Source organism: Edaphobacter bradus (genome assembly GCF_025685645.1).
In the GTDB taxonomy this organism is placed as follows: domain Bacteria; phylum Acidobacteriota; class Terriglobia; order Terriglobales; family Acidobacteriaceae; genus Edaphobacter; species Edaphobacter bradus.
Genome location: NZ_JAGSYF010000001.1, coordinates 631,853 through 687,839, shown reverse-complemented (window position 1 = coordinate 687,839; position 55,987 = coordinate 631,853). Strand labels below are relative to the sequence as shown.

55 protein-coding genes, 1 tRNA gene and 3 pseudogenes (2 of these 59 cut by a window edge) are annotated in these 55,987 nt (G+C 56.4%); 22 read left to right on the top strand and 37 right to left on the bottom strand.

The features are described from left to right. A protein-coding gene (hpnC, locus tag OHL16_RS02820) for a squalene synthase HpnC (RefSeq protein ID WP_263365545.1) crosses the window boundary here: on the bottom strand, nucleotides 1–347 show its 5' portion. Its footprint begins 595 nt before the window's first position; only the first 347 of its 942 coding nucleotides appear in the window; it begins with the start codon at nucleotides 345–347; its stop codon lies off the left edge, out of view. Next, nucleotides 344–1,402, bottom strand: a complete 1,059-nt coding sequence (locus OHL16_RS02815; protein WP_263366223.1) for a zinc-dependent alcohol dehydrogenase — start codon at nucleotides 1,400–1,402, stop codon at nucleotides 344–346. Before OHL16_RS02815 ends, hpnC begins: the two co-directional genes overlap by 4 nt. A 125-nt stretch (nucleotides 1,403–1,527) precedes the next feature. Between OHL16_RS02815 and OHL16_RS02810 the strand changes: the two genes are divergently transcribed. Both OHL16_RS02810 and OHL16_RS02805 read left to right on the top strand, forming a co-directional pair. Continuing rightward, nucleotides 1,528–2,307: an MlaE family ABC transporter permease gene (locus OHL16_RS02810; RefSeq protein ID WP_263365544.1), complete on the top strand. Its 780-nt coding sequence runs from the start codon at nucleotides 1,528–1,530 to the stop codon at nucleotides 2,305–2,307. A gap of 7 nt (nucleotides 2,308–2,314) precedes the next feature. Further along, nucleotides 2,315–3,157 (top strand): ABC transporter ATP-binding protein, encoded by an 843-nt coding sequence (locus tag OHL16_RS02805; RefSeq protein ID WP_263365543.1) that lies wholly within the window; start codon nucleotides 2,315–2,317, stop codon nucleotides 3,155–3,157. Between the two features lie 10 nt (nucleotides 3,158–3,167). On the opposite strand, the gene OHL16_RS02800 is transcribed toward OHL16_RS02805, so the two are convergent. After that, nucleotides 3,168–3,806 carry a flavin reductase family protein gene (locus OHL16_RS02800; RefSeq protein ID WP_263365542.1) on the bottom strand — a complete coding sequence of 213 codons (639 nt, stop codon included), beginning with the start codon at nucleotides 3,804–3,806 and terminating at the stop codon, nucleotides 3,168–3,170. A 288-nt stretch (nucleotides 3,807–4,094) separates the two neighbouring features. Here OHL16_RS02800 and OHL16_RS02795 point away from each other — a divergent pair, with 288 nt between their 5' ends. After that, nucleotides 4,095–4,748, top strand: coding sequence for a hypothetical protein (locus OHL16_RS02795; protein WP_263365541.1), 654 nt, complete (start codon nucleotides 4,095–4,097; stop codon nucleotides 4,746–4,748). A 44-nt stretch (nucleotides 4,749–4,792) separates the two neighbouring features. Here the strand turns inward: OHL16_RS02795 and OHL16_RS02790 are convergent, their stop codons facing one another. Continuing rightward, nucleotides 4,793–5,140, bottom strand: coding sequence for an FtsB family cell division protein (locus tag OHL16_RS02790; protein ID WP_263365540.1), 348 nt, complete (start codon nucleotides 5,138–5,140; stop codon nucleotides 4,793–4,795). 227 nt (nucleotides 5,141–5,367) lie between these two features. On the opposite strand from OHL16_RS02790, the gene OHL16_RS02785 reads away from it, so the two are divergent. The 4 genes from OHL16_RS02785 (at nucleotide 5,368) to OHL16_RS02770 (ending at nucleotide 7,582) form a co-directional block, all read left to right on the top strand. Further along, complete coding sequence (locus tag OHL16_RS02785; RefSeq protein ID WP_263365539.1) at nucleotides 5,368–5,811, top strand: hypothetical protein; 444 nt, start codon at nucleotides 5,368–5,370, stop codon at nucleotides 5,809–5,811. 18 nt (nucleotides 5,812–5,829) lie between these two features. Then, the gene (locus OHL16_RS02780; RefSeq protein ID WP_263365538.1) at nucleotides 5,830–6,426 is read left to right on the top strand and encodes a biotin transporter BioY; all 597 of its coding nucleotides are present in this window, start codon (nucleotides 5,830–5,832) and stop codon (nucleotides 6,424–6,426) included. 92 nt (nucleotides 6,427–6,518) lie between these two features. After that, complete coding sequence (locus tag OHL16_RS02775; protein ID WP_263365537.1) at nucleotides 6,519–7,373, top strand: menaquinone biosynthesis family protein; 855 nt, start codon at nucleotides 6,519–6,521, stop codon at nucleotides 7,371–7,373. Nucleotides 7,374–7,506: 133 nt separating this feature from the next. Continuing rightward, nucleotides 7,507–7,582: transfer RNA gene (locus tag OHL16_RS02770), tRNA-Lys, on the top strand. Nucleotides 7,583–9,211: 1,629 nt separating this feature from the next. On the opposite strand, the gene OHL16_RS02765 is transcribed toward OHL16_RS02770, so the two are convergent. The 13 genes from OHL16_RS02765 to OHL16_RS02710 all read right to left on the bottom strand — a co-directional run bounded on the left by OHL16_RS02765 (nucleotide 9,212) and on the right by OHL16_RS02710 (nucleotide 23,083). Further along, complete coding sequence (locus tag OHL16_RS02765; RefSeq protein ID WP_263366222.1) at nucleotides 9,212–9,712, bottom strand: zinc-binding dehydrogenase; 501 nt, start codon at nucleotides 9,710–9,712, stop codon at nucleotides 9,212–9,214. 74 nt (nucleotides 9,713–9,786) lie between these two features. Next, on the bottom strand, nucleotides 9,787–10,134 hold the full coding sequence (locus tag OHL16_RS02760; RefSeq protein WP_263365536.1) for an alcohol dehydrogenase catalytic domain-containing protein: 348 nt from the start codon (nucleotides 10,132–10,134) through the stop codon (nucleotides 9,787–9,789). Nucleotides 10,135–10,180: 46 nt separating this feature from the next. Further along, nucleotides 10,181–10,795, bottom strand: a complete 615-nt coding sequence (locus OHL16_RS02755) for an NADPH-dependent F420 reductase (RefSeq protein ID WP_263365535.1) — start codon at nucleotides 10,793–10,795, stop codon at nucleotides 10,181–10,183. Nucleotides 10,796–10,809: 14 nt separating this feature from the next. Then, entirely contained in the window at nucleotides 10,810–11,853 is a 1,044-nt protein-coding gene (locus tag OHL16_RS02750) for a zinc-binding dehydrogenase (protein WP_263365534.1), read from the bottom strand. Between the two features lie 170 nt (nucleotides 11,854–12,023). After that, nucleotides 12,024–12,557, bottom strand: a complete 534-nt coding sequence (locus tag OHL16_RS02745) for an HD domain-containing protein (protein WP_263366221.1) — start codon at nucleotides 12,555–12,557, stop codon at nucleotides 12,024–12,026. Between the two features lie 350 nt (nucleotides 12,558–12,907). Next, entirely contained in the window at nucleotides 12,908–14,353 is a 1,446-nt protein-coding gene (locus OHL16_RS02740; protein ID WP_263365533.1) for an aldehyde dehydrogenase family protein, read from the bottom strand. 46 nt (nucleotides 14,354–14,399) lie between these two features. After that, nucleotides 14,400–15,437 carry an alcohol dehydrogenase catalytic domain-containing protein gene (locus tag OHL16_RS02735; RefSeq protein ID WP_263365532.1) on the bottom strand — a complete coding sequence of 346 codons (1,038 nt, stop codon included), beginning with the start codon at nucleotides 15,435–15,437 and terminating at the stop codon, nucleotides 14,400–14,402. Nucleotides 15,438–15,469: 32 nt separating this feature from the next. Beyond that, the gene (locus OHL16_RS20180) at nucleotides 15,470–15,541 is read right to left on the bottom strand and encodes a hypothetical protein (RefSeq protein WP_396127148.1); all 72 of its coding nucleotides are present in this window, start codon (nucleotides 15,539–15,541) and stop codon (nucleotides 15,470–15,472) included. Further along, nucleotides 15,538–16,068: a hypothetical protein gene (locus OHL16_RS02730; RefSeq protein WP_263365531.1), complete on the bottom strand. Its 531-nt coding sequence runs from the start codon at nucleotides 16,066–16,068 to the stop codon at nucleotides 15,538–15,540. The genes OHL16_RS20180 and OHL16_RS02730 overlap by 4 nt, the downstream gene beginning before the upstream one ends. Before the next feature lie 78 nt (nucleotides 16,069–16,146). Then, the gene (locus OHL16_RS02725; RefSeq protein WP_263365530.1) at nucleotides 16,147–16,983 is read right to left on the bottom strand and encodes an alpha/beta fold hydrolase; all 837 of its coding nucleotides are present in this window, start codon (nucleotides 16,981–16,983) and stop codon (nucleotides 16,147–16,149) included. Between the two features lie 460 nt (nucleotides 16,984–17,443). Then, nucleotides 17,444–19,360, bottom strand: a complete 1,917-nt coding sequence (locus OHL16_RS02720; RefSeq protein WP_263365529.1) for a sigma-54-dependent Fis family transcriptional regulator — start codon at nucleotides 19,358–19,360, stop codon at nucleotides 17,444–17,446. Nucleotides 19,361–20,165: 805 nt separating this feature from the next. Then, nucleotides 20,166–21,743, bottom strand: a complete 1,578-nt coding sequence (locus OHL16_RS02715) for a DHA2 family efflux MFS transporter permease subunit (protein ID WP_263366220.1) — start codon at nucleotides 21,741–21,743, stop codon at nucleotides 20,166–20,168. A 32-nt stretch (nucleotides 21,744–21,775) separates the two neighbouring features. Beyond that, nucleotides 21,776–23,083 carry an HlyD family secretion protein gene (locus OHL16_RS02710; protein WP_263365528.1) on the bottom strand — a complete coding sequence of 436 codons (1,308 nt, stop codon included), beginning with the start codon at nucleotides 23,081–23,083 and terminating at the stop codon, nucleotides 21,776–21,778. 155 nt (nucleotides 23,084–23,238) lie between these two features. Between OHL16_RS02710 and OHL16_RS02705 the strand changes: the two genes are divergently transcribed. Beyond that, nucleotides 23,239–23,889: a TetR/AcrR family transcriptional regulator gene (locus OHL16_RS02705; protein WP_263365527.1), complete on the top strand. Its 651-nt coding sequence runs from the start codon at nucleotides 23,239–23,241 to the stop codon at nucleotides 23,887–23,889. Nucleotides 23,890–24,265: 376 nt separating this feature from the next. Here the strand turns inward: OHL16_RS02705 and OHL16_RS02700 are convergent, their stop codons facing one another. The 6 genes from OHL16_RS02700 to OHL16_RS02675 form a co-directional block, all read right to left on the bottom strand. Beyond that, the gene (locus OHL16_RS02700) at nucleotides 24,266–24,817 is read right to left on the bottom strand and encodes a peroxiredoxin-like family protein (protein ID WP_263365526.1); all 552 of its coding nucleotides are present in this window, start codon (nucleotides 24,815–24,817) and stop codon (nucleotides 24,266–24,268) included. 214 nt (nucleotides 24,818–25,031) lie between these two features. Further along, nucleotides 25,032–25,454, bottom strand: a complete 423-nt coding sequence (locus tag OHL16_RS02695) for an ester cyclase (RefSeq protein WP_263365525.1) — start codon at nucleotides 25,452–25,454, stop codon at nucleotides 25,032–25,034. A 33-nt stretch (nucleotides 25,455–25,487) separates the two neighbouring features. After that, nucleotides 25,488–26,234, bottom strand: a complete 747-nt coding sequence (locus OHL16_RS02690) for an SDR family NAD(P)-dependent oxidoreductase (protein WP_263365524.1) — start codon at nucleotides 26,232–26,234, stop codon at nucleotides 25,488–25,490. Then, nucleotides 26,215–26,727: an oxidoreductase gene (locus OHL16_RS02685; RefSeq protein ID WP_263365523.1), complete on the bottom strand. Its 513-nt coding sequence runs from the start codon at nucleotides 26,725–26,727 to the stop codon at nucleotides 26,215–26,217. The genes OHL16_RS02690 and OHL16_RS02685 overlap by 20 nt, the downstream gene beginning before the upstream one ends. 15 nt (nucleotides 26,728–26,742) lie before the next feature. Beyond that, nucleotides 26,743–27,426 (bottom strand): peroxiredoxin-like family protein, encoded by a 684-nt coding sequence (locus OHL16_RS02680; protein ID WP_263365522.1) that lies wholly within the window; start codon nucleotides 27,424–27,426, stop codon nucleotides 26,743–26,745. A 57-nt stretch (nucleotides 27,427–27,483) separates the two neighbouring features. After that, complete coding sequence (locus tag OHL16_RS02675) at nucleotides 27,484–28,044, bottom strand: carboxymuconolactone decarboxylase family protein (RefSeq protein WP_263365521.1); 561 nt, start codon at nucleotides 28,042–28,044, stop codon at nucleotides 27,484–27,486. Between the two features lie 115 nt (nucleotides 28,045–28,159). Here OHL16_RS02675 and OHL16_RS02670 point away from each other — a divergent pair, with 115 nt between their 5' ends. Both OHL16_RS02670 and OHL16_RS02665 read left to right on the top strand, forming a co-directional pair. Then, a complete protein-coding gene (locus tag OHL16_RS02670) occupies nucleotides 28,160–29,092 on the top strand; it encodes a LysR family transcriptional regulator (protein ID WP_263365520.1) in 933 nt (310 codons plus the stop codon). A 292-nt stretch (nucleotides 29,093–29,384) separates the two neighbouring features. Further along, nucleotides 29,385–29,762 (top strand): annotated as a pseudogene (locus OHL16_RS02665) (hypothetical protein); the annotation flags it as partial. A gap of 673 nt (nucleotides 29,763–30,435) precedes the next feature. Here the strand turns inward: OHL16_RS02665 and OHL16_RS02660 are convergent. The 10 genes and pseudogenes from OHL16_RS02660 to OHL16_RS02615 all read right to left on the bottom strand — a co-directional run bounded on the left by OHL16_RS02660 (nucleotide 30,436) and on the right by OHL16_RS02615 (nucleotide 39,192). After that, nucleotides 30,436–31,878: an efflux transporter outer membrane subunit gene (locus OHL16_RS02660; protein ID WP_263365519.1), complete on the bottom strand. Its 1,443-nt coding sequence runs from the start codon at nucleotides 31,876–31,878 to the stop codon at nucleotides 30,436–30,438. Further along, a complete protein-coding gene (locus tag OHL16_RS02655) occupies nucleotides 31,871–33,430 on the bottom strand; it encodes an efflux RND transporter permease subunit (RefSeq protein WP_263365518.1) in 1,560 nt (519 codons plus the stop codon). The genes OHL16_RS02660 and OHL16_RS02655 overlap by 8 nt, the downstream gene beginning before the upstream one ends. Next, nucleotides 33,387–34,375, bottom strand: a pseudogene (locus OHL16_RS02650) (efflux RND transporter permease subunit). Before OHL16_RS02650 ends, OHL16_RS02655 begins: the two are co-directional and overlap by 44 nt. Next, nucleotides 34,354–34,512, bottom strand: a complete 159-nt coding sequence (locus tag OHL16_RS02645) for a hypothetical protein (RefSeq protein ID WP_263365517.1) — start codon at nucleotides 34,510–34,512, stop codon at nucleotides 34,354–34,356. Before OHL16_RS02645 ends, OHL16_RS02650 begins: the two are co-directional and overlap by 22 nt. Before the next feature lie 8 nt (nucleotides 34,513–34,520). Continuing rightward, nucleotides 34,521–34,733, bottom strand: a complete 213-nt coding sequence (locus tag OHL16_RS02640) for a hypothetical protein (protein ID WP_263365516.1) — start codon at nucleotides 34,731–34,733, stop codon at nucleotides 34,521–34,523. A gap of 232 nt (nucleotides 34,734–34,965) precedes the next feature. After that, nucleotides 34,966–35,997, bottom strand: coding sequence for a ferritin-like domain-containing protein (locus OHL16_RS02635; RefSeq protein ID WP_263365515.1), 1,032 nt, complete (start codon nucleotides 35,995–35,997; stop codon nucleotides 34,966–34,968). 511 nt (nucleotides 35,998–36,508) lie between these two features. Next, nucleotides 36,509–37,348, bottom strand: coding sequence for an alpha/beta hydrolase (locus OHL16_RS02630; protein ID WP_263365514.1), 840 nt, complete (start codon nucleotides 37,346–37,348; stop codon nucleotides 36,509–36,511). Between the two features lie 69 nt (nucleotides 37,349–37,417). Then, nucleotides 37,418–37,879 (bottom strand): organic hydroperoxide resistance protein, encoded by a 462-nt coding sequence (locus OHL16_RS02625; protein ID WP_263365513.1) that lies wholly within the window; start codon nucleotides 37,877–37,879, stop codon nucleotides 37,418–37,420. Between the two features lie 102 nt (nucleotides 37,880–37,981). Continuing rightward, nucleotides 37,982–38,470, bottom strand: a complete 489-nt coding sequence (locus OHL16_RS02620) for a RidA family protein (protein WP_263365512.1) — start codon at nucleotides 38,468–38,470, stop codon at nucleotides 37,982–37,984. Next, a complete protein-coding gene (locus OHL16_RS02615; protein ID WP_263365511.1) occupies nucleotides 38,464–39,192 on the bottom strand; it encodes an SDR family NAD(P)-dependent oxidoreductase in 729 nt (242 codons plus the stop codon). Before OHL16_RS02615 ends, OHL16_RS02620 begins: the two co-directional genes overlap by 7 nt. A gap of 377 nt (nucleotides 39,193–39,569) precedes the next feature. On the opposite strand from OHL16_RS02615, the gene OHL16_RS02610 reads away from it, so the two are divergent. The 4 genes and pseudogenes from OHL16_RS02610 to OHL16_RS02595 form a co-directional block, all read left to right on the top strand. Beyond that, nucleotides 39,570–40,169: a CGNR zinc finger domain-containing protein gene (locus tag OHL16_RS02610; protein ID WP_263365510.1), complete on the top strand. Its 600-nt coding sequence runs from the start codon at nucleotides 39,570–39,572 to the stop codon at nucleotides 40,167–40,169. A 452-nt stretch (nucleotides 40,170–40,621) separates the two neighbouring features. Further along, nucleotides 40,622–41,296: a 3-deoxy-7-phosphoheptulonate synthase gene (locus OHL16_RS02605; RefSeq protein ID WP_317891037.1), complete on the top strand. Its 675-nt coding sequence runs from the start codon at nucleotides 40,622–40,624 to the stop codon at nucleotides 41,294–41,296. 550 nt (nucleotides 41,297–41,846) lie between these two features. Beyond that, nucleotides 41,847–42,689, top strand: coding sequence for a hypothetical protein (locus tag OHL16_RS02600; protein ID WP_263365509.1), 843 nt, complete (start codon nucleotides 41,847–41,849; stop codon nucleotides 42,687–42,689). Between the two features lie 1,212 nt (nucleotides 42,690–43,901). Further along, nucleotides 43,902–45,413: pseudogene (locus tag OHL16_RS02595) on the top strand (diguanylate cyclase); the annotation flags it as partial. Here OHL16_RS02595 and OHL16_RS20175 read toward each other — a convergent pair. The 3 genes from OHL16_RS20175 to OHL16_RS02585 all read right to left on the bottom strand — a co-directional run bounded on the left by OHL16_RS20175 (nucleotide 45,319) and on the right by OHL16_RS02585 (nucleotide 48,323). Next, on the bottom strand, nucleotides 45,319–45,675 hold the full coding sequence (locus tag OHL16_RS20175; protein ID WP_396127127.1) for an LD-carboxypeptidase: 357 nt from the start codon (nucleotides 45,673–45,675) through the stop codon (nucleotides 45,319–45,321). The pseudogene OHL16_RS02595 and the gene OHL16_RS20175 overlap by 95 nt on opposite strands. A gap of 573 nt (nucleotides 45,676–46,248) precedes the next feature. Further along, complete coding sequence (locus OHL16_RS02590) at nucleotides 46,249–47,625, bottom strand: ATP-binding protein (RefSeq protein WP_263365507.1); 1,377 nt, start codon at nucleotides 47,623–47,625, stop codon at nucleotides 46,249–46,251. Between the two features lie 2 nt (nucleotides 47,626–47,627). Further along, complete coding sequence (locus OHL16_RS02585; RefSeq protein WP_263365506.1) at nucleotides 47,628–48,323, bottom strand: response regulator transcription factor; 696 nt, start codon at nucleotides 48,321–48,323, stop codon at nucleotides 47,628–47,630. Nucleotides 48,324–48,474: 151 nt separating this feature from the next. Here OHL16_RS02585 and OHL16_RS02580 point away from each other — a divergent pair, with 151 nt between their 5' ends. From OHL16_RS02580 to OHL16_RS20165, 8 genes are all read left to right on the top strand, one after another. Next, entirely contained in the window at nucleotides 48,475–48,957 is a 483-nt protein-coding gene (locus tag OHL16_RS02580; RefSeq protein WP_263365505.1) for a Spy/CpxP family protein refolding chaperone, read from the top strand. Nucleotides 48,958–48,991: 34 nt separating this feature from the next. Continuing rightward, nucleotides 48,992–49,990, top strand: coding sequence for a tetratricopeptide repeat protein (locus tag OHL16_RS02575; protein ID WP_263365504.1), 999 nt, complete (start codon nucleotides 48,992–48,994; stop codon nucleotides 49,988–49,990). 93 nt (nucleotides 49,991–50,083) lie between these two features. Continuing rightward, nucleotides 50,084–51,274, top strand: a complete 1,191-nt coding sequence (locus tag OHL16_RS02570) for an ABC transporter permease (protein WP_263365503.1) — start codon at nucleotides 50,084–50,086, stop codon at nucleotides 51,272–51,274. 4 nt (nucleotides 51,275–51,278) lie between these two features. Next, a complete protein-coding gene (locus tag OHL16_RS02565) occupies nucleotides 51,279–52,442 on the top strand; it encodes an ABC transporter permease (RefSeq protein ID WP_263365502.1) in 1,164 nt (387 codons plus the stop codon). Nucleotides 52,443–52,447: 5 nt separating this feature from the next. Continuing rightward, entirely contained in the window at nucleotides 52,448–53,800 is a 1,353-nt protein-coding gene (locus tag OHL16_RS02560) for an efflux RND transporter periplasmic adaptor subunit (protein WP_263365501.1), read from the top strand. After that, nucleotides 53,797–54,477 (top strand): ABC transporter ATP-binding protein, encoded by a 681-nt coding sequence (locus tag OHL16_RS02555; RefSeq protein ID WP_263365500.1) that lies wholly within the window; start codon nucleotides 53,797–53,799, stop codon nucleotides 54,475–54,477. Before OHL16_RS02560 ends, OHL16_RS02555 begins: the two co-directional genes overlap by 4 nt. 139 nt (nucleotides 54,478–54,616) lie before the next feature. Then, nucleotides 54,617–54,871, top strand: a complete 255-nt coding sequence (locus OHL16_RS20170) for a glycoside hydrolase domain-containing protein (RefSeq protein WP_396127126.1) — start codon at nucleotides 54,617–54,619, stop codon at nucleotides 54,869–54,871. Next, nucleotides 54,820–54,963 carry a hypothetical protein gene (locus tag OHL16_RS20165; RefSeq protein WP_396127125.1) on the top strand — a complete coding sequence of 48 codons (144 nt, stop codon included), beginning with the start codon at nucleotides 54,820–54,822 and terminating at the stop codon, nucleotides 54,961–54,963. Before OHL16_RS20170 ends, OHL16_RS20165 begins: the two co-directional genes overlap by 52 nt. Before the next feature lie 132 nt (nucleotides 54,964–55,095). Here OHL16_RS20165 and OHL16_RS02550 read toward each other — a convergent pair whose 3' ends face one another. After that, a protein-coding gene (locus tag OHL16_RS02550) for a LacI family DNA-binding transcriptional regulator (RefSeq protein WP_263365499.1) crosses the window boundary here: on the bottom strand, nucleotides 55,096–55,987 show its 3' portion. It continues 128 nt past the right edge of the window; the window shows 892 of its 1,020 coding nt (coding positions 129–1,020); its start codon lies beyond the right edge, outside the window; it ends in the stop codon at nucleotides 55,096–55,098.

The window sequence follows — 55,987 nt, the reverse complement described above, 5'->3', positions numbered from 1 at the left end:
ACAGTCTCGTGGAGCGCGACGAAGACAGGGTGCATGGAGCGATCAGGAGAGTCATAGCACTCGTCCAGCATTGAGCCCCAGGCATTAAGCAGGCGCAGCGCGGTGGAGGGATCCTCGACCTCATCGCCCAGGTCGTCGGCCACGCGGCAGTAGGCGTAGATGCTCTCAAAGTGCGGCCTGACCTTGCGCGGCAAGAAGAACGTCGCCACGTGAAAGTTTTCGTAGTGCGTGGAGGCGAGGCGCCGGCACCACGACTGCGCCTCGGCGAGCGTGGGACGCTCGAGTGGTGTCAGGTATTGCGGCGGAGCGCCGACCAGGGCATGCTGCGGAAGTGCAAGCTCACTCATCGCGGCACCCCTGCGGGAAAGACTGCGGTCTTGATGTCCAGAGCCCCGCCCTTCCGCGTGAGCATGCGCTGAAATATCTCGGGGACCTGGTCAAGCGCGGCCTGGCCGGTGATGTACTCGGCGCACTTGAAGCGCCCGCTCGTGATGAGTCCGAAGGCTGTCCGGCAAGTTGCGGGCGTGTGGTGGAAGCTCGCCTTGAGCGTGATGTCGCCGTAGTGCAGGCGGTTGGTGTCAAGCTGCACCTTCGTTCCGCTGGGGGGCCCGCCGAAGAAGTTGACGACGCCGCCCTTGCGAACCATCTCGACGGCCCACTCCCACGTGGCCGGCGTGGCGACGGCCTCGATGACGATGTCAGCTCCGCGGCCCTGCGGCGTAAGCGCGCGCGTCGCGGCGATCACATCGTCCACTGCGACGCCGATCTGCACGACACTGCTGGCGCCGAAGAGCTTCGCCGCGGCAATCTGGTCGTCACGCTTGACCACGGCAATAACATGGACGCCAGCAAGCTCAGCCGCATGCATGAACATCAGGCCGATGGGCCCAGCTCCGATGACCACCATCGTGTCGCCTGGTTGAGCGCCACTCTCCTCCAGCCCGCGAACAACGCAGGCCAGCGGCTCGGTGAGGGCGGCGTGCTCGAACGGGACGCCATCAGGGACATGCAGCGTATTTTTCTCGACGATGCGCGCCGGAATACGGATGAACTCCGCATAGGCGCCGTTGTTGAACAGCAGATCTTCGCAGAGGTTCTGCTGGCCGTGGCGACAGAAGAAGCAGAGGTCGCAGGGAGCTGAGTTGAGTGCGACGACTCGATCACCTTCGCGAAAGGCCGTCACCCCTGCGCCGACTTCGTAGACCGTGCCGGCCAGTTCATGGCCGAAGAGGACTGGCGGCTTGAGCATCGTGGCATGGTAGCCGCGACGGTAGACCTTCAGGTCGGTCCCGCACGTCAGCGCCGCCCCCACGCGCACGACGATTTCCCCGGCCGAGGCCAGTGGGGCTTCCACCTGCTCCAATCGAAGGTCTTCCCTGCCGTACAGTACTACTGCCGTCATCTGTGCCATTCTTTCTATTTTCTCATTTGCCAAGCGGTTTGGCATTGGGGTTCCTGCAATCCTCTCAACGAGATGCAATCCCCCGGTGCTGGCCTCGCATCTGATACTCTGAGCCTGAGTTCGACATGCCCTTCGTCTCTCCAGAGGACTTCGCCAAACAGAAGGTCGCCGCCATACAGGAGTACTCCATCCTGTCGTGGAGAGCGATCGTCAACGTCTTTTCGGCTCCGCGCTACTGGGCGGACATCTACACCCAGATGGATTCGATCGGTGTGGGGTCGCTGCCAATCGTTCTGTTGACGGGCTTTTTTACTGGCGGCGTACTCGCGCTTCAATCAGCCACGGCGCTCAAGGCATTTGGCGCGGTGTCGATGACCGGCAACCTGGTCTCGCTCTCGATGGTGAAGGAGCTTGGGCCGGTGCTGACGGGATTGATGGTCTCCGGACGCAACGCGTCGGGCATGGCTTCGGAGCTCGGCTCGATGAAAGTGACGGAGCAGATCGATGCGATGCGCGCGCTGGGAACCGACCCCGTACGCAAGCTGGTCACGCCGCGGCTCTATGCCACCATCATCATGCTCTTCTTCCTGACGATTGTGGCCGATGCGGTGGGAACGGCCGGTGGAGCGATGGTGAGTGTCACCCTGCTGAACATGAACCCGTCTGCCTACTTTCACAGCTCCATACGGGCGCTGCAGTATGCGGACGTGGTTCAGGGATTGACAAAGCCATTCTTCTCTGGCTTCATCATCGCAACCGTGGGATGCTTCTTCGGCATGACAACAAAGGGCGGAACACAGGGCGTGGGCCGCTCCACGACACAGGCCGTCGTCGTCTCATCGGTCTTCATCATTGTCGTCGACTTCCTTGTGAGCCGCGCAATGATCGGCATCTTCGGCAGGTGACGCAGCTATGGCCGAAGAGCTTCTCACCAGCGGCGTCCCTCAACATGTCTTGCCTGCGCCTGGCGAGCCGGTGGTTGAGTTCAGGAACGTCTCCATCAAATTCGATCTCAAGCCCGTCCTAGAGAACATCTCCTTCAGCGTTCTACCCGGGGAGACACGCATCATCCTCGGGCCAGCCGGTGGCGGCAAATCTGTCCTGATGAAGTTGACCAATGGCCTGCTGTGCCCCGACTCGGGAAGCATCCACGTCTTTGGCGAAGAGGTCACTGCGATGTCCGAGAACGATCTTTTCAAACTGCGCGCTCACATCGGCATGGTCTTTCAGGAGTCGGCGCTCTTTGACTCGCTCTCGGTGGAAGAGAACGTAGCCTACCGGCTCCATGAGGAGCACGTGCCGGAGAATGAGGCCCACCAGCGTGTCGTAGAGGCACTGCGCTTCGTCGAGTTGGAACAGGTCATCTCGAAGTTCCCGCCGGAGCTCTCCGGCGGCATGCGGCGTCGCGTTTCCATTGCGCGTGCCATTGTCTCGAAACCGGACCTCATCCTTTACGACTCGCCCACCGGCGGGCTCGATCCCATCACGTCGACGACCATCATCGAGCTTGTGCTCAAACAGCGTGACGTCGCCCACACGACCTCTCTCCTCATCACGCACCGGTTGCAGGACGCCTTTGTGCTGGCCATGAACCACTTCGACATTGCAACAGGCAAAATGGAGCCCATCCCCAACGGTGGGCTCGACCCCAGCACGAAGTTTCTCGTCCTCAACGAAGGTCGTGTCGTCTTCGACGGCACCACGCTGGAGCTGGTCCACAGCACCGACCCGTGGCTGCGCGAATACCTCTCCTGAGCGCTTTATCCTAGCGCTTCCCCTTCTGCCACTCGTCATAGGAGATGCGGGGCATGGTCAAAAATGCGTCGCGCGTTCTGACGTACGATCCGAGGCCGTTCATCCTTCCAATGGCATGCAGCTCCTCGGCCCGGATGTAGGGTCCCGCGGGATCGATAAACTTGTCCTCGACATAGATCGATACAACGCGTCCGAGAATGATTCGCGATCTGCCAATCTCCATCGTCGTGAACTCGCGGCACTCAAGCGCGGCGTGGGCCTCCGCGATGCGCGGGACCTTGACGACATCCGAGGGCACCGTAGTGAAATTGGCCATCTCAATCTCGTTGGTCTCCGCCGGAAAATCAGTGGCGCAGATATTCATGCGCTGCGCGATGTCCTCGGTCACAACATTCACGACGAACTCACCAGTGCGGCGAATGTTGCGCGCCGTGTCCTTGGGGACAAAGGTGCTCGAAGGCCGGTTCGTTACGCCAATACCGACGACGGGAGGGTCTGTGCAGAGGTAGTTGTAGGCACTGAACGGCGCGGCATTCAGGTGGCCCTGCTCGTTCATGCTCGTCACCAGAGCAATCGGCCGCGGAGCGACCAGTCCTATCAGCAAGTTATACGTTTCCCGCTGTGAGGTGTGTTCAAGATCAAATTTCATAGAATCCTCAACTTCCAATTAGAAAGCCTACCGTAGCGACGGCAACTCTGTCCGATATTCGGGTTTAGACTGGTAATAGTGAAATTTTTCCCCGCAACCGCTCTACTGAGGGTTCTTTGCCCGTTTGTCTTTGTCGCATCGACCGCTCTCTACTCTCAAGGTCCGCGCGACTCGATGGCTGCGGGTCTGCCCGACGAACCAGCCCCTCAGGCCACCTCGGCAACCCCACAGGAAAGCTCCTCTCAGCCAGCCGCTCAGCCCCCTGCTCAGGACCCCCCAAAAGACGAGATGCAACTGAAGAAGGAGCGAGTGGCGCAGGCCCAGCTGGAACTCAAGTCAGAGGAACAGCAGTATCTTCTGGGCGTGGTTCCTACCTACAACGCAGTGAACAGTGGCCAGGCTCTCCCGCTTAACGCCAAGCAGAAGTTCGATCTCGCGATTACGGGCGCGATTACGCCCTACCAGTTTGGGCTGACTGGCATCGTCGCGGCCATCGGTCAGGCGCAGGACAGCTTTCCGGAGTATGGCCAGGGAGTAGAGGGCTACGCCAAGCGCTACGGCGCCGGCTACACTGACTACTTCGACGGAGCGATCATCGGTAACGCGCTCTTCCCCGTGCTGCTGCATCAGGACCCACGCTACTTCCGCAAAGGGACTGGCAGCTTCAATAAGAGGATCCTGTGGGCGGTGGGCAGTACCGTCATCTGCAAGGGCGATAACGGCAAGTGGCAGCCGAACATCTCTAATGTCCTTGGCAATATCGCGGCCGGAGGCATCTCCAACTTCTACTACCCGCAATCAGACCGTGGTGTGGGCCTGACCTTCGAACGTGGCCTGGTTGTCTCCGCTGAGGGAGCAATCGGCGCAGTGCTGCTGGAGTTTGCTCCAGACATTCAGAGGCACTTTATGCACTGGAAACGCCCGGATAAACTACTGAAATAACAAGCATTACCACCACAATGTGGGGTCCTTCGGGAGACTAAGCTCTAAGGCTTCTCCTGCCGGGCGCCACTGTTCGGAATGGGACTGGCTGGCAGGGTATAGATCACCTCACCCGGACGGGTGTAGTGCAGTTCTTCCCTTGCCTGATGCTCAATAGCGCTGGGATCGCTCTCCAGATGGTCCACGTGGCTCTTCAGCTGTTCGTTCTCCCGCTGCAGGCTCTTGAGCTCACCTGCGAGCGTACGGGCATCCTCGCGCTTCTGCTGGTACACCGTAAGGCCGTTCTGCCCGAAGACGACGTGATATCCAAGTCCGATGGCGAGTGCCGCGGCGGCTATCGTAGCAGCTCGCCTCCAGCCCCCTTGAGCGCACTCGTACAGGCGCACGATCACGGATCGCCTGCTCTGTGCACGTGTTTTAGCGGGGCTAGTCACGACTTTTCCAGTACAGAGTCCGGTCGATGCCTCAGTCAAGTGAAAAACCTTGAATTAGCAATTGGCGTACCAAGTTTGTATAACCGTGGAACCACGGACGCTGACCTTCACGGAATCGTGTGCAGCCTTAGCGGCAAATGAAAAGCGTGCAGGAAGGTTTGCGCCTTGGTATTCTGCTGGTACACATGCAAGTTCTCTTTGCGATCTCGATCGTCTGCTTTGTCGTTCTCGTGTGGGCGGCAGTCGCCATCGTCGACCATGTCCGCATGAGCCACCGGCGCAGCAGAACGGCATCGCAACCCCACCGCGACTTCTCCCATCACCTGATTGCAGCGGCTCAGCAGCGGGACATTCATCTGCCCCCGGCGGTCAGGCTCCAGAGCGTTCAGGAGATCGCTGCCCACAAGAGCTGGAATGTTCCCTCAACACTGGTTGAGATTCCGCCTGCCGCAGGGGTGAACCCGATGCTGGGCAAGCGCAAGTCGCCCCAGTCAGCGCACCACAGAGCAGAAGAACGGCTCGACTGGGCATACTTCAACAAGGACTACGGCGACCTGACCGATCCGTATTCTTCCCCGCGGATCCGCGTCAGCGCGGGCACGAAGCCAACCTCAATCAGACGCTCTTAGCGAAAGGACCTGCACCTTATGCAATCTGCTCTCCCCTCTCAATCCGCCTTTGCGCAAGTCGTGAGGTCCTTCGAGGAATCGCTCCCCGGCAAAGCTACGCTCGTGGTCGCGGCTTCCCTCTTCGTCGCGATCTGCGCGCATATTTCGCTGGTGCTCCCCTTTACTCCAGTTCCTATCACGCTGCAGACCTTCGCCGTGATCCTGATTGGGATGGTTTTGGGCCCCGTGGCCGGCTTCTCGGCACTGGCGCTCTATCTCGCCGAGGGAGCTGCCGGCCTCCCGGTCTTCAATCCACATGAGCCAGGCGGCATCATCCATCTGATCGGCCCTAATGCCGGCTTCCTCTTCTCCTACCCACTGGTTGCAGCCGTCGCCGGCTGGGTCACCCGCGGACTGAGCTCCGTTGAATCAAGATTTACCCGCGCAGTTGCCGCGGGAGTCGCCGCCAGTGTTGTGGTCTTCGCTTTCGGCGCAGGCTGGCTGGCACACTTCGCTCACCTGAGCGCACCCGCCGCCTGGCATCTGGCGATTGCTCCATTTCTTCCGGCCGAGGCAATCAAGATTACAGCCGCCGCAGGAATCTTCAGCTCACTCCAGCGATGGACGCGGGCCTAGTTCCATCTCGATTCACACCCCAGGCATCCCACAGGCCGGACTCTGTCCAGCGCAATGAACATCACGTTTCACCCTTCTGTAAGGAACCTCCCATGACTGTTGCCAATACCGCCGTTCGAGAGATCAGCATCGCTCACAGCCCTGACTCCGATGATGCCTTTATGTTCTATGGACTCGCGACGAACAAGGTTCGCGTCCCGGGTTATAAGTTCAACCACACACTGACGGACATCGAGACGCTGAACCAGAAAGCGATCAAGGAGGCGTTCTACGACGTCACAGCGATCTCGTTCCATGCTTATCCATACCTGCAGGACAACTACGCCCTGATGGCCTGCGGCGGAAGCGTCGGCGAGGGATATGGCCCGATGATTGTCTCCAGCCGCAAATTTACGCCGACCTCGGTGCGCAAGGTGCGTATCGCGGTTCCGGGCACTCTGACCACGGCCTACTTGGTACTCAAGATCTTCGCCCCAGAGGTCGAGACCGAGGTGGTGCCGTTCGACAAGATCATCCCTGCGGTCGCCGCGGGCGAGTATGAAGCGGGCCTCATCATCCACGAAGGACAGTTGACCTACGCGAACGATGGCCTGATCAAGGTACTCGATCTCGGCCAGTGGTGGCGGGACCAGACTTCGCTTCCCCTTCCACTGGGCGGCAATGCGATTCGCCGCTCGCTTGGGACCGACGCGATGATCACGACGACGAACGCTCTTCGCGACAGCATCCAGCACGCGCTCGACCACCGCGAAGAGGCTCTGGCGTACGCGATGCAGTTTGCGCGCGATCTCGATACGACGCTGGCCAATCGCTTCGTAGGGATGTACGTCAACGAGCGGACGCTCAACTACGGCGACGACGGCAAAGAGGGCATCCGCAAGCTGCTTGATATGGGCTATGAGCGCGGAATCATTCCGTATCGCGCCTCTGTGGAATTCGTCGGCTAAGAAGCAGTTTGCAGCGTCTTTCGGAGGCGCTGCAAACTGTGTTATCTTTAATAAGTCGGTCGATAGCAGTCAGGTTCCTTTGCGCCTACCTGGCTCTCGATGACTTCAGTCCTCTCCCCGAGGAAAACAGATTGGACGCGTAGCTCAACTGGCAGAGCATTCGACTCTTAATCGACAGGTTGAAGGTTCGATTCCTTCCGCGTCCACCATCTATCCCACTACAAATCAACAACTTCCATAACGAATGCCTCGTGCGGAAGGAAACGCTCATACGGAGGTTTACGGTCAATTTCGGGCACACTCTGGCACACTTTTGGCACACTGCTCCATACCCGCGAGCCCACGGTCCGAAGAACCCGAAGTTTGCCAGATGACAGTGGCGTGCGAGCGTCGCATGTACAGGGTTTACACGGTAAAAATGTGCCTCCATCGGAAGCGACGATTTGACCTCATCCCTTGAACTGACACTCGCTCAGGTTGGCGGCTTAGCGATTGAGAATCCGGGTACAGTCGCTCCTCTTACGCAAATTCGCGTCGATGACACCCCGCTCCTATCTGCTAGTTCCCTTTCCTCCCGGCTGTGTCCGACTGTCGCAGGAAGCTCTTTGATCCGAATCACTCCCATGTACACAAATGAGCCATTTGCACGGACAGTCCGTTCGCTGCCGTACCAATCCATGTGATTTCCAGATCCTACGACTATCTTGATGGTGCATATTGGTGCAGGAGAGACTCACTAGAGGATGGGGCCATGATCAACGAATACCTACGCAGTGTTTTCCAGGCACTTGAAAATCTGAAACAACGGCAGTCGTTCTATGTGTCGCATGCGATTGCGTACCATGAAGAGTGCTTTGTGTCTTACTCGCCTAGGAGATCGTCACCTGAGAGTTCTTGTTGAGGAACTCGATCTAGACCCCGTCAAAGCTGCCGAGATGGTGATCACTCAATGGACATCCATGAACCCGACGAAGTCGAGATGGCGATTCAGGAATAAGCCAACCGCAGACACTGTCCGGGGTTCCACTCTTTCGGGCCGGCGCCTAATCCAGCCCAGGATATCTGGTCATCTGCACATGTGATGGCATAACTTTACTGGTTCCCTTTCCTCCTGCCTAGTGCAATACCATCACAGGAAACTCCATCATCCAAATAACTCGCCTATAGCCGCCAGCTGACACTCGAACTCCGCTGCGATCAGGCTCGCGTCTGTTTCGCCATTTGGAACTCGTGCTTTCTTTTTCATTTTCTCCTGCTCGCTTCGTCAATCGCAGACTAGAATTCATTCGTTGTCGTAGCACGCCGATTCTCTCTGGGTGCCTATCAATAGTCTGAGTTAGTGAACAGCGACCGACACCAGCCCTGAAAAGGCCGGCGTCGGCGGTTCGATCCCATCTCTGGCCACCATTTAGAATCAACGACTTAGAGGAGAGTGCCGAGGTAATTCCCCGAGTTTGCTTTTTTACTCCTTCCCGTTAAGTGATTGAAAATACTGAATTAACGATGTTCCCGTATTGTTCCCGTAGCACAAAACCTACTTTCAAAAATTCCCGGTGAGTGAGTCGATCCATCGTGCAGTTTGTCATGCGGGTTAGGGGAAGCGATCGAGGTCGCTCGATGAGCGCATTGCCGGAGATAAGCGGCCAATGCGTTTTGACTCGTGGAATTGTGAATCGCTCGATCCAGCGCGGGTCCAGAAATTTGGCCCTCATGAACACACACTCAGAATGGGCACCGATTGGCCGCTTATGGCGATTTATCATTCATCGAGTTTGGAGTCCTTTGTTGCCACGTCTGTTGGAGAAGCCCCATTTTCCAATTACGAATTCTGGCAGATCCTACTTTGTGTAATTGAAATCCAATAGAACCTTGCCACCACGTTGGTAGTGCTCGATTGCTTCTTTGATTTGGGACGGTCTGCATGTCGTGGTGATTGGCAGACTTAATTTGCCGAAAGCGACTACTTTAGTTGCCTCAGTCAGTGCCGCTCGTATTTTGGGGAGACACTCTTCGTAATACATCCAGAAGCCGTGGATGTTTAGCCTCTTGCCAATGAGATCGCCTTGCGGTAGATGAATCGGCAAACCGCTCAGCCACGCATAGCTGACAAGATGGGCTCCCGGAGAGAGCACGCTTGCGATTGTCGCTGCCGCTGGACCACCTACGGCATCAAGGCCCAGAGATATCGGCATTCCGCCGGTCGCGGTCTGGACTTGCTTTGAGAGTTCCGGCGCGTCGACGCCAACGAAATCAGCACCCAGCTTTTCAACATCTAGGATAAGCTCGGGCCGTCTCACAATACCTACAACATTGAGATCGCGCGATTTTGCAATCGCAATCAGGCATCGCGCGACCTGGGAATTGGCTGCGTTTAAGACGATCCAGTCTTTAGGCTTTAGCTTTACAAATTCGTCTAAAAAAGAACCGCCGTCGTAGGGTTGATATTCAACATCGAGGCTGTTCTGGCATCGACCGAAGGAGGAACAAAGAAATGACCTTGGGCCGGAGCAAGGACTTTTTCAGACCAAGTGAAAGTTCCAAACGGGATCGTAACCCGATCGCCTACCTTGACGCGGGTGACTCCCGGCCCGATCCCCTCGACAATTCCCGCACCTTCACCTCCAACGACAGAAGGAAGCTTCGGACTTAGCAGGTACACTCCGTTCGCTAAAAGGAGGTCGCTGTAGTCGATCGGCGCATACTCCATGCGCACAAGAGCCTCGCTCGCAGATGGCGTGTTTGGTTCCGAAACCTCGACCATTTTTAAGTTCTGAGTTGGATTACCTAGGCCGTGAGATGAATGGCTTTCATTTATGACGTTCTCCTTGCTCCAACAAATTTCGCCCTGCGAGAGGGCCGCCTGCTTGCTGAATCAGCCCTCCATCGCGAAGGCTTCCAAGATCAATCACTGAATAGCCAAAACTTTCGAGTAAGGTTTGAACTCGCTTCTTCGCGCCGTCATTGTCTGCCGAAATAAATGCAACCCGTCGCGCCCCGTTGACGACCGGCTCGGCCTCCAAGTTAGGAACGGTCATGTTGTTCAGAGCCTTAACCACTCGCGCTCCAGGGGCAAGCGCCGCAATGAGCTGGCTGGTGGACAGGTTTCCGACATTGGCCGGAGTGAAATCTCCGGCCTCACCGTGAAAAGGATTGGTCCCGTCGATCAGAATCTGATTTGTCCACTCGGGAAGGCTTGCAAGGGTTTCGGGCACCTTGTCCCAGGGAACGGCGAGAAGTACCATTTCGCAATCCGCAGCCTCTTCCTTGGTGGCAGCTATTGCACCTGGACCAAGTTGATTGACAATTTCCCGAAGGCTGTCGGGGCCGCGGCTGTTGCTGAGCTTCACCTTATGGCCTGCCTTCAATGCATGTTTTGCGAACGCTTGTGCGAAAGCTCCCGCTCCAATGGTTCCGATTTCCATATATGCGATCCTTCCTAGGCTGGGCTTTTCAATAAAACAACCCCGGTTTTTCCCGGACTAGAGACGTGCTGAATTGCTTTTTGAAAATCGCCAAACTCATACTCATGCGCGACCTCGAAGAGCTCTGGGTGATGTGTTGCTAGACTCAGAGCGAGTTCGAAATCTTTCTGCTTTTCAGCGTCAGTCAGACGAAACCAACTCAAAATCGAGACGCTCTTAAGCGCGACATTATTTGGAACGAGCGAATAAATGTTCGTGCCCATGTTGCTATCCAATGAACCGAAGTTGATGATGGTTCCACCATCATCAACAACCTCCGCAAGATCGTCGATCGCTTTTCCGCCGATGGCATCGAAAGCCACTTCGAGCTTGCGTCCTCCCAGGGCGTCGCGAACCTGTTCTTTCCAATTGCTATCGCTCGTTGAATAAACCGGCGGGCCAGGAAGAGCCGATTGAAGCCTTTCAGCAGACTGATTCGATCTCACCAAACGGATGGGGCGGACACCGCGATCTAAAGCAACTTGAGTCAGCAAACGTCCAACGCCGGATGAAGCCGCATTCTGAAGAATGTAAACGGGAAGCGTAATCGGAGCTTTAAGTGAATTGTGACCAGCTTTGAGGAGTACGGATGCGGTGATCGTATTGATCAGCATCTGCGCCGCAATCTGATCGGGAATCTCGTTCGGAACTGGCAGGAGGGAGTTATATCGAACGACCACATATTCTCCCCAACTACCCTTTGCTGGAAAGAACGCGACACGCTGGCCTTCGCTGAACCGCTTCGCCGCCTCAGGGTTTGTTCCGAGCCGGACGATCGTCCCGACGCCCTCAAACCCGGGTACTCTTAGAGTTCCTTCCGGAATGGGCACGACCGGTCCTCCTTGAGGAAGAGCGGAAAGAATCTGGATATCACCGGGATGGATCGGTCGAGCGATGACCTTCACGAGGACATCATCAGCTCCGACCTCTTCACTCTTGAACTGACGTTCCGCTATCCTTAATACTTTCTCCGGAGCACCATACTCGCTCTGAACGATTGCCCTGAATTCAATTTGCATTGACAACCTCACTCAGGATCAAAGTCGCTGAACTCTTCCTAGACCTTGAGAAATCACGCTTTGAAATTTACCTTGAATTACCTTAAACGAAGCTCGACGAGAATGACGCAGCTCCAAGGGCTGTCCGGCACCCATCGGGTTCACACGGCCAGAGAGGAATACCACCCCCTTCAATCCTCAAACGGAGCATTTGCGATCAGATCAGGGCCGGTCATTGCCACGTGGTAACCTTCGACAAACTTCAGCCCAAAATCACGCAGACCGTTGTCATAAGTCGTTTGCGGCTTTTCGCGCGCAACCTTCGCGAAACAGGCCGTGATGCCTTTCTTCATTTCCAGACGCGGGAATTCGCTCAAGATCGCTTTCATCTGGCTGGGTGGAATTCGATCGAAGGCATATCCCACGACATCGACATTCACCCCTTCGAAGATGACCGAGACCTCCGGTTCCTTATACGGCGCTATCGACGCATGGGTGTGCAGAGCAATCGCGTCCCAAACGAGTTGGACCTGGTGCGGGGCAACGCCACGAGCCTGAAGGAACGATCGTGCCGCGTTTGCTCCATCCACTTCGAACCTGGCCTCAGCTGCATACTTCTCGGTGAGGCCTAGATCGTGCAGGAGCGCCGCCGCGGCGACGAGCTCCAGGTCTGGTGCTGTCTTCATCTGCTCTCCAAGAACCACTGCGAACAGCCAGGACCTCATGACATGGTTGTAGAGAAATGGCTCATGGATGGATCGGGCGAATTCCACCGCATCGCGAACCAGTTGTGTGTCGACGACTTCTATACCTGCATATTTCACGGACGTTCTCCCTCGGCAGTGCTGAGTCCTACGTAGACGGGTCAAGGTTCCTCCCACGAGGGACGGCCCCGATCCTCTAGAAACTCACGGCTTTATCTACCAAGCAGCATTCATTGCTCCCTCGTCAGGCTTGCACGCGACGCCGCCCAAGCTTTACAGTCTCAATCGCTTTTTGGTTATCGGGGCATGATCGTTCTCCTGGAGACGTCGCTCAGGACCAGATCGATGCATCCCGGCAGCGTCTCGATAGCCTAATAGTCGAACCATTGATTGAGTGCTTGCACCTTTTCTTTCGTGTAAGGCGGAAACAAGTGATCAATAGCCACGTCCGGTGGAGATATCAGGATCGACTTGGCGTGCGTCAGAGAATCGTAGCCGTACTTCCCGTAGTAATTCCCGATGCCGGATGTTCCCACTCCTCCGTACGGCATGGACTCAATGAACAAGAAAACATTGGTCTGATTAACTGCGCCTCCGCCGAAGGAAAGGGATTGCAACACGCGGTCGATCGCCTTTTGGTTTCGGCTGAACACGTAGCCGGCGAGTGGTTTTGGCATCGACTTGATTTTTGTGAGTAGAGCGCCAAGGTTGGAGTAAGTAAGGATGGGCAAAAGCGGCCCGAATATTTCGTCTTCCATGATTTTGTCGAACCACGAAATGGGGTACAGAATGGTCGGGTCGAGGTAGCGTGCTGGGGCGTCAAACTTGCCACCATAGACCACCTTGCTCGGATCGATCAGCGACGCAAGCCTGTTGACAGCAGAAGGGCTTATGACACGCGAGTAATCTGAATTACTCTTTGGGTCTGCGCCGTAAAGTTCGACGACAGCTTTTTTGCACTCCGCGACAAACTCTTCTGCCACGGACTCATGAACGACAGCGTAGCCAGGAGAGGTACACCACTGTCCTCCCCATGTCATCGCACCCCAGACAATTTTCTTGGCGGCATCCGGAATGTTCGCCGTCTCATCAACAATGGCGGGGTTCTGTCCTCCCAATTCCAGCAATACTGGAGTGATGTGTTCAGCAGCCGCTCGCATCACTACCTTGCCCACACCTACCCTTCCCGTAAGGAATATGAAATCAAATGGAAGCTTTAGGAGATTCGTCACTATCTCGCGGCCACCGACCACAGCGCTCAGGGCTTCCGGCTCGAAGTACTTGGGAATCAATTCCAGCAGCAACTCGTCCGTTGCCAGCAGCGCTTCGGAGAGTTTCAAGATGCAGGGGTTGCCGGCCGATAATGCGCCAACCGCAGGACGCAACGACAACAGAAGCGGTCCATTAAATGGACAGATGATCAGCGTAACCCCGTAAGGCTCGCGGTACACCATACCCTTATGCCCGGATGCAGCGAGGAACTTTGGAAGGGGAGCTTCGACAGGCCTCATCCATTCTTTGAGCTGGGACTTTGCGAATTCGCTGGTTGCGATCGGGGCCGAGACCTCGAAGACGTTCTCCTGGGATGCCGTCTTGAAGTCCTTGCACGAGGCGTCGGCAAAACGCTTATAGTTCTCCTTGAGCATGTGGACAAGACGATCGAGCTGATCGGCTCTCCACTCATAAGTCTTCGTCACATCTGTGCTAAAGCATGCCTTCTGTTTCCCAAACAATTCTTCAACGGAATCCCATTGAGAGGTGGACTGAATGGAGTCTGTTTGAAATTCACTCATCTTGGGGTTTGATAACGTAGTCATCTTCCTCTCCTTCTTGCTCTGCTTCTGTTAGTCCGATCTACCCATTTCAGCGCGCACTCTGACCGGCACCGTTCTTTGTAACCAGCACCATGCGAAAGCGCGCCTTCCCGTCCATCATCTTGGCGTATGCGGATGCCGCCTGGTTGAGTGGCACGGTCTCGATCATGGCGGAGACACCGCTCAGGGCGCTGAAGCGCAGGGTGACGTCACCGGTCGCTGGCGTTCCCGTCAGGGCACCTTCGACCTTGCGGCTTGCGAAAATCAGATCCATGCCCGTGACCTCGATCGGCTCCGGCCCGACGCCGAGGGCGATCGAGACGCCGCCCGGACGCAGTCCCTTAAACGTCGCGGCAATTGTCTTGCCTCCGGAGGCGGTTATCAGAATGACCTTCGCACCGCCGAGCGCTTGCAGAGCTGCGGCGGGGTCCGTAGCAGTGCTGTCGATATAGTGGTGGGCGCCGAGCTTCTTGGCTAATTCCGCTGTGTTGGTGCCACGAGCAATCGCCGCGACCTCGAATCCCATATGCCGGGCATATTGGACGGCCAGATGGCCAAGCCCGCCGATACCGAGCACAGCGACAAGATCGCCAGCCTTTGCCGGTGCGTTTCGCAGAGCACTGAAGGTCGTGATTCCCGCGCACAGCAGCGGCGCCGCATCGGCAGAGGATAGGTCTTCAGCAATCGATACGAGTCCGCTCGCCTTTGCGATCATCACTTCGGCGTATCCGCCATCATGATGAATGCCGGTAAATTCCTGGTTCTGGCAGTTCACGAGATCGCCATTGCGACAGAATTCGCAATAGCCACAAGAACCACCGAGAAACCCGACCCCCACGCGCTGACCGAGCGCCCAGCCCTGGACGACGGGACCAAGAGCGTCGATCCGTCCGACGACTTCATGCCCCGGAACGCGCGGCCAATCGATTGGAAAGAGCCCTTCCACAGTGGCCGCATCCGAATGGCACACCCCACAGGCCTCGACGCGAATGCGTACCTGATTGGGACCTGGATCCAGAAGTGGCTTTTTTACTTCCGAGAACTTTCCTGGTCCCGAGAGTTCGATTGCCTTGTATGTTTCGTTCATATCTCCTCCTCTTGACTCGATGAAGTGCGACTCTAGGCTGCGAATTGCCTCAAGTGATAATCGATGTGGATCTGTAGGAGCTTGCCCCACTCCTTGACTGTCATCGGGCCGAACATGGGGTGCGGCCCAATCTGCGGCCGACCTTGCATGCCAACCTGCATCCAGGATTTTCAGCAGTTGCTGTTTTCGAAATCAAAGTCAAACCGCGCGGGTGTGGAATCTTGAAACCCTTAGGCAGCCGCAGCCCCACAGGTTGCTCCGGAAACCAATCAACCAGAATCCATCGAAACAATGTTCGTGATACGAGATAGCTCTCATCCGGAAGCTTGTAGAACCCCAACGCACCGCATGCCAAATTGAGATGGTGCAACATCTGCGAGACGTTCATCGTCCCCCACTGTCGCGGGTTCGCAGGAGTGATCTGGAGAATTCTGTTCTGGAACTCGTCGTATTTTGTGTCTGAGACGAAGGCCATCCCGTCTACTTGCTTTACACGGAACCAGCGCGGAATGTACTTCAACATCGCAAGACCAGATATCCAAAAGTTGCTCGTGAACAACTCTCGCGCCAGATTTGTCCGTTTGGTTTCAGTGAACCGTATTGGGACCGTTCCATTCGTGTAATTGCCCATGATCGTTTCTCCACTTTTGAAGGCCAGGCTCTTGCGCACTCAACGACCGCAAGAGAACAGATCCGGCCAAGGAGAATCTCAGTTACTCAAAAACAGCTTCACGTGCTCAAGGAACACTCTTGCGTGTTGATACTGCGCTCCGTGGCTCGAATCGGGGTACACGATGAGCTGAGCGTTAGGCAGGTGCTCAGCAAGGATGAACGCATTTATCGGCTGAACCACAATGTCTTTGTTGCCGTGAACTATGAGCGTTGTGTGTGTGATGTTTTTCAACGTGGCGTAACGCCCATTTGCGGGTATCGTTCCCCATTCTCTAATCGCGGCGAGCTGTGCCTCGGCAGAACTCCTCGACACCGGAAGATCTCGATCCTGCTTGCGGGACTCGAGTCTCTTCATGTATTCTCTCCCAGCCGCCTGGCTGGCCTGCGAAGGAGAAAAGAATGCTCCCAATAGAAACGCAACCGGATCTGCTTGTTCCTCAGCTGAGAGTTCGGCGAAGGTCATGCCTTCTCCGCCGCGCGGTCCTGTGCCCAACAAAATCAGCCGCTGGATGAGGTCAGGATGGTCAAGGGCCAGCTTCTGCGCGATCATCCCGCCCAGGGAGAAACCCACGACATGCATCGCTTTCAAGCCGAGCGCACGACAGAAAGCAACACATTGCTCGGTCATCCCCTCAACTGTGTGAGGCGTTTCTCCACCCGAAGATCCAACGCCTGCATTGTCTACCAGAATGACTTCATGATCCGCTGCGAGGCTGTTTGTGACTGAAGGATCCCAGCCGTCCATGTTGGAATTGAAGTACCCGAGACACAGCAACGGAACCGTTCCCACCTTGCCGAATCGACGGTAGGCATAACGAGTTCCATTGGCCTGAACAAATTGTGTTGGTACCGTTTCGTGTGTGTAATTGCTCATGGCGCGTCTCTCCTTTCAAGGAGTTCTCAATCCTCTCTCGCAATCCACTCTCTGATGTAAGGCGAACAGTGGAGCAGCGCGAAGCCGCCTCTGCGGCAGCTTCCGAGAAAACGAACAGCTTCTGCATCGACTAATGTGAGTTCCTCCAGATCCAGAACGATCCTAGGGGTGCTCTCCTGGATCACTGCCTGTAACGCCGGCACATGCTCCGCCTGCATCCGACCTATCAACCGAATGGTCGTCGTGTGCCCGTCGGAATGCCTCTCGATGTTCAGCATCATTTCTTGAGAAATTGGGCGATCGTTTGAGTAACTGCAATTGCAGCGCCACTCGTAAGTGACTGAATCGTCGAGTTGTATGTGCTACAAAAACAGGCCGAACTATCAGCATTCGCTGAAATTGCCGAAAAAATCGGCACGGCCGGGTTGGTTGAAATTTAGAGGAGATGAGAAAAGAGGGACTACGATTTCTTAAAACGGTAGCGATTAATACCCAGCTTACTGATCTTCGATTCCAGGGTCTGACGGGGGAGGCCTAACTTCGCAGCCGCACCGGCGGGACCAGAGATCACGCCCTTCGTTTCGCGCAGCGCATTTCCGATCATCGTCTTCTCCCGCTGAGCGAGGTCGGCAGCGAAGGGATGCCTCGCTTTCGAAACGGCAACAGTCTTTGGGAACCAACTTGCATCGACGCGAAATGTTTCACCATCGCAAACAATCACAGCCCGCTCGATTACGTTCTGTAGTTCGCGCACATTGCCGGGCCAGCTATAGCTCTTGAATAGCTGCAGCGTCTGCTTGTTGATGCTGCGAATTCGTTTGCCAGCTTTCTTTGCGTAGCGATCGACGAAATACTCAACTAGTAACGGAATGTCATCGGTGCGGTCACGAAGCGGCGGGACACAGATAGGAAACACATTCAGGCGATAAAAGAGGTCCTTGCGGAAGCCACCCTCATCTATAGCCGCATTCAAATCTCTGTTTGTCGCCGCCAACACCCGCACGTCAACGTGTATTGACCGATTTCCACCAACGCGTTCGAATTCCTGTTCTTGCAGAACCCGAAGGAGCGAAATCTGCGTCTCCTGCGGAAGTTCCCCAACCTCGTCGAGGAAAATCGTTCCGCCATCGGCCGATTCGAAGCGGCCGAGCCGTCTCTGTAACGCTCCCGTAAATGCGCCCTTTTCGTGGCCAAACAATTCGGAAGCGATCAGCGAGGGCGGAATCGCGGCACAGTTGACGCAAATGAAGGCGCGATTCGCGCGCCTCGAGCGGTTGTGGATCGCGCGCGCAATCAATTCCTTGCCGGTTCCCGTCTCGCCTTGAATCAGCACAGTGGAATCGGTCGGCGCAACGCGGGAAATCTGCGCCTCCATATTGCCCATTGCCTTCGACGATCCGACAATCTCTTCGAACATCGAAGATTTGACAATATCCTCTCGCAATGCGACGGTTTCATTTCGCATGCGATCTTCGGCCTGTTTGCGATCTTCGATGTCGGTCGCCGTTGCGAACCACCGGACGATATCTCCGGCTTCATTGAGTACCGGATTGTAGCGAAAAAGGAACCAGCGAAACTGACCATCTTTACCCAGCAGCCGCTTTTCCGTCTCGAACGGCATTCCCCTTGAAAGGCCCGCGCTTCGTTCGTTTTGAACTCTCTCTAGATCGTCTGGGTGAATGTCTCTGGTGATCCTCTCCCGGGTTCCCGCGCCTTTCATTTCTTCCAGGGTGAAGCCCTTGTAGTCAAGCATCGTCTTGTTTGCTTGAAGCAAGGTGCCATCCTTGTCTAGCACAAGCACATGCTGAGGGAGGAAATCTATGAGTTGCCGCAGTTCGCGTTCTTCCTGCCGAAGTTTATTTTCAGCCTGCTTACGATGCTCGATGTCCGTGCCCGTCGCGTACCAGCGAATGACCTTTCCTCCCTCATCGAGTAAAGGGTTGTATCGGATCAGAAACCACCGATATTTGCCGTCTTTCCCTCGAGCGCGCTGCTCGTTTTCGAACGGAACCGAGCCAGAGAGACCTTTCTGTCGCTCTTCTCGAAGTCTCTGAATGTCTTCTGGATGGAACACGCGATCCCGGAAGTTATCGGAGCGCACTTCGTCCAGAGACAGCCCCGTGTACTCAAGTGCCACGCGATTTGCGTAAATGGCCGTGCCGTCGGGATTCAAAACGATGATGGTTTGTGAAATAAGATCGACGATCCGCCTCAGTTCATCTACGTCTTGACAAAGATTGGCCTCGGAGTGCTCGAAAACATCAGTATCGGTCGCGGTTACTGCGCCCTGAGGGGACGTGCTATGCGCGGGAAAGGAGGCAGGGCTCGCCATATCATGCTTTTGCTGCGGATCCGCGTGCTGCGCGCTTGCCAACATTTTGCGAGTCCCGGTGCTGCATATTTTACTCATATAAGAGTGGAAACCCAAGAGATCCGAGTTGAGGGATTTCGCAGGTGTGCTGAAGTATTCGCCCGAAGCAGAGGGTTCTCGGGGCCGACGACTCTGACCCAGTTTGGGTTGCCATTCGTTGCGGCAATCCGAAAGTAATATCCAAGGTCGGGTCAATGTTGATAAGTCTTTGGGTTGTATCTGAAGTGCCCACATGACACTTCGTCCTGTTGGGTCCCGGCTGTTGGATGGGCGCGCTATTCCTGGCTTTCGTCGAAGTCGGCCAGATTTCAAGCAACCTGGAGGCAGTCTGGAACTCAATCGGCGATATCAGACGTGGCTGTTGAAAAACTCAGATGCGGAAGAAGTCCCCAATAACGTCGCGTCAGGATGCCCTACAAACGATTTGTAGCGAGCGACTGACCATTTATCATCTCCCGAGATCACGCTGTTCTTGTGAATATCTAGTTTTTCAACAGCCACAGACCAAAGCACTCATCGAAACGGCCTCTTGTAATTGGCGGCATTCGGATACCGTCGCTGACACCGCCGTAATACCGTTAGTTGTAGATCAGATTTTGCGGCAACATAAAATCGCGTGGACTTGGCGGCCGAAGCTGACTTTACCGCGTGCAGGGCACTCTTCCCAACGCCATCGTGTCCGGCCAACAGGAAGGAACCAATTGGTCGATCACGCAAAGCATCCGCACCTTGCCCGCACAATATTCCGCGCGGGCAAGACATGCATTCGAACAGCGCAGCCGCCTGTCGTGTCTGTTTATTGTCGTGATGCTTAGTGAACCGCGGCTTTTGTTCCTTTCGGTGGCCGCTTCATGAGAAAAACCAGGGGAACCATGCAGGCGCAGATGATACAGAGCGATTGCAGGATGTCGATATAACTCAACACACTGGCCTGTACTTGTACAGATTGATAGAGGCTCAGCATTGCTTTGGTGTGAGCATCGGTCAGAGCGGCGGTGCGGGTCAGGAATTGCTGGCTGAGCGCTCGCGCCTGTTGGATGTAGGCCTGGCTGCCCCCGTGAACATGCTGCACCAGATATTGCTGGTGTACCTGCTGATGGCGAGCCAGCATCGTGGTGAAGAATGACGTTCCAGCAGAGCCGCCGATGTTGCGTGCAAGATTCGAGAGGCCGGAGACGTCATTGTTCTTGCCGGGAGGAACTCCCACATAGATCAGGGTATTAATGGGCACGAATAAAAAGGGCAGGCCGATTGACTGAAGAAAGCGCAGCTTGGCCGCATACGCGAAGCTCATCTGCAGGTCAAGACTGGTCATATAGAACAGCGCGAGTGCGATACTGCTGAACCCGAATATGATGAGGTATCGTCCATCAAGTTTCGAGATCAGGATCCCTACGATAGGCATGCATATGATCGTCGCCAGACCTCCGCTGGACATGGCGAAGCCGGAGAGTTCCGCCGTATAGCCCATGAGCGTTTGAAGGAGCTGGGGCAGAAGGACTGTCGTCGCGTATAGCGTAAAGCCGAGCACGAACATCATCAGGAAGGAGACACTGAAGTTTCGAGAAGCGAATAACTTCAGGTCCAGGACCGGGCGGTTCTTGCCTTGCGCTTGACGCAACTCCCAGATGATCAGAACAATCAGGCCGACGATAGCAAGCATCGTAAAGGCGACGATGAAGTTAGACCCAAACCAGTCGTCTTCCTGCCCCTTGTCCATGACCACTTCGAGGGAACCAAAGGTAAGGGCTACAAGACCGAAGCCGATCCAGTCGAGCCGGAACCCTCCTCGTTTGGCTTCTTCGACCTCCTTCTTGATTTTTGGAGTGTCCTCGACAAGGCGATGCGTCAGAAACAGTGACAGGACGGCAATGGGGATATTGATGAAAAAGATCCAGCGCCAATCGTAGTTGTCCGTGATCCACCCTCCCAGCGAAGGACCGACAATGGGTGCGGTGATAACTGCCAGACCGTAGACTGCGAAGGCTTGGCCACGTTTTTCCGGTGGAAAGGTATCAGCCAGAATGGATTGCTCAGAAGGTTGCAGTCCGCCTCCTCCGAGCCCCTGAAGCACGCGAAAGAACAACAGCATGGGTAGTGATGGAGCCAGGCCGCACAACAGCGAACTCACTCCAAAGATGACAACGCACGTCATATAGAACTTCTTGCGGCCAATGATGCTGCCCAGATAAGCCCCTATGGGCAGTACGACTGCGTTGGCCACGAGGTACGAGGTCAGGACCCAGGTGGACTCGTCCGCCGATGCGCCGAGGGAACCTGCGATGTGTGGCAGTGCAACGTTGGCGATGGAAGTGTCCAGTACCTCCATGATGGTTGCCAGGGTGACTGTAACTGCGATGATCCACGGGTTCACCTTAGGCCGTTGCATCGCCTGCGGTGCGGCAAGTGTCGTTGCAGCGCTCATCGTACCCTCACCTTCGGATCTACCGACAGTCCGGGCTCCAGCAGTCCGTCAGCATTGAAGACCTGCCGAGGCGAGCGATCGAAGTCGATGCGTACCGGAATACGCTGGACGACCTTGACGTAGTTTCCCGTCGCGTTCTCGGGTGGCAATAGGCTGAAGACCGAGCCCGCGCCGCCGCCCATGTTGGTGACGTGACCTTTCCAGGTACGGCCGTAGGCGTCCACTTTGATCTCGACCGGCTGCCCCGGGCGCATGTGAGCAAGTTGCGTTTCCTTGAAATTGGCTGTGACCCAGATGTCGTCGAGCGGCACAACCTGGAATAACTCCTGCCCTACTCCAACGTTCTGGCCCACTTCGACGGACTTGCGTCCTACGATTCCATCCACTGGAGAGCGGACGATCGTGTAGCTGAGGTTCAGGTCGGCCTGGGCAAGCTGCGCCGCTCGCTCCTTCACCGTCGCTTCGGCAGCATCCGCCTTATCACGCGCGACCGAGACCTGCTGAGGCGCGGTCTGAGCGTTGCGCAACGCCGCTTGCGCCTGAAGGAGCTTGCCTTGCGCCTGGCGGAGCGCCTGTTGCGCTGACTGTACCTGCGCAATGGCTGCAACGACCGCAGCGCGATTGGCCTTTGCAGACGCGTTAGCCTGGTCAAACTGCTGCTGCGAGATAACTTGTTCCGCGACGAGCTGCTGATAACGGATCAGGTCCGCGTCGGTTTTGGTTGAATTCGCCTCGGCCTGTTGCTCATTCGCTCGCGCCGCGTCGAGATTCCGTTCAGCCGCACTGACTCCAGCTTCTGCGTTCGTAACTTCTGTGGTCGATGAATCGAGACTGCTCCACGCAGTGGCAGAGCTGATTGGCACGCTCGAATGAGAGCTAGCGGCTGTCGCCTCTGCGTCCAGCAGAAAGGCCCTGGCTTGGTCGTCAGCCACTTTGTAGTCATTTGGATCGATCACAGCCAGCACTTCGTCGGCACTCACTCGCTGGCCCTGAACGACATTCACCTTCTGAATCTGTCCTGTGATACGCGAACTCAAGGGCATGATGTGCCCATCTACCTGCGCATCATCGGTGTCCTGGTAGAGATACGCGTCCCGAGCGAAGTAGCCGGTGGCCGTGAGGATCACGACAAGAGCCACCGCCGCGAAGATGATCTTCCTTCTGTGAGCCGGGCGCGACGGGCGGGATTCGCGCGTGGGTTCGGGTGTTTCCGCTGCGGGTTCGGGAACTGGTTCCGGTGACGCCCCCTCCTCTTCGAGCACTGCGGACATGCTGGTGACGGTGTTTCGATGCTTGCTTGACATTACTAACCTCCGACCAGGCATTCTCAATCAGAATAAACGATACCATGTGGTACGGTACTGATAGTCATAAGATGTGAATGTCATGCGAGAAGTCGCAAGAAGAAAGGAAAATTAGAATGGGAAGCGATAGTGTCGTAGGTTCGGAGGCTATTTTTATGAAAGCAAAGGAGCACAAGCCTCACCCCATCCGGGCCAGGCTGGATGAAGAGCGCTTGACCGAGCTGCTTGACGTGGCTGCGGAGATCTTTATCTCCGAGGGCTTTTCGGCAGCCAGCACGAACGAAATCGCGCGGCGGGCCAATTCGTCGAAGACCACCTTCTACTCCCGGTTTCCTACGAAGGAGCAGTTGTTCCTGGCAGTGATCGACCGGCGAATTAATGGCATCTTTCAGCAGGTTGCCGCCACGCTGCCTGAGGAGCCTCCCTTAGATGAGACTCTGCGGAAGTTTGGCTCGACCCTGATTCGACTGGCGATGTCGAACGAACAGATTGCGCTGTTTCGGGTGGTCAGCATGGAAGCGGCCACGTTCCCTGAATTGGGGAAGCACTTTTACGAACTTGGACCTAAGCGCGGCGAAGAAACATTGGCCGCATATTTCACGAAGCAGGTGGAGAAGAGGCGGCTATTGAATGAGGATACCCGCCAGATGGCCCAGCACTTCCTCAGCCTAGTCACAGGTGGCCCGGTGCGTTGGTTTGTGCTCGGATTCGATCCTATTTCTATGTCGAAGAATGCAATCCATAAGCATCTTGACTCTGCAGTGCTGATGTTTATGAGGGCTTACCAGCGTTCTCCAGCCAAGTAGGTTACGAAACCGATTTGGTGCACCCGTCTTCCCCTAGACAGTTTCGCACAATCAGCTTCCAGCACTTCCGCAGTTTGGTTCTAAGAATTACATCAGCCTCAACAGAGCGAGATCAAGACGGCTAAAACGGTTGCAAGGCGTCGGCTGACATAGGGAGTGTAGGCCTAGTCAGGGAGAACTCGACTCTTCGACTCGCGGCGTTCACGTGGTACGCCATCAGCGTTTTGCACGGCTCCGTGTAAGCGGTGCGATAAAGATGCGATTGGGGACCGATAAGGATTCCGCTTGAGCCGATTCAAACAGGCTTCTCATCTACATTCCTTGTGCGCTTTCCTGGGTGGATCATTGACGACTCGCTCTGAAGTAAAGCCTGTTCTTAAGTAGCCTTACTCGCGGCCTCTGGTTTCGAATCTCGGAGGAAATCGAGAAGCGCCTCCACAGGCCATTGATCGTAGGCGTGCTTGCCGTAGTGTGCGGCTTTGATTCGGCCGTCAGGAGCGACCAGGAACTCGGCTGGCAAACCGAGCGCACCGCCAGTCATCTTCGCTCCCATTCGCCCGCGCAAAATACTGGAGAAGGCGGCTTTGGTTGCAGCCCAACTGATATATCTCCAGGACGACTCAACTCCGAACTGGCGATAGTAGCGCTTCTCGCGGTCGCCTACAGCGTCAAAGGGAAGATCGTTGTGAAAATCTGCCACGTCCTCCTGTGATGAGTGGAAGAACAACACTTCGTGTATCCCAGCGGCGTCAAGCTCGGCTTTATTCCTGCGAAGTGCCGCGATGTGAGCATTGCAAATGGGGCACCCGGAAAATCGCCGAAATTGAATGTGCGTATAGCGTGCGCCGGCGACGGGAATCACCAAGCGTGTCCCTTTGGAGGTAAAAACACTGAGTTGAGGAAAGGTATCTCCGGCCCTGAACTTCATCGATTGGCTTCCTTTCTTTGCGGAACTTCACGCTTCGTACAGAAACGCCGCGTCCATTTCCACGGGACTTCTGCATGGTGTTAACTCGCCTCAGCTGATTTGATACGCGACCATACGGTATCGTACGGGTTGTAGATGCTCTCTTTCTCCTAGGTAAGCGATTATGTCGATGAAGACGTAGCTGATACCAGCGCCGCGGTCGATTGCCACGGTGCTAGCTGGAACTTGGCTTGGAAGCCCGCAATACGGCGTAGACCTCGAAGGCATTACGCTCGACCCAGTTGTGCTCCAGAAGACCATTCTGGCTGACAGCCCATACCGCGGTTCCCGTCATCTCGAAATACACGTTATTGGCCTGCGTGCCCAAGAAACCGTTGTTGCGCCCGGTGATCTTCCACCGGGACGCAACACGGCTCCCGTCCTGGTTTTGAAAAGTCTCGATGCTCTCGAATTGGAGGTCGTGGATACGCGCTTGAAAAGCGATGACCCAGGCTTTGAATGCTTCGCGTCCGACAATGTCCCGGCCTCCACTCGTGATGACGAAGTCCTTCCCCACCATCTGATCGATAGCTTCTGGATTTTGTGGCTGCTGCCACACCTCCCTCCAAAACCTCTCTACGATTGCAATGCTATCCATCTTTGCTCTCCTCGACTTCCGTCTTAAACGGCCTTACTGCAGGCCGCCTCCGACACGGATCGCCTCGCCTGTCACCCACGCCGCATCATCGGAAGCAAGAAAGACGGCAACACGCGCGATGTCATCCGGCTCACCGAGCCGACCGAGCGGCGTATTCGCGGCGAGTTGCTTGCCAACCGTATCCTCAAAGCCTTCGATCTTCTGGATGCCAGGCGTGCGGGTGACGCCGGGAAGAATGGAGTTGACGCGGATCTTGCGGGCACCAAGCTCGCGGGCAGCAACTTTGGTGATGGTATCCACCGCAGCTTTGGTAGCCGAGTAGATGGCCGATGCTGGTCCCGGATTCAGGGCATACACCGAGCTGAGATTGATGATGCTGCCGCCTTCGGGCATAACTTTGATAGCACGCTGGATCGTGAGCAAAGGGCCGAGCACATTGATGTTGAACTCGCGATGGAACTCCTCTTCCTGGAACGTCTCGATGGAATCGAACTGGAAGACACCCGCATTGTTGACCAGGATATCTAGGTGCCCATACTCGGTCTGCGCCTTCGCGAAGAGTTGGTCCACGTCAGCAGCTTTGGACATATCGCCCTGTACAGCGATCGCCTTGCCGCCAGCCGCGATGATCTGTTCTACCACTTGATCTGCAGCTTCGCGACTGCTTGAGTAGTTAACGACCACTGCCGCGCCCGCTGCGGCGAGGGCGGTAGAGATCCCAGCTCCAATACCCTTGGAACCACCTGTAACGATAGCCACTTTACCGTTCAACTTCGACATACTCTTTCTCCTGTACCGCGCTTTGGCGATTGGCGGCTTCCTGTTGTTCGAGCGAGGGATAGTCCGTGTAGCCTTTCGTCTCGCGCGTGTAGAAGGTGCTGCGATCATATACATTCAACTTCGCGTCCAAAGCAATGCGGCGCGGCAGATCGGGATTGGCGATGAAGAGCCGGCCGAATGCGACCGCCTCGGCATCGCCGCGCTCAAGCAACGATTCAGCATCTGCAGGCTTATAGCCTCCGGCCGCGATCAGCCGCATCTCGCCCGTGATCAGCCGACGAAAGCGGTCCGGCCCGAGATCGAGGCCGTATGGCGATACCGGTGTGGCTTCCGTGATGATGAGCCCCGCCGATGCGTGCCGACGGTAGTATTCGACGTTCATCTCACGAGGCACATTGCGTTCGCCGGCTCGCGTGCGCGTGAGCGGAGCCATGACCACGCGGTTGCGCAGCACGTATGGTCCGAGTGAAAGCGGCGAGAGCAGCTTGTTCATGGTCTTCACCGTTCCTTAACTGCGCTGGCTTAACTCGCGCAGTTTGTCGAGCACAATCTCCGGATCGAGGCGGCGCGTATAGTCCGCATCCACATAGGCAAGCTGAATCACGCCATGCTGATCCAGCACAAACGTTGCTGGGATCGGCAGCTGGGACGCGCCCACCTTGCCGTTCTTCTCCAGCAAACCGTGCTGGAAACCTTCGTAGGTTTCAAGCAGATCGGCAGGCAGCGTGAACACGATGCCGAAGCGTCGTGCCACCGTGTTTCCGACATCGCTCAACACCGGAAATTCGAGCGCATTCTTCTCTGCCGTCGTCAGCGAGTTATCAGGAAGCTGCGGCGAGATGGCCACGAGGGACGCGCCTAGCTGCTGAATCTCCCGCAACACCCGCTGCAGGCCGCGCAGTTCGATGTTGCAGTAGGGGCACCAGCCTCCGCGATAGAAGGCCACCACGACTGGCCCGTGTTCGAGCAGTTGCTGGAGGCGCACAGGCGAGCCATGCGCATCCATCAGGATGAAGTCGCTCACGCGATCACCTGGTTTCAGGGCACGGGAGGCCTGTCCGCTATGGACAAGCGCCTCCGTGGCCCGGTCCATGATTGCGAGCTTGTCCGCCGGGATCACCCGATTGCGATAGTGATCGCGCGCCTCGTCCAGCTCGCTCGTCGTTTGCAGTACCTGAGTTTGAGTTGCCATCGAACACCTTTCCCTGGGTGCGTTGTTTCGTAGCGGTTCCGCGCGGGGCGGAGGCTCTTACCGAGCCTCTGCCGCAAACGCCTGGTCGATCGTTGCTGGGGAAAGATGGTCGAGGTAGTTCGAAACCGTCTTGAGCGCAACGCCGAGCAGCAGCTCCATCACCTGCGGCTTCTGATAGCCAACGGCAAGGAAGGCATCGACCGTTTCGGGCGAAGCGAAACCGCGCTTGCGGACGATCTCACGGACGAGATTCACCAGGGCGTTCAGCTTCTGATCCGCCAACGGCTTGCCATCGCGAATCGCGGCGATCGTCTCGGCTGGAGCGTGCAGGAAGTTCTTGGCGATGGTCGCGTGAGCGGCCGAGCAATAAGCACAGCTGTTCTCTTCGCTTGCCGCAAGCAGAATGACCTGACGCTCAACAGGAGTGAAGGTGCCCTTCTCGAATGCGCCGTCCAACGCGAGATATCCCTGAAGAACGGCGGGGCTGTTCGCAAAGGTAGCCATCAGGTTCGGAATAAAGCCGAAGGCCTTCTGGATGTTTTCCAGTATAGGCTTTGAGGCCTCGGGAGCGGCGGCAATGGTCAAGGGTTGGAACAGGGTTTTGGTAGCGATCGTCATATCTGTAATCTCCTTAAGCTCGGCTCATCACCGTCAGCTACACACATAGATACAGCGGCCATTTGATATGATTCGTAGTAGTTTACGATCACCTTGATAAGGAGCCACGTTCACCTTGGAGCTGCGTCACTTTCGCTACTTCACATCGGTCGTCCAGTGGAATGGATATCGCGAGGCGGCACGCCAGCGGCACGTTGCTCAACCGGCTCTCAGTCAGGCTGTCGCCGAACTTGAAGAGGAGCTGGGATTGAAGCTCTTCCTCCGTGAGAAACGCCGCGCAAGACTCACACCTGAAGGAGAGGTCTTCTACAAGGAAGCTGTCCGAGTTCTCCAGCAGGTCGAGGAAGCCGTCGAGTCCGCTCGCCGCGCTGCGCGTGGAGAGATCGGTGTCCTCCGTATTGGTTTTCTCGGTTCCGCTACCGCATCGTTCCTGCCTGGACTCATTCGCCTCTACCGCGAGCGCTATCCCGGCGTGAAGTTGGTCCTCGATGAATTGACCCCGGTGCAGCAGGACGACGCCTTCGCGCGTGGTGAGCTTGATCTAGGCTTCACTCGCCCGCTCTCAAACGAGCAGGCGGCACTCTTGGATTCGCGGACAATCTATAGGGAGCCCTTGCTCGTTGCCATGCCGGAACGCATGGCTCCACGGAAGCAAACTGTCGATCTGAAGACTTTGGAGCAGGTGCCGCTGGTGCTGTTTCATAGACGCGGCGCTCCCGGGCTCTTCGACAGCATCACCGCATTATGCCGTGAAGCTGGGTTTATTCCCCGAGTGGAGCATGAGCCGAACCTCATGCAAACGGTGCTGTCGCTTGTGGCCTCAGAGGCGGGGGCAACGATCGTCCCTGCCTGCGTGCGCAATCTGCGCGCCGATGGAGTTGCGTTCCGACGTATTACTCCGGATCACATTCGGATTGAGCTCGTTGCTGCGTGGTCCCAAAACAGTCAGTCCGTGGTTCTGCAATCGTTCCTAGACTTAGTACAGAGTGAAGCTGCCAACATTCGCGCCAAGACAGCAGCTCATATGCCAAGGACACGTAAGCATTAGGAGTATCGATTCCCACATTCCCGACGCACCGGCGGCGGGAGATATCCTTGTTTCAGACCGGGCTTAGCCAGCCTTTGACCAGATCCGAGCTGCCTTTCCCGCAAGGGGCTTGGGTCTACATTGCCACGCGACCATAGAGCAAACGTGTCCAACGGTCCGATAGAAAAACCTGGAGTTCGTAACACGACCCCATCAGGAACAAAGTCTCTTGCAGAAGATGGAAGGAACATAATTCCCACTCGGGCCCTTGTGAGGTTGACCCCGGTCTGAAAATGTTACGGGAAGCCTTGATGTCTGCATTGGTCACTTGAGCCGTACCTACGACCAAATCGAGAACATGCTGCTGATTCGGGAGCCACTTGTTCTGGCCCTCCCGAAAGGGCACAGAGCAGCCCGCAAGAGGTATGTGGGCATAAGGGACCTTGAAGACGAGCTCTTCATTGAGCGTGTCGAGAAGGCGATTGCCGACATACACAGAACCGTACACACCGCCTCACTATCAGGCGTTGCGGCGGATTTGGCGACGGCAGCAGACGCTGCTTCGCTCGTGGCGCAAGTCTCGGCGCTGCTGATGTCTGCTTTGATCCGGGTCATCATGCATGAGAAGTTTTTCCAAGCCCTCTTGGAATCGCCACCGCCATGTTTGCGCGTTCAAAGGTTCCGGATGTAAAGACAGATTGCGCCTGTTAATCCGGTGAGCAATGTGATGCAAATCCCGACAAGCGTGCCGGCGTCTTCTCCGGTTCTTTCAGCACCTAAGTGTGGATGCAGGTACCGAATCGCCCACGTAATCTCGGCGTCAGTCAAATGTTCGTTGAGCTCCCTCAGTTCGCGGTTGTCCTGCATGAGATGTTTCTCTGAACAAAACTGTGGTGGGTAATGACAGCGCCTTGTTCTTCAGGCAAGATTCGCTCCTCGTGGTTAATCAGCCGCGTGACGATTGCAAAAAGTAGACTCACCGATATGCCACACATCAACCCGCCGATGACGCTCTCAAGGGGCGCTAACATGCGCCAGCTCGATGGGAGGCTTACGTCAATGCAGCCAAGAGTTGAATAACTGCTTGCCGAGAAGTAGATCGCAGAGTCCCACGGCGGTAGGCAACGCGAGCGATAGAATCCTGCCCACAGCATAATCTCCAATCCGTGCAGAACGACAACGGCTATTGCTAGTCGCACAACGAGTGCAGCGAGCCGAAAGGCGCCCATTGTGCGCGTCTCGTTCCGCAACGCACGCTATGAGCGCCGCAACCCCCGCAGACTGTAACCACAGCGTGAGGGTTATTAGAAGCAACTCTGTTCCCAAACGATGGATAAACATCGGCTCCTCTTTTCAAAAACGATCTATTTCCAACCGCCGCCCAATGCCTTATAGAGCTGGACCAGGCTCTGGTACTCGTTGTTGCGTGCCTGTGCCAGGGTGAGCTCGGCTGTGAATAGCGACCGTTGGCTATCTAGGACAGAGAGATAAGTTGCGGTCCCGCCTTTATAGCGCATGAGCGATACGTTGACTGATTCCTGCAAATCTTTTACTGATTGTTCCTGGCGCTCGCGGACTCCGTGGTATTTTTCATAACCAATCAGGGCGTCGGAAACATCGCCGAACGCGCGCTGAATGGTTTGTTGGTAACCGATCAGAGCTTGCCGCTCTTGAGATTTCGCGTATCGCAGGTTGTTGCGCAAGTAGCCACCTTCAAAAATCGGCTGCGTCGCGGTTGCCGCGTAGCTTCCTACCCCGGGAGGGGCCGGAATGTGCGAGCCGGCAGACTGGCTATGACCGAAAGCCGCACCGCCAGAGCCGAGCAGCGAGATTTGCGGAAAGAACATCGCTTTGGCTACGCCGATATTGGCATTGGCAGCAACCAGGCTCTGCTCCGCCTCGCGAATATCGGGCCTGCGCTCGAGCAGCTCCGAAGGAAGCCCCGTGGGTAGCTGGGGCGGCAGAGTCTCGCTCCAATTCCAGCCATCCGGAGTCTCGATGCCGAGAGGTTGGCCGCGCGGAACGTTGTCAGGGTACTTCCCGAGAAGGATACTGATGGCATCCTCAGTTTGGCCGATTTGCCGTTCCAAGTCCGGGATCTGCGCATTCGCGGTGTCGAGCACCTGCCGCGCCTGAAGCACGTCAAGGCTTGTGGCGACTCCGTGCTGGCGCCGCAGTTCGGTCAACTTGACAGAATCTTCCTGAGTTCGCACCGTCTCCTTGGTGATCTGAAGCTGCATGTCTAGATTGCGCAGCAGAAAGTAATCACTTGCCACGTCGCTCACCAGCGTCAGGATTACGGTCTGTTGTGCGTCCTCTGTGCCCAGCAGTTGGGCTCGGGCCGCTTCGGTTTCGCGCCGATAGCGTCCGAACAGATCCACTTGAAATACGGCGTCACCGGCGAGCGAAAAGATGTTCGATTTGATGTTCTGATCAGTCTTTCCCCCGCTGAATTCCGGATTGAGGGAAACCTGCGGAAACTGATTTGAGCGTGTAATACCGACCTGTGCTCTTGCGGCACTGACGCGCTCGACCGCTAATTGCAGATCATAGTTCTGCTTCAGCGCCGTGCGGATCAGTTCCTGCAATTGAGGATCGTGGAACACCTGCCACCATGGCACATCGGCGAACGATGCAGTCTGTGCTTCCGTCTGTTGGGATTCGTCGGGACCGTGGAATGCCGTAGGCATCTGCACAACCGGCCGATGATAGTTGGGTCCGACCGCACATCCGGGGAGCATGGCAGCTGCCAGGAGAAGAGTCCATGCGGCTTTCGTGCCAAATCTGTTTTGCGAGCTGTTACGCATCTTGTTCACCCTCCGTAAGCGCACTGTGCTGAGATGAAGTCGCCATCACGCGCGCTCGAGCCGCTGCGGACCATTTCTCCACGAGATAGAAAATCGCCGGGACAGTAAATATGCCGAACACACTTGCCGCGGTCATGCCTCCGATCACGGTCGTGCCCATGATCTGGCGCGCGACGGAGCCAGCGCCCGACGCCGTCCAGAGCGGCACGCAGCCGAGAATGAACGCGAACGATGTCATCATGATGGGCCGCAGTCGAAGCCGTGCGCCTTCGAGTGCCGCGTCCATCAGCGGCTTGCCATGCTCGTACTGTTCCTTCGCAAACTCGACAATAAGAATTGCGTTCTTCGCGGCCAGCCCGATCAGCATCACCAGCCCGATCTGCGCATAGACATCGTTCTCCATCTGAACCATGTAAGGCGGTAGGAAGAGGCCGAGCACGACGCGGCGCAGCCACAGCACTCCAAACGCCCCGAAGACCGCGACCGGCGTGCTGAGCAGAACGCTAAATGGCAAGGTCCAGCTTTCATACAACGCCGCCAGAATCAGGAAGACGAAGAGGAGCGAGAATCCGAAGACGGCCGAAGACGGTACTCCCTCCTCCGCCTTCTTCTCCTGGTACGACATGCCCATGTAGCCGAAGCCCATCTCATGAGGCATTGTTTGTTTGAAGACATCTTCGAGTGCCGCTCTTGCCTGATCCGCGCTGTATCCGGGCGCGGCGCCAGCATTGATCTGCGCTGACCGATATTCGTTGTAGCGCATCGTGAACTCTGGGCCTGAGCGTGTCTCAAAGTCTGCAAGAGCGGATAGCGGCACCATTTCGCCCTGGTTGTTGCGCACGTAGAACTGTCCAAGGTTCTCGGTATCCGACCGATAGGGAGCTTCGGACTCTATGTACACCTGCCAGGTTCGGCCGAACTCGTTGTAATAGTTGACGAACAGGCCACCCATGTTCGCCTGAATGGTGTTGTAGACTTCCGGCAATGCAACGCCCTGTTTAAGTACCTTCTCCCGGTCCACCTGGATGAACTTTTGCGGCACGCCGGGCACGAATGTGGTGAAGATCGAACCAATCTCAGGGCGCTTGCGAGCGGCTGCGACGAATTTGTCTAAGTTAACCGGCAGAAATTGCACGTCCTTGCCGGCGCGGTCCTCGAGGACAAACGAAACTCCTCCGGAAGTGCCTATGCCTGGGATCGCCGGCGGCGAGAAGCTGAAGACCGTCCCGGCGGGCAGATTCCTGAGCTCCTGGTTCAAACGTGCCTTGATGGCCTGATATTGTTCAGCCTGGCTCTTGCGCTCGTCCCAGGGTTTAAGGCTGACCCAAAAGAAGCCGTTGTAACTGGTGCGGACAAGGCTGAGCAGGCTGAAGCCAACCACGCTCGTGGTGTACTGGACGCCGGGAGTGTCGGCGAGAACCTGCTCCACCTGTCTCGCTGCCGCGCTGGTGCGCTCGAGCGACGTCGCCTTAGGAAGCTGCATGTTGATGTAGAGATATCCCTGGTCCTCATCGGGCAGGAAGCTGGACGGTAGACGACTGCCAAAGAACAATCCGGCTGCGCCAAATCACCAGCAGCACCAGCACCACTGCACCCTTGCGAAGGAGCACGCCGGACCCGTGGACGTAGCCTCCCGTAGCGCGCTCGAACAGGCGATTGAACCGGTTGAAAAAACGCTGCAAAAGCCCATGGCTCTCTTTCTTTTGCCGCAGCAGGAGCCCGGCCAGCGCCGGGCTGAGGGTCAGTGCATTGAATGCGGACAGCACAACCGAGATGGCGATCGTGACCGCGAATTGCTGATACAACCTTCCCGTGATGCCGGGGATGAAAGCTGTCGGCACAAAGACTGACGAGAGAACTAGCGCGATTCCAATCACCGGGCCGGTTAGCTCTTCCATCGCTTTTCGAGCCGCGTCCTTGGGGTTCAGGCCCTCTTCGATATGGCGCTGCACACCTTCGACAACAACGATCGCGTCGTCGACCACCAGGCCGATAGCGAGTACCAACCCGAACAATGAAAGCGTGTTAATGGAGAAACCGAACAGCGGAAAGAGGATAAAGGTTCCAACCAGGGAGACAGGCACTGCCAACAATGGAATCAGTGTGGCGCGCCAGTCCTGCAAAAAGAGATAGACCACGAGGATTACCAGCACAATCGCGATCAAGAGTGTCACGAGAATCTCTTTCATGCCTTCTGTGACCGAGGCTGTCTGGTCGAGCGATATGGCGTAGTCCATATCCTCGGGGAACCGCTGCTTCATCTGAGCCATGAGCTTCCGCACGCCCTGCACCGTTTGCACAGCGTTAGTTCCGGGTAGTTGGTAGACAGCAATCACGGCAGCGGACTTGCCGTTCAACGACTGAGCATGCTGTAGTCCTGCGTGCCTAGTTCAACGCGGGCCACATCTTTCACCCGGACGATGCCACCATTGGGCGCTTCGCGGACGACCACGTTGCCAAACTCTTCCGGCGATTTCAGGCGTCCTTGAGCAAGCACGGCATAAGTGAATTGCTGGTTTTTTGGAGCCGGTTCTCCTCGACCTGACCTGCGGGGTTGACTGTGTTTTGCGCCTGGATCGCGTTGGAAATGTCCGTAATGGTGATGCCAAGCTTCGCCAACTGGTCGGGCTTCACCCACAACCTCATGGCGTACTGGCCGGAGCCGAAGATACTTGGGCCTGGACTACAGTTGGAGTTGCCTGCGCGGCCAGCAAAAAGACGCATACAAGATGCAAGAGCGGATGCTTCATTAGGATGTTCTTCCAACCGCCTGCTATACGGTTATAGGCGGTGTATGACACTTTTTCGAGGGTCATGGTGTTCTCCCAGTTGCGCTTGAAAATTTGAAAATCCATAGGTGCGGTTCTCCGTTGTAGTTGATGCTTCCTGTTGTGGCCCCCGACCTCAATTTGCTCTGTCCTATGAGATGCCTCGAGCTATAACAGGAGGAGTCGTTGGATGGCACCTGGGAAGAGTAAAGACATTTTTGAGCAACCCTGCTATGAGCAATTCGGGGATCGCGGAGGAGAATTGGCGGAGAGGAGGTCGAAGATGAGTCGGCTGATCTCTCCGCCCGGTTAGTTTCTTTTAGCTTCGGAGTGCGGCGTCCGCTGCTTTGGCGAGCGGTACGACTGCGTCGAAGAAGGCCTGGCTTTGGCCCAGGAACAGGCCGGAATTTACCAGGCCCGTCGCGGCCGCAACCGCTCCCGCGGTATTGGTGTTGCGGGGCCTGATGACGGAGCAGACGGGCAGGCTTTTATCCAGAAAGGTGCTGGGTTCAGGCATGATGTCGCCGCGGCTCGGGTTCTCCCGGATGTCGGGAAAGCTCGGGCCGTCGTGGCCTGCGAGTGTGCGGATTCGTTCAAGGGCCGTTTGGAAGACGGCGAAGTGGTAGACCTCCATGGGGCCGATGGAGGCGAGGATTGCCACGACGTCGAGGTTGGTGACTTTAGTCATAAACGAGGTGTAGAGGCTGCTTCCACCTTGCTCGATTGAAGCAAAGTGGAAGGCAGCGGTCTGTGCAATGGAACGGAGCTCATCTCCGCCAATCGACTCGGAAGTAGGAATTGTGGGCTGGTTGACGATGTTGGCTATCTGGCCGAAGTCATCTCCGAAGTCGGGGTTTCCTGCCTGGCGGTAACGCTGGTAGTAACTCGTATCGACGGTCAAACTCTTCAGGTTGGTCAGGCGGCCGATGTTCTTCGCGCCTTCGACTAGGACACTGGGCAAGGTGCGGAAGGAATCGAGGTTGATTGGTGTTTTGCCGGCAGCGACCAGGAAGGCATTGATGAAGGTGGCATGGCTGCGCTCGTCTTCCAATACCCCACAGATGTAGTCGGGAAGCGATTCATCAATCCCCTGAAGGGCTTTGCGATAGCCGGGATTGTTGGTCGCGAGTTCGCAATATTGTTCCCAAAGATCAGATTCGACGAGTTCTGCCGCTGCGAGGAACTGCAATACGGCTACATCGCTGTCGTTGAGTGATGGCTTTGATTCGGCGAAGGCAATCTCTGTTCCATTCATCAAAGCGAAGCCGGGTATGGCCATGGCCGCACCTGTTGCCGTCATCTTAAAGAACGAGCGGCGGCTCTGTGTCGATACTGTGCTGGAACTGCTCATAAGACACTCCTTGTGTTATTGCCTTTTGGTTTCGGGAAAAAATCGGGTTCGCCCTGATGGGAGTGCCTGCGTGTCAGCAAGAGATATATGACAGCCAGTATCATCACCATGAGAGCATCGACAAAGAACCAGCCATATCCCAATACGAAAATGTGACTGAGAATTACGGCAGTCATCCACACAACAGTCAATCCCGCTCCCAATCTGGCTGTTTTCGGGATCAGGAGCAGAACCGCGACCACCGTCTCGAACACCCCTGACCCTAGCCGGAATACCGGCTGAGATACCAACCCGTGGACCGCTTGCGACATCTGCGTGAACAGGGTCACGGAATCTGGCACCCCTGTAAACTTGAGAAAGATGGCGGCATACAGAAGGTTCACGGACACGAACAAGCGAATTGACCGTAGTGCGAGACTTTTACCCATAAAATCTTGCCCCCTTGACCACCTCGAACCGGCCAATGCTTTGCAAATGGTAGTACTCACTTCTGCGTCTTCATGAACCGGGATCATCGGCTCCCGGCTTTCGCTGCAGCTTGCTCGATTAAGTCTGCGACTGCTTTCGGTTGAGAAAGCATTGGCACGTGACTGGAGGGAACAGTGATCGATGTAGCCTTCATTGCCGCCGCTTCGGCCTTCTCAAGCTCCGGAGAAACAGCGCGATCGTTGCTGGCAATCACGCACCAGGATGGCTTGGTCTTCCACGCGGCGGTCGTGATTGTGGCCCCAAAAACAGCTGCTGCTGTGGGACCCTGTGTCGCCGTCAACAGCTGCTTCTCCTTGTCTGACAGATCCTGGGCCAAGTCTTCAGCGATTCCCTTTGGGGTCACCGTCAGAAAACCTTCAGCATCCCCCCGGACTTCGCTGCCTAGCGGAGCCGGCGGAAACGGTTTGGTGACCGAAGCAACGGACTCACCATCCGACGGCGCGAGCGCAGCCACATAAACCAAGCCGACTACCTTTGGATCGTTTCCAGCCTCCGTGATAACCACTCCCCCATAAGAATGGCCCACTAGCAGTACAGGGCCATCCTGCAATGCGATGGCGCGCTTGGTGGCGGCAACGTCGTCAGCGAGCGAGGTCAATGGGTTCTGCACGGCGACCACATGCATTCCCTTGGCTTGAAGCAGTGGAATCACTTTGGACCAGCTTGATCCATCGGCCCACGCACCGTGCACAATGACAATGTTTCTAACCCCTCGAGGGGAGTTCGCCTGAGCGACCGCTTCCGTGTGAAACATCGCTGTCAGTAGGGTTCCTGCAATTGCAATCAAAGCAGTTCGGTATGTTTGCGAGAGTGTCATATTTATCTCCTTCGTTGCATCAAGATTGAAGTCATAGTTCGTCACGCTCTTGCCGCAATCACAGCCCGCAAGAGCCGACTCAGTCCTTGTCACGCGGTCTGCTACAGGTCCGGCTTACACCAAGTTGAGCGTAACGTCGACGTTGCCCCGTGTAGCGTTGGAATATGCACATGTCTCGCCGTGCGTGGCGTCCACAATGGCCTGGGCGACTTCGCGCTCCAAGCCCGGCAGACTGACGTTTAGCCTTGCTCGGAGGAAGTAAACGTCGCCAGAATTGCACAGGTCAATTTCGGCATCGACGGCTACCTCAGCCGGAAGTTTGACCTTCATCTTGTTGGCCACAAGCCCTATCGCGCTAATGAAACAGGCGGACCAACCAGCGGCAAACAACTGCTCCGGGTTGGTACCAGTTCCCGGGACTACGGGGGACGTGAACTTAACATCTAAGCGGCCATCATCACTGCGGGAGACGCCGCCGCGCCGACCGCCCGAAGTATGGGTCTTGGCGGTGTACTGCACTTTTGCGATCTCCTGAGTCGAATCAGCTACCGCGATATCTTTCTGATATGTTGTCATCGTCATTTTCTCCGTGCGCCGGTCAAAACCGGCAGGGTGCAGGGAATGAACGTTTCATACGTTGAAGGATTCTGAGAAGGAGGGAGCATCGCTCCCTCCTTCTCAGCTATTGACTTCGAACGTCACCTCTAGCATGACCGGTAGGCCGAGTGGCAAGCTGGCTACTCCGAAGACGGACCGCACGGACGTCTTGCCCTCTCCAAATACATCCCGGAGAAGCTCCGATGCTGCGTCCGCGACGATGGGCTGGTTGTAGAAGTCTTCAGACGTAGCCAGATAGACTCCAACGCGGACGACCTTACTCACGCGGTCCAGAGAACCGATGTGCTCCTTCGCAGCGGATAGAGCATTCAGGGTCGCGGTTCGCAGAGCATCACGGCCAGCATCTGCATCGAGTTCCTTGCCCAGACGCCCGACGTATTGAGGCTTGCCATCCTTGATCGGCAACATTCCACTGAGGAAGAGCAGGCTGCCTGATTGCACTGCCTCGACGTATGAGCCAAGCGGATGGGGAGCGTTGGGGAGCACGATCCCGAGATCCTGCAGCCGACGTTCCGCGCTGGCATGCTGCGAACTGCTCAGGCTTACCATTTGCCGTTGTGCTGACCGCCGTCCACGTGCAGCACCTCCCCAGTGATCTGGCGCGATTCGGTGAGATAGACCACCGCGCTTGCAATGTCCTCCGAAGTGGAGATCGTGCCCATCGGCGACAAGGTCTTGAGGAAGTCCTTTGGGTTGTCTTTGTGAAGAGGAGTGTCAACAACGCCAGGCGCGACCGTATTGAAGCGGATGTGCTCCTTCGCATACTCCGCGGCCAAGCTACGTGTGATGGCCTCGAGACCGCCCTTCGTAATCATCGGCAGGGACACCGGCAAGCCACCGATGGGATTTTCAACCAGCGATGACGTAATGCCCACAACGCTTCCGCCCGACTTCTGAGCGAGCATCTGCTTGACCGCGAGCTGGGTAATGTAGATGTAGCCTTCGAGATTCGTCGATACGAGGGCACGGAAATCATCAGCACTGTAATCAGTGAAGGGCTTCACCGAGAAGATGCCAGCGTTGTTGACAACGACATCAATCGAGCCAAACTTCTGAACAGCGGCATCGACCACCTTCTGTGCAGTAGCCGCCTGGCCGATGTCTCCGTCCACCAACACAAGCTTCTCGGAAGCCTTCAACTCGGCCGACTTTGTCGCATTGCGAGAGGTGCCCACTACGTTATAGCCACGTTCCAGGAACGCCCTTACTACTGCAGCGCCGATTCCTTGAGAGGCGCCCGTCACGATTACCGTCTTTTGATTGCTTGCCATATATATCGCTCCTTTTGTTTTTGTGCGGATGACTGCGAACCAAAAGCGATCTGCGCGTCTTGCCGCGTGACCGTCTCAGTTACACCAAAATAGATTCTTGTAACGATATAAACGATTCATAAAACGTTACACGCACTTGCAGATGACATGTCGTTCTTGAGAGTTCTCCCAGGCGCAGCTGACAATTTGGTGTCTGCAATCAACTTCGGACGATAGACGAGGTACTTCAGATTGGGACGAAGCGCTTCTTGAAGAGCACATCGAGCCCTAGTAGAGCGCAGCGATTTTTTCAGAACGACAGATTGAACCGGGTTCACCTGTTGAAGAATCAAAGTAATGTGTAAACAAGGATTCTGCGGTTACCACTGGAGAGGGCCATGAAGAACACTCTTTTAAAAGCTCCGACGAACGAGGACCATCTCGATTTCGTGGGCGACGATCTGGCGATCAACTTCATCAACACTCGTCGGATAGTCGAGGGACAACTGACAGACACACTGCAGAGCGACAGCGACGTGAAAGCCTGGCTCAGGAGGCTCGAAGTCCCCGTCGCGAAAAGGTCACTTCCTTTCGGCGACGGCGTACTACTTAAAGGGGCAAGAGAGCTTCGTGACATTGCGCTCGCGGCCTTTCAGGATCGAAAGTCCGGGAAGAAACCTTCGCTGGTCGCGCTCAACAGATTCCTGGCGGACGCTCCGAGTCATGCAGTGCTTACGATATACGACGCGAGGAACATTCGTGTGACTCGTGTCTACGGCAAAGAGACGGTTGAGGCATTCCTGGCTCCGGTCGCGGAAGCGGTCGCCGACCTGCTCGCGGATGGTGATTTCGAGCTCGTCCGGCATTGCGAAGGCCGCGATTGTGTCATGTGGTTCTATGACCGTACGAAAGGCCACCGCAGAAGATGGTGCACGTCTACAGGCTGCGGAAACCGCGCCAAAGTAGCTGCGTTTCGAGCAAGAGCAAGCCAACAATGATTACTTCGGGCTCGTGTTGGGAGTATTGATCCGGTAGGTGCCGGACGCATTTGCCAAGGACGGCACCTACTAGTTGCGTTGGCATCGAGCACAATCATCTCAACGTACTACACCTTTTCCATAGCCATCTGGTGCGGTGCACTGAGCGACTCATCGATCTTTGACTCATCGTCGAATTGCTCCCAAATGAAGGGCTTACTCGGAAGAGTGGCACGAGGAGCTGAACTTCCGCTTACTAATGCGGGGACCGTCTAGCGGCTCAGTTCACCTGAAGGCCTGTTCTCGCTCGTTGAGAGCGAACGGTCGAGTTCGGATGCCTGAGGCTCGCATTTGCTAGTGGTACAACTGTTCAACTCAACCGCATCGATCCGCGTAACCCGCCTCTAAGCAGCAGGGTGTTTGCACCAGCGATGGAGCGGGCGAGCCATACCTAGTATTCTGATCAAGCGGCCATACTTTATCCCACAAATAACCTCAGGATCAAATCCAGCAGACTCGTTCTTCCTCCAATTTTCCTTGAGGAGGAGATGCCTCTCACAGAGAACGCTTCGCGTACTGTCTTCGAAGCACGTCGTCAGATCATCGACATCCTCAACGGGTCAGACGACCGCCTGGTCGTCGTTGTCGGCCCCTGCTCCATCCATGATCCGATTGCTGCCAGGGAATATGCGGGATTGCTGAGGGCGGCGGTTGCGGAGCTTTCCAGCGATCTTCTGATCGTGATGCGTGTGTATTTCGAGAAACCGCGTACCACGATTGGCTGGAAGGGGTTGATCAACGATCCTTACTTCGACGAATCATTCCGCATCAGTGACGGATTGCGCATTGCACGCCGGCTGCTTCTCGATCTGGCGGAGATGGGCGTTCCCTGCGGCACTGAGTATCTCGACATGATCTCGCCGCAATATGTCTCCGACCTCGTAAGCTGGGGAGCCATTGGCGCGCGAACGACCGAGAGCCAGGTCCACCGCCAGCTTGCCTCTGGCCTCTCCTGTCCGGTCGGCTTCAAGAACGGCACCTCCGGCAACGTACAGATTGCGATTGAAGCCATCCTCTCCGCAAGCCATCCGCATAACTTCCTTGCTGAACGTTCGCTGGTGTATTTGCCGCTAAAGACGTTTCCATGAATAGCTATCTTTATAGCCAGCCTATGCAGCTTCTGGAGGGTACTTCCCCTTCCATGAGGAATGAGTGTCACGTCCGCAACAGCCCTTTCTAGGTCAAGACCCTCAAGCTGGCCGCCGGTGTTCTGGTCGACGCTGAGTTGGCGCTAGGAGTACCGTGCTCAGTCGAAGCGTACCCGCGAAGCTGTCGCAGTTTGGTGAGGTCCTCCGGATAAAGGTAAGCGGGGCTGCAGGACGGCTTCAACGATGACGAGAGCGGCTGTACAGGAGCACTGCATAAGCTTATGGTTTCTGATGCCGGGGCGGGGCTCTGCTCTGAAGCACCACGTTCGGCGCCGTTCGTCTGAAAGGCAGTATCCAGCACGGCTGTCTCCAGCACTGCGGGAATCGGTGTCACTCCTGGGAGAGCAACACCTGTCTCCCTTCCGTTGCCGATCCCACCATCAGCTCACGCCACCCTTTGGCAGCCCGTCTACACTATCAGTGGCGGCCAACCCCGCCGGACCTCCTCCGACCCGGCTCGCCCCCGGAACATCCAAGGACCACCCCACCCATGGAGCAGCCCCTCCCCACCGGAGTCCCCACTCTCACCGCTCCCAGCTTCTATATCACCGGCCGCCAGCCGCTCCGCCCCGGAGCCATCCTGCTCGCAATCGTGGCCGCCGTCGGTGCGCTCGCCTCGGTCCTCTATGCCCTGGGTCACACCGAACATGCACATCTCACCTCCGGCAGCTCCGGCGCTGCTCGTTCCGCCAGCACCACATCCGGAGCCACCTCGGGTGCCGACGAGAAGGACGATCCATCCCAGATCGACACCATCGTCCTCGGTGATCCCGCCGACGCTCCTGTGCCCGCCCGCGCGGGAGATCACGTCAGCCCGGTTCACCCCACCATCCTCGTTCGCCTGCCCCGCTTCGGCGACCAAGTGGGCCTCATCCCCGACACCCCCGCTGGCCGCCTCCTCTACGGCTGGCTCGCCGCCTTCAACCAGGCAAGCTACCCCGCGCTTGCCAACGCTCTGCCCAACGTCGCGCTCGCCTCCGCGGCCGCTGCACAGATGGAGCTCCGGCAGCAGACCGGCGGCTTCAACCTGCTCTCTGCCAAAGAGGTCCAGCCCGGCGTCCTCGTCTTCCGGCTCCGCGACCAGACCCCATCGGCGACCGAGGTCCTTGGCACTCTCCAGGTGCGTCCGAACTCTAACCCCGCCGCCATCGCGAGCTTCAGCCTCCGCGCCGTTCCCCCACGCCGCCAGGACGCCGCCACGGGCGCAGCCCTACTCTCGGCACCTCACCGAAATGAGTCGGCAATCACCTGCAAGCCGAACTCCTCACCCCCCTGCACGCGAGCTCACACCCGGCAGTGGGTCAGTTTGAATTCATCGATTGAACCGCACTGAGCGTGAGCTACCAGCTTGTGCCATCGCTGACCGCAAACGCGTTTGCCGATACCTATCTTGCATTCGTCGCAGAAAACATTCTTAATGAGCGACTTTCCAGGTTTCTGGGTTCTGGGCGGATTACCGGCTTCTCGAAATCTGGCACAAGAGCGTTTGCCGTCGGCAATTGAGCGTTGTTCGATGTGGCTCTATCGACTTAGGCGTGGCGTGCTCGCCCGAACTGTTTTCTGGGCCGTTAAGAACGTGGTATCGGTAAGTCTTATAGGGCAGTCTTGGTGACAGCGGCATTTGCGCCTTGCATCCAACGCCGCGCGAGTAATTCAGTTGTGAGGGGAACATCGCTGGGAGTCTGAAAGGAGCCTCTCGCCTTGATAGCTGATTCACGTCGTTTCAAAGACTGTTCGTAACGAATCTGCTCTGCCGGCACAACAATCGGGCCGGTCGGAATGTTGCCGCCTAAGGCCAATGTACCTGACTTCACAGGAGGTTTCTGTATCACGGGCTTCTCCCGGGATGGTTGAGTCGTACGAAAACGAGCTACCGGTATGGCCCCTGACGAAACGCTCTTGTCGATTGCTTGAGTTGTGGGTTCGCTTGGTGCTATTGCGTCGCGCTGGGGGCCGGAAACCGCGGTCGGAGATGCACTGCGGTCCTCTGTAGGTGCGACTGACATTCTTTCCGCGTACGGCTTTCGAACTGTGGATTTAGAGGTTTTCGGGTGTGCATTGCCTCTCTTGGCAGACTTTGATTGAGCCGTTCGGTTAGGAGTTGGAGTGACCACCTTCCGCCGGGAGAGGGGTAGGTTAAGTTCGGTCAAGATGCGCCGAACCTCGAAGAGGCGCTCCACACGAGCGTCAATTAAAGAAATGATATTCGCGTACTGCATTAATAGTATCAGTTTATCCCGATACGAATGAAGCACCACGCTTCATGCCGCTTCGGTTGCCCATGTTACTAGCGTAATTTTCACTTTCAGCACGAGAAGATGAACCGCAGCTCAACGTCGCGTTGATGAACATTCAACTAGTACCGTACTCGGCAATCCAGGTGTCGCTTCGTCAGTTGGAAAAATCGCCGATCTCGCTCATTGAGATTGACAACCCAACCGGGATTATGGTCCCAGATGCGCTGGAGCACTCGAACTTTTGAGGAATTCGGGGGCAGTGCCGATAATGAAAAGTATCTGAGTCATTTGTAGCCATTCTCTCTTTCATGCCTGTGAAGCTCGTTACTCTTTTACAACTCTTTCTCTTTGCGGTGTCTCTTGGCCTGTCCGTGATGGCCGCCCTGACGTTCACGCGTCGGCGGCAGGCCCCGCAATCAGGCTTGTTGGTCCTGGCGATGTGCGCCGAGGCTCTTTACTGCTTCGGATACGCGCAGGAGATGGCGCAGACCACGCTGGCCGGAGCCATCTTCTGGCTACGCGTGGAATACATCGGCATTCCGTGGATCCCGGCGCTATGGGTTCTGATTGGACGCCGGCACTTCGGCCTGCGAGGCCGCGCAGCTCTTTTGTCGATCATTCCCGTGATCGTGGCCTTTGCCGAATGGACCAACGGCATGCACGGTCTGTATGACCGCTCGATGATGCTTGTGCCGCGCGGTCCTTTCTGGGTGGTCGAGGTTCACAGAGGCCCCATTGCGTGGCTGAATCTGGCCTTTCTTTATGGCTCCCTTTTTTATGGAACGGTGCTTTGCCTCTCGCGCATTCGCGCTTCCTCGGGCCTCGTCCGGTTGCAATCTATTTTTTTTGCCTCTTCCTGCGTGCCGCCGCTCATCGGCTACCTGATTTATTTTCTGGACTGGAGTCCCTGGGGACTTGATCTGGCGCCGCTGGCCCTTTGCCTTACGGTTGCGCTCGTGTACGTTGCGGTATTCCGGCTGGAGTGGTTCCATCTTGTCCCGACGGTCCGCTCGCTCGTGTTCAAGAGCATCCGCGATTCTGTGCTTGCGATTGATCTGCGGCATCATCTGGTGGACTTCAACCCGGCGGCATGCGCCCTTTTTCCGTGGCTCTCCGAATCCTGTCTTGGGCAGGAACTCTCCATCGTATTTCCCGAACGCTCGGGCTTCCTGGAGGCGTTCAGCACTTCGGACAGTGTGCGAGAGCTGACTCTGCCGGTGAATGGCGAAGAACAGCATTTCGAGATGCGAGTCTTCCCTCTGAACTGGGGGCCGCAACAATTAGGCTGGGCTGTGATCGTGTCGAATATTACGGCCCAGATTGAGCTTGTGCAGCGGTTGCAGCATCATGCCGTAACCGACTCCCTAACTGAGATCGCAAACCGCCGCGCCTTCGATTCCGCTTTGGATCGTGAGTGTGTGCGCGCGTCACGTTATCACTCCCACTTTGCCCTCATGCTTATTGATGTGGACCATTTCAAGACAATCAATGACGGTTCAGGTCACGCCATGGGAGATCATGTATTGCAATTAGTAGCCCGCCGCATCGCCCATTGCCTGCGATCCACTGACCTGCCTGGCCGCTACGGCGGAGATGAATTCGCAATTCTGCTGCCCGAAACAGCGCTGCATGAAGCCTCGAAACTGGCTGATCGTATTCGAGACGAAGTGGGCATCGCAGCGGCTGAGATTGGACAAGGGATACGGGTCACTCTCAGCGTAGGTCTTACGGTCTATATGCCCGACGATCCTGCTGATCCCCGAGAATTGCTGGAGCAGGCAGATCAGGCCCTCTATTCTGCCAAATCCGATGGGCGCAACCGCGTCGGGGTGTGGACTGGCCGTGCGAATACGCCACGGTAAAACCGGCCGCTGCGTCACGCCAGCTTTCAAAAATGCGAAGTGGGTGATGGCTGAGTCGGAGTAGCCGATGAAGACCTTGGGAATAGTCCAGGAATGGCAGCATGCGGTTGGAATCATCACCGCCGATGGTAGAGACAATCCCCTGAATCGCGGGGTCCTTCAGGTCCGCTGCGCGAGCCTCGGGATGCGCTGGCCAGCAAGCGAATATCCGCCATTGCATGTCGGCTCTCAACCACTTCGACGCCGAAAGCTTCCTGCAACTAGCGCTTCCCATCCTGATACGCACGCGAGTATCCGTTTGCAAGAGATTTGCAAGAGCAATTAGGCATTCTGGCACTTTTGGCCCTTCCTGCACCATTTGGAATCTGTAAGTTACAGATTCTATTAGGCAAGAGAGATACCACCATTTAGAATCAATAATTTACAACATCTAACAAAAGCCTCCGGATAACCGGAGGCTTTTCATGTTTCTGCATAACCATTCTGTTTGCAACAACATAGCGACAACGAGTCGTTCTGGCCGCAAAAAAGGCTGGCGTCTCTCATTACCCCGTATTATCTTCAACATTCTAATGCGACTTAGTTGGTGTCTAAAGTTGGATTGATATGCACGACCAATAAGCGACCATCGCGAATTCCAAAAAATAGTGTGCGTCGGCTAGTGGTAGGTGTCGAGAAGCGAGCTCTCGTTACTGATCCGCACAAACTTCTGCGTTTCCACCGACACCGTAAGTGAAAAAAGTAGAGCTAAGAGTTGGACGCGTCCCGATCGAACTGCGGTCCCAAAAGGTTTTCATTCTGAAATCCGGAACGCTTTTGGGAAAATCATCTCTAGTCGCAAGCCGCCATCGGGAACATTCATGGCCTGAATGCTACCTCCATGAAGGCGCACGACTCTTTCTGCGATCGCCAATCCTAGCCCGACACCTCCTGAATCGCGGCTGCTCGTATCGGTCACACGATAGAAAGGTCTGAAAATGTTTGCCAGCTCCTGCTCTGGCACGCCAGGGCCGTGATCCCGGATGGAGATGATTGCCTCGTCAGCACTCGTCACCCCGTTGGTTCGCAGGACTACTTCGACCGTCGTTCCAGTTCGAGTGAACCGGACTGCGTTACGAAGAACGTTCTCGATTGCGCTCCGCAGAAGATTTGGGTCCCCCGGAACAGCCAGATTCGCAGCCTGTACAAAGACAACGCGGTTTCCTTTTTCCCGCGCTTCGAAGTCAGCATCGATGACAACACTCGAAACAAGTACGGAAAGGTCAACTCGCACAGGCGTCTGCAGCGTGGAGGTCGCCTCGAGCTTGGCGACCGTCAGCAGCCGCCCGATCATCTCGTTGAGCCGTTGCAGATCGATCCCAATGCGGTCCAGGGCAGGATCATCGCGCACCCGGCCGCGCAGCAGGTCCAGGGCAACATTCATGCGCGCCAAAGGCGATCGAAGCTCGTGAGAGACGTCATACAGGAGCTGGCGCTGGCTGGAGATGAGATGTTCCGTCTTGTCTGCCATTCGGTTGAAGTCGCGCACCAGGTCGCCAAGCTCATCCCGGCGCAGTTCCATCCTGGGTTCGGCGCGCACGCTGAGTTCGCCCGCCGCAATCTGCTGCGCCACAGAACGCAGGCGGAGAATGGGAGCGGTCAGGTAGAGAGTCAGAAAGTAGCAGACGGCAGCGGAGACCAATAGAGCCACCACAATGCGCATAGGCACCGTGCCCGGACGGTCGCCGACTAAGGCTCGAGGCCCCGCCAGCAGCTCCGATGCGTAGATGTAAGAGCGCCCGCCGGACCCCTTGATGGGAACAGCCATCCTTGCTAGGCCACGCTGCATGGCGTAGTCCGATGGCTTGCCGTTGGCGACGTGTGCCCCCATCGCCTCGAACTCCGGGCAGTACTCTCCGGCCAATGGATGGCCGGCATCATCGAAGAGACAGCCGTGGATATGGGCGTCCTCAGAGAGGCGGTGGATGTACTCAGCTGCAGCAGACACACCGCCTCGTTCGAACGTGCCAGCGGCAGCCGTTCCAAAGTATCTTGCAGTATCTTCAAAGCCGGCATGCCAACGGGAGGGCACGTTTGCGGACTGCAAAAAAAAGGCCAGCACAAGCGAGATTCCGGTCAGGATCACGGTCGCCCAGAACCAGAGAAATATCTTGACGAAGAGATGCCGCATACTCAGTGTTCCTCGTTCGCCCGGCGCGGCGCGAGTAGATAGCCGCTGCCGCGCACGGTCTTGATGTGGTCGAGACCGCGATGGGCGTCCAGCTTCTTTCTTAGATTGCTGATATGGACGTCGATCGTGCGATCGAATACCCCCAGCTTTCTTCCCAGGGCTGCATCGGTCAAGTATTCTCGGGTGAGAGCGCGTCCTGCATTGCGGACCAGAACCTCAAGCAAGGCAAACTCGATGGTAGTGAGGTGAAGCGGGTTGCCGTCGATCCAGGCCTCTCGCACAGCGATGTCGATTGTGATGTCTCCCGAAGTGAAGCGGTCAGGCCCAGCACGCCGCTCGTCCAGTCGGCGCAGAATCGCCTTGATGCGGGCGACGAGCTCTCGCGGGTTGAACGGCTTCGGGAGATAGTCGTCGGCTCCAACCTCCAGGCCGACGATGCGGTCGATTTCGTCTCCGCGGGCTGTCAGCATCAACACAGGAACGGACGACCGCGAGCGCAGCTCTCTGAGGAGCTCCATGCCGCCCATGCGCGGCAGCATGACGTCCAGGATGACGAGCGAGTACTCGCCGGAGCTTGCCAGTTCCAACCCACGCTGGCCATCGTGAGCCGCATGGAGAACGAAGCCGTCCTCCCCAAGGCGTTCGGCGAGCAGTGCGCAGAGCTCGGTATCGTCATCGACAATCAGCAGGCGGTTCATGGCAGTCAGTGGTTCTGTCCTTCTCCAGATAGTAGCCGTGGAAGCCACACCGTGCGGAATCTTTACCTACCTTTACATTCCCTGACCAATCTTTATCGCACACGCTGTTTCGTAGTGCTGTACTCAAACAGACGCATTACGAGGTGTACCGATGAAAGGCAAAGCACTTTGGACAGCAGTTGGATTAGTTGCAATTGCCCTTGTTGTAACTGTCGCGCGGGCGGACTTCAGGAGAGGACACGGCTGGTGCGGCACCGGATGGCATCATGGGGGGCCGCTGGGCCAGGTAGCTCGTGAGCTGAAGCTGAGCGATGCTCAGGTCTCCCAGGTCCGTTCGATATGGACAGAAGAGCGCCCCACGGTGACAGCACTGCTCAAGGAGCTGACCAGCGGAGCACATCAACTGGCCGCTGCTACCGTCGGCGGAAAGTTCGATGAGGGCAAGGCGCAAGCGATTACGACCGCGGAAGGCAATACCTTTGCAAAACTGCTCATGGAGAAAGAGCGCTTCAAATCGCGCGTCTACACAACCGTCCTGAACGAGGAGCAGCGCCAATCCGCAGACAGGTTGCAGCAACGCTGGCTGGACAGGATGGACCATGCCGTCGCGCGGCTCGACAAACAAAGCCCGTAGCTTGGCAAAACAGATTCACGGAACAGGTGCAACTATGCGTAACTCTCTTTCGTTGGTCCTGAAAAACAAAGTTGCCACTACGTTTCTCTCTCTGCTCATCGCGTGCCCACTGCTGGCTCAAACAACCCCGGAGCAAAGGCTTGCTCACGCATACGCGCTGGAGCGAGAGGGCGAACCGGCAGAGGCCATCGTCAGGCTCCAGGCACTGCTCGATGAAAAGTCTCTAGATACTCCGGCTGTTGGCAAAGCCTGGAATGTCCTGGGGCTTGCTTATGAAGATCAAGGCAACTATCTCGACTCTCAACACGCGTATGAGAGATCGATTCGTACGTTCGAAGGCTTGCCGAACAATACCAGAGATTATGCGATGGCATTGGACGACTTTGGAGGGCTGTATGTAGCGGCTGGGCAACCGGAACTTGCGGTCAGGCTGAGGCAAAAGGCACCTGGCCTATACGAAAAGATAAGCGATCACACTGGCATGACCAGGGCTTCAAGCGATCTTGCCGGAGTTGCCTTCAGCCGGCAGAAGACCAATGAAGGCAGGAGATACCTGGAGCGAGCCATCAAAGAGGCGCAATTGGCGAACGATCTCGATGACGATGATCTTGCGGCCATCGCTTCGATGCGGGGCTGGCTAGCGCAGCTCGATGGAGACCTGGCGACGAGCGTATTGAGATATAGGCAGTCCCTCGACCTGGTAACAAAACGTTACGGCGAAGAGCATCCGTTCGTCGGATGGGGCTACATGCTTCTGGGAAGAGCCCACGCCGATGTGGGTGAGTTGACAACAGCTCTCGCCGAGATGAACCGGGGCCTTGCGATCCTTGGCCGCACCCTGGATAGCCAGAACCCGAAGTACCTTGCGGCGGAAGTAGCTTATTCGCGAGTACTCGATGCAACGGGAGCGCACCAAGAAGCTGCGCAGATAAGGACAAGTGCGGAGCGGCAGTTGAAGGAATGGCTCAGCCGTCGGTGTAGCAACTGCACCATAAGCGCCCGCCGCGTTTCGGTGAAGCAATCCTCTCAATAAGGGCCCCCGGACAGGGCCAAAGCAGCACTACGTTACGAAGGGTAAAACACAACCAGTTTTGCTCAAGAACCAGTACCGAGAACAGAGGCAACCATGCGCAACTCTCTTTCGCTGATCCTGAAAAACGCGGTTCGCAACAAGCGCCGGAGCTTTCTTACAGCAGCCAGTATGGCGACCTCTCTCTGTGTGCTCGGGTTGATCTTTGCGCTTTACCAGGTGCTCTTTGTAGGCGGAGACGAGACTCCAGCCACGGCGCTGCGCCTGATCGTCCATCACAGGGTTTCGCTCACGCAGGAGCTGCCCGCGTCGTTTGAGGAAAAGATTCGCAAGATTCCGGGTGTCAAGGCAGTCACCAGCCTTCGCTGGTTTGGAGGAATCTATAAGGATCCAGGCGATCCGAAGAATCATTTTGCGCAGTTCGCCATCGAGCCTCAGGCATTTCTCATGGTTCATCCCGAGATCCGCCTGTCCGCACAGGAGCAGCAGGTGTTCCTAACGCAGAAGACCGCGGCCATTGCAACTCGCGATCTTGCTGCCAAGCTGCACTGGCAGCCGGGAGAGCGGATCACAATCGTGAACTCGACATCGGCGCCTGCGCTGACGCTGGATCTAACGCTCGCGGGCGTCTACGATGCCTCGAACGAAGGCTACGGAGAGACCATCTACTTCAACCGCGACTACCTGGAGAACAGTCTGCCAGCCTCGGACAAGCGCCGGGGCATGACACAGCAGTATCACGTCGAGGCATCCTCAAAACAAGAGGTCGCCCGTGTCGCCGCGGCGATCGATAGCGGCTTCGCCGAATCGCCTGCGCCGACCCTGACAGAAAATGAGCGCGCCTTCATGCTGAGCTTCATCTCGTTCATCGGCAACTTGAAGATATTCATGCTCGCGATCTGCTCCGCTGTAGCGTTTACGATCGTCCTCGTATCGGCCAACGCAATCGCCATGTCCGTTCGGGAGCGTACGCGTGAAGTAGGTATCCTCAAGACCTTGGGCTATGCTCCGTCAGAGATTCTCCAGATGATTCTCGGTGAATCCCTTCTGATCGGCTTGGTTGGCGGAGTTGCCGGATGCATTGCGGCTGAGGGCTTGTGTCTCGCTCTTGCGCGCGCGGCACACTCGCAAACTGCATTTCGAACCCTGAGCACCCTCTCCATGACTCCGGTTACGGTGCTATACACGCTGGCTGCTGCGGCTCTTGTAGCGGCAATCAGCGCGGCCATACCGGCGCGAAGCGCGGCACGCACATCCATCATCGACGCATTGGCATACACGGGGTAAACACATGAAGATTCCATTGCGGTATAGCTGGCGAAACCTCATCGTACGAAAGATGACGACTTTGATGACAGTGTTGGGCATCTCCATGACGGTCTTTGTGCTGGTAGCATCGCTGGCGCTCGTCGATGGCCTGCGAAAGGCTTTTACTAGCACAGGCAACCCTCTTCAAGTCCTGGCGCTACGGAAGGGCAGCACTTCGGAGATCGCTAGCGCGGTTACGCCTGAGGCGTTCTCGCAGTTGCAGGCTCTTCCCGGCATAGCCACAGACAAGAACGGCTCGCTTCTGGCTTCTCTAGAAATGGTCACCGTCATCAACCTTCCAAGCCCCAAACTTGCCCGGGGTATGAATGTCACACTCCGAGGCCTGTCTCGCGTAGGGGTAGGTATGCGAGATGCTCCACTGACACAGGGGCGCTGGTTCAATGCTGGGCAACGGGAAGTGGTGGTCGGCAAGTCGGTCTTTGCGCGCTACCCCGATGCCGCAATCGGCCACCGCCTGAACTTCGGGCGAGGCAGCTGGGAGGTAGTTGGGGTGATGGATGGCGGCGATTCGGCGTTGAACAGCGAGATCTGGGGCGACGTCAATCAGATGAGTTCTGACTACAATCGCCAGACCTCGCTCAGCTCCATCCTGGTGCGGGCGACAGATCCAGGCGCGATGGCGCGGCTCATTGCGGCTATCAGCGAGGATCGTAGCCTCGGGTTATCTGCCACCTCGGAAAAAGAGTATTACGCAAAACAGACCTCTTCCGGGGTTCTGCTGGAAGCCAGCGGTATCTTCATTGCTCTCATCATGGCGGTGGGAAGCAGCTTTGCAGCAATGAACACGATGTATGCGGCGATAGCTCGGCGAGGTCGCGAGATTGGAACACTCAGAATCCTTGGGTTTTCGCGCTTTCACATTTTGCTGAGCTTCATGATCGAGTCCATCTTGCTGGCGTTGATGGCGGGCATTGTTGGATGTATCGCCAGTCTCCCTTTGAACTACGTCACGAGCGGCATAGGCAACTTTGCAACGTTTAGTGAAATACAGTTCCGCTTTCACGTTGGGCTGACGGGAGCTATTGCCGGGGTGATGTTTGCGGTGCTGCTTGGTCTGGCCGGCGGATTTCTTCCAGCCCGCGCAGGTGCAAAAAGAGAAATCATTGCGGCGCTAACGGAGAACTAGCACTCATGACCGTGGACCTTAAACAATTGCGGATTGATCGCTCATCTGACAAGCGGCCATCTGAGAGGAAACCTCAGCGCGGCAGCAGAAAACTGCTCGGTGGGGCGGCACTTCTGGTTGCGTGCGCCTCTGGTGCGGTTTTTCTCGTCACCCGAACTCCCGCGCCGCAAGTAGCAGTCGTGACGGTGCACGCGGAAAAGGAGGCTGGTGGCAGCGGCGGCGAGGTTATTCTGAATGCGACCGGCTACGTCGTTCCAGCGCATAAGATTGAGGTCGCAACCAAGGTTGATGGACGTGTGGCCTGGATTGGCGTTGGGAAGGGCGACCTGGCCAACACTGGGCAGGTGCTGGTGCGGCTTGAGTCCGATGAATACCAGGCCAAGGTGCAGGAAGCAGTCGGCCAAGTCAACTACCTCAAGGCAAAGCTGACCGAATTGCGAAACGGCTCGCGGCCGCAGGAGATTGCGAAGGCCAATGCGGACATGGCCGAGGTGCAATCGGAGATGGAGAATGCTCGCGTCACATTACAGAGGACACGTCAGTTGGCGGAGGCGCAGGTTCTCTCGAGACAAGCTCTTGATGATGCGACCGCCAAATTCAATCAGGGAGAGGCAAAGTTCAAATCGTTCGAACGCAGCTACGACCTCGCACGCGTAGGTCCGCGCTCCGAAGAGATCGATGCAGCTCGGGGACAACTGGAACAAGCCGAGGGCACGCTTGCGTATGCGCGCACACAGCTTCAGAACACAGTAATTCGAGCACCTGTCGCAGGCACCATCCTCGAAAGAAATGTCGAGCCCGGCGAGTTTGTCACCACCGGCTTTGTGAGTGACAACGGGGCGCGAGGATACGTCGTGTCGCTGGCTGACCTGCATCAGCTTCAGGTGCAACTGGACATCAGCCAAAGCGACTTTTCCCGCCTCGTGCCAAACCAGCCTGCCGTCATCACGACGGACGCCTATCCTGACCAGAAATACGAAGGCGAGGTTGAAGAGATCTCGCCCGTTGCCAACCGTCAGAAGGCGACCGTCGAGGTGAAGGTCAAGATACGCAACCCCGATGATCTCTTGCGGCCTGATATGAACGCCTCGGTGTCATTCCACGCGATCGCGACGCAAAAGCAGTCGGGAAAGGCGCTGCCGGTTATTTCTGTGCCGAAGACAGCGCTCCGCGATCTGGGAGTTTTCATCGTTGTGAACGGCAAGACTGCATACCGCAGGGTCCATACCGGAGCCGCTTCTGCGGATGCGCTGCAAATAACCGAGGGGCTGCAGGAGGGGGATCAGCTCATCGTCAATCCGCCTGCCGGCCTTAAGGAAGGTCAGACAGTCAAACAGGAAAGAAGGGACAATCCATGAGTGAGATCGCTATCGAAGTAAGAGAACTGACAAAAACCTACACCGGCGAAGAATTCAGCGTCACCGCCCTGGACGGCATCAGTCTGTCCATTCCGAAAGGAGATTTTGTTGCCTTGATGGGTCCGTCAGGTTCCGGCAAATCGACGCTGCTTCACCTGGTCGCAGCCATGGACATGCCAACTGCGGGAGAGGTCAAAGTCTTGGGCAGCAGGTTCGAGTCTATGAAAGATCGTGAGCTTGCCCGTTGGCGAAATACTCATGTCGGATTTGTCTTTCAGTTTTTCAACCTCATACCTGTGTTGACAGCACTTGAAAATGTTGCACTACCCTTGAACCTGACGACGCTAAGCCACGCAGAAAAGCAAAAACATGCAAAAACAGCATTGAATCTGGTAGGTCTGGGAGATCGCATAGACCACCTGCCGCATCAGTTGTCTGGCGGGCAACAGCAACGCGTCGCCGTTGCACGTGCTCTTGTAACTGATCCCGACCTGATCCTCGCAGATGAGCCCACCGGGAACCTCGATGCTTCCTCCGCCCAAGAGGTTCTGGTGCTCCTGCAGCAACTTCATGGGGATTTCGAGAAGACCATCGTGATGGTTACACACGACAGTCACGCCACACAGTTTGCTAGCCGAACCCTGCACCTTGAAAAAGGACGACTGCTCGATTGCTGAGGTTTCTCGGAGTTCGCCGACGGTTCTTCCAGCTGCTTTTCGGCGGATTCGCCGTCGCGTCGGTTGTCTAGGTTTTGTGTTTGGGTACTGGCGCCAGCGGCGTGGCGATGAGGCCCACAATAGCTGAAACGCCTATGTTGTGCCAGATAATGACGATTCGGGCGCGATGGGATCGTTTCTTACATTCAACCAGATAGGGTTCTTCCCGGTTGCAGCGCAGAACTTCTACGTGATTGGCTCGCCAACGTTTCCACGGTCTTCTATCTTTCTGGCGAATGGGAAGACCTTTTCTGTCGTCGCGGAGAGCTCTTCTCCAACGAACATTTTTACATCGCAAAAGCGATGTGGAATGGCAAATCGTATCAGCGCTCATGGTTTACACATAATCAACTGATGGCGGGCGGCGAACTGAGGCTTACGATGACAGACAAGCCCACGCACTGGGACACTGGATCCGTACCACCTTCCATTTCAGAGGGAAAATAGGTTGACGATTCGGCGATCTGTAGCCGGATTCGCAGATATCGAGATGACATCGCATCTCACGTCAGTCTCCATTGCAGCGGTCAACCGTCAAGAGCAATTCTGATGCAAATGACCTGCTCGTCATTGCTATTCTCACCTTTTGCAACCGCACGACTCACGCACGACTAGCTTTACCGGCAAAACTGTTCGAACGCTCGTGGCTGTGAACTCCCCTTTTATTCGCTGGAGCAGCAATCGGGTTGACATATGCCCGAGCTCGGCTGCTGGCTGGCGAATAGCAGTTACCGGAGGGGTAATCAGAGCATAAAAGTCGACGTCGTCGAATCCCACCAAAGCCACATCTTTACCCATCTTGATTCCCAATTCGCGGAGCGCCTCGATTACCCAAATCGTCGAAGAGTTATTCGCAGAAAACAGAGCATCCGGCCGGTTGCCTGACTCAAACAGCTCTTTCAAAGCAAGTTTTACATCAGCCTGGCTCTGCAATCGCAGTGATCTCGCGTGAGGCAGCTTCGCTTCGCGTATACATTCCTCATAGCCTGCGAGCCGTTCTTTTATGGTGAACAGATGCGGATTGGTCGCCACGCACACAATTCGTTTGTACCCGTGGCCAATGAGGTGTTCCACTGCCATCCGCGCGCCCGCCCTGTTCTCGACACCTACCGAATCCGTGGTAGCGACTTCGATGGGGCGGTCGATGGTGACAATGGGAGTTGGTCCTGCAGCTATTGTCGTTAGACGTTTGTCTTTGCTATCTACTGGAACCAATAAGATGCCATCTACTGGATGATGTGTCATCTGTTCAATCTGCGCGGCCTCAATGGTTGGGTCGTCGCTGGAAGCGGCCAGCCAGACCAAGTACCCACTCTTCCGTGCAGTCTCCTGTACTGCGTGACTAACGACGGAGAAGAAGGGATCGGCTAAGTCGGTAACGATAAGCCCTATTGATCGTGATAGCTGCCCAGTGAGCATTCTGGCAGCTTGATTGGGCCGATAACCTAACTGGCGAATTGCTGCGCGAACT

What these genes read in the sequence shown, in the direction of transcription:
- OHL16_RS02815 (WP_263366223.1), bottom strand. Translation starts at nt 1,402, where the DNA reads ATGACGGCAGTAGTACTGTACGGCAGGGAAGACCTTCGATTGGAGCAG.
- OHL16_RS02810 (WP_263365544.1), top strand. Translation starts at nt 1,528, where the DNA reads ATGCCCTTCGTCTCTCCAGAGGACTTCGCCAAACAGAAGGTCGCCGCC.
- OHL16_RS02805 (WP_263365543.1), top strand. Translation starts at nt 2,315, where the DNA reads ATGGCCGAAGAGCTTCTCACCAGCGGCGTCCCTCAACATGTCTTGCCT.
- OHL16_RS02800 (WP_263365542.1), bottom strand. Translation starts at nt 3,806, where the DNA reads ATGAAATTTGATCTTGAACACACCTCACAGCGGGAAACGTATAACTTG.
- OHL16_RS02795 (WP_263365541.1), top strand. Translation starts at nt 4,095, where the DNA reads ATGCAACTGAAGAAGGAGCGAGTGGCGCAGGCCCAGCTGGAACTCAAG.
- OHL16_RS02785 (WP_263365539.1), top strand. Translation starts at nt 5,368, where the DNA reads ATGCAAGTTCTCTTTGCGATCTCGATCGTCTGCTTTGTCGTTCTCGTG.
- OHL16_RS02780 (WP_263365538.1), top strand. Translation starts at nt 5,830, where the DNA reads ATGCAATCTGCTCTCCCCTCTCAATCCGCCTTTGCGCAAGTCGTGAGG.
- OHL16_RS02775 (WP_263365537.1), top strand. Translation starts at nt 6,519, where the DNA reads ATGACTGTTGCCAATACCGCCGTTCGAGAGATCAGCATCGCTCACAGC.
- OHL16_RS02760 (WP_263365536.1), bottom strand. Translation starts at nt 10,134, where the DNA reads ATGGTCGAGGTTTCGGAACCAAACACGCCATCTGCGAGCGAGGCTCTT.
- OHL16_RS02755 (WP_263365535.1), bottom strand. Translation starts at nt 10,795, where the DNA reads ATGGAAATCGGAACCATTGGAGCGGGAGCTTTCGCACAAGCGTTCGCA.
- OHL16_RS02750 (WP_263365534.1), bottom strand. Translation starts at nt 11,853, where the DNA reads ATGCAAATTGAATTCAGGGCAATCGTTCAGAGCGAGTATGGTGCTCCG.
- OHL16_RS02745 (WP_263366221.1), bottom strand. Translation starts at nt 12,557, where the DNA reads ATGAGGTCCTGGCTGTTCGCAGTGGTTCTTGGAGAGCAGATGAAGACA.
- OHL16_RS02740 (WP_263365533.1), bottom strand. Translation starts at nt 14,353, where the DNA reads ATGACTACGTTATCAAACCCCAAGATGAGTGAATTTCAAACAGACTCC.
- OHL16_RS02735 (WP_263365532.1), bottom strand. Translation starts at nt 15,437, where the DNA reads ATGAACGAAACATACAAGGCAATCGAACTCTCGGGACCAGGAAAGTTC.
- OHL16_RS02730 (WP_263365531.1), bottom strand. Translation starts at nt 16,068, where the DNA reads ATGGGCAATTACACGAATGGAACGGTCCCAATACGGTTCACTGAAACC.
- OHL16_RS02725 (WP_263365530.1), bottom strand. Translation starts at nt 16,983, where the DNA reads ATGAGCAATTACACACACGAAACGGTACCAACACAATTTGTTCAGGCC.
- OHL16_RS02720 (WP_263365529.1), bottom strand. Translation starts at nt 19,360, where the DNA reads ATGTTGGCAAGCGCGCAGCACGCGGATCCGCAGCAAAAGCATGATATG.
- OHL16_RS02715 (WP_263366220.1), bottom strand. Translation starts at nt 21,743, where the DNA reads ATGCAACGGCCTAAGGTGAACCCGTGGATCATCGCAGTTACAGTCACC.
- OHL16_RS02710 (WP_263365528.1), bottom strand. Translation starts at nt 23,083, where the DNA reads ATGTCAAGCAAGCATCGAAACACCGTCACCAGCATGTCCGCAGTGCTC.
- OHL16_RS02705 (WP_263365527.1), top strand. Translation starts at nt 23,239, where the DNA reads ATGAAAGCAAAGGAGCACAAGCCTCACCCCATCCGGGCCAGGCTGGAT.
- OHL16_RS02700 (WP_263365526.1), bottom strand. Translation starts at nt 24,817, where the DNA reads ATGAAGTTCAGGGCCGGAGATACCTTTCCTCAACTCAGTGTTTTTACC.
- OHL16_RS02695 (WP_263365525.1), bottom strand. Translation starts at nt 25,454, where the DNA reads ATGGATAGCATTGCAATCGTAGAGAGGTTTTGGAGGGAGGTGTGGCAG.
- OHL16_RS02690 (WP_263365524.1), bottom strand. Translation starts at nt 26,234, where the DNA reads ATGTCGAAGTTGAACGGTAAAGTGGCTATCGTTACAGGTGGTTCCAAG.
- OHL16_RS02685 (WP_263365523.1), bottom strand. Translation starts at nt 26,727, where the DNA reads ATGAACAAGCTGCTCTCGCCGCTTTCACTCGGACCATACGTGCTGCGC.
- OHL16_RS02680 (WP_263365522.1), bottom strand. Translation starts at nt 27,426, where the DNA reads ATGGCAACTCAAACTCAGGTACTGCAAACGACGAGCGAGCTGGACGAG.
- OHL16_RS02675 (WP_263365521.1), bottom strand. Translation starts at nt 28,044, where the DNA reads ATGACGATCGCTACCAAAACCCTGTTCCAACCCTTGACCATTGCCGCC.
- OHL16_RS02660 (WP_263365519.1), bottom strand. Translation starts at nt 31,878, where the DNA reads ATGCGTAACAGCTCGCAAAACAGATTTGGCACGAAAGCCGCATGGACT.
- OHL16_RS02640 (WP_263365516.1), bottom strand. Translation starts at nt 34,733, where the DNA reads ATGGATTTTCAAATTTTCAAGCGCAACTGGGAGAACACCATGACCCTC.
- OHL16_RS02635 (WP_263365515.1), bottom strand. Translation starts at nt 35,997, where the DNA reads ATGAGCAGTTCCAGCACAGTATCGACACAGAGCCGCCGCTCGTTCTTT.
- OHL16_RS02625 (WP_263365513.1), bottom strand. Translation starts at nt 37,879, where the DNA reads ATGACAACATATCAGAAAGATATCGCGGTAGCTGATTCGACTCAGGAG.
- OHL16_RS02620 (WP_263365512.1), bottom strand. Translation starts at nt 38,470, where the DNA reads ATGGTAAGCCTGAGCAGTTCGCAGCATGCCAGCGCGGAACGTCGGCTG.
- OHL16_RS02615 (WP_263365511.1), bottom strand. Translation starts at nt 39,192, where the DNA reads ATGGCAAGCAATCAAAAGACGGTAATCGTGACGGGCGCCTCTCAAGGA.
- OHL16_RS02610 (WP_263365510.1), top strand. Translation starts at nt 39,570, where the DNA reads ATGAAGAACACTCTTTTAAAAGCTCCGACGAACGAGGACCATCTCGAT.
- OHL16_RS02600 (WP_263365509.1), top strand. Translation starts at nt 41,847, where the DNA reads ATGGAGCAGCCCCTCCCCACCGGAGTCCCCACTCTCACCGCTCCCAGC.
- OHL16_RS20175 (WP_396127127.1), bottom strand. Translation starts at nt 45,675, where the DNA reads ATGCAATGGCGGATATTCGCTTGCTGGCCAGCGCATCCCGAGGCTCGC.
- OHL16_RS02590 (WP_263365507.1), bottom strand. Translation starts at nt 47,625, where the DNA reads ATGCGGCATCTCTTCGTCAAGATATTTCTCTGGTTCTGGGCGACCGTG.
- OHL16_RS02585 (WP_263365506.1), bottom strand. Translation starts at nt 48,323, where the DNA reads ATGAACCGCCTGCTGATTGTCGATGACGATACCGAGCTCTGCGCACTG.
- OHL16_RS02580 (WP_263365505.1), top strand. Translation starts at nt 48,475, where the DNA reads ATGAAAGGCAAAGCACTTTGGACAGCAGTTGGATTAGTTGCAATTGCC.
- OHL16_RS02575 (WP_263365504.1), top strand. Translation starts at nt 48,992, where the DNA reads ATGCGTAACTCTCTTTCGTTGGTCCTGAAAAACAAAGTTGCCACTACG.
- OHL16_RS02570 (WP_263365503.1), top strand. Translation starts at nt 50,084, where the DNA reads ATGCGCAACTCTCTTTCGCTGATCCTGAAAAACGCGGTTCGCAACAAG.
- OHL16_RS02565 (WP_263365502.1), top strand. Translation starts at nt 51,279, where the DNA reads ATGAAGATTCCATTGCGGTATAGCTGGCGAAACCTCATCGTACGAAAG.
- OHL16_RS02560 (WP_263365501.1), top strand. Translation starts at nt 52,448, where the DNA reads ATGACCGTGGACCTTAAACAATTGCGGATTGATCGCTCATCTGACAAG.
- OHL16_RS02555 (WP_263365500.1), top strand. Translation starts at nt 53,797, where the DNA reads ATGAGTGAGATCGCTATCGAAGTAAGAGAACTGACAAAAACCTACACC.
- OHL16_RS20165 (WP_396127125.1), top strand. Translation starts at nt 54,820, where the DNA reads ATGTGGAATGGCAAATCGTATCAGCGCTCATGGTTTACACATAATCAA.